The organism is Amnibacterium sp. CER49, assembly GCF_029846255.1.
Taxonomy (GTDB): domain Bacteria; phylum Actinomycetota; class Actinomycetes; order Actinomycetales; family Microbacteriaceae; genus Amnibacterium.
In genome coordinates this window covers 1,342,292-1,399,491 of record NZ_JARVWQ010000001.1, presented here as the reverse complement: position 1 = coordinate 1,399,491, position 57,200 = coordinate 1,342,292, and the positions used below count along the sequence as shown (strand labels likewise).

52 protein-coding genes and 3 tRNA genes (2 of these 55 running past the window's edge) are annotated in these 57,200 nt (G+C 72.3%); 24 read left to right on the top strand and 31 right to left on the bottom strand.

Annotated features, from left to right (window positions below):
- The 7 genes from QDR37_RS06785 to QDR37_RS06755 all read right to left on the bottom strand — a co-directional run.
- Window positions 1–322 carry the 5' portion of a DUF308 domain-containing protein gene (locus tag QDR37_RS06785; RefSeq protein WP_279712851.1) on the bottom strand. Its footprint begins 101 nt before the window's first position, so the window shows 322 of its 423 coding nt (coding positions 1–322); it begins with the start codon at window positions 320–322; the stop codon falls past the left edge of the window.
- Window positions 323–497: 175 nt separating this feature from the next.
- Window positions 498–1,871, bottom strand: a complete 1,374-nt coding sequence (gene dnaB / locus QDR37_RS06780; RefSeq protein WP_279712850.1) for a replicative DNA helicase — start codon at window positions 1,869–1,871, stop codon at window positions 498–500.
- Between the two features lie 551 nt (window positions 1,872–2,422).
- Window positions 2,423–2,881 (bottom strand): 50S ribosomal protein L9, encoded by a 459-nt coding sequence (gene rplI / locus QDR37_RS06775; protein WP_279712849.1) that lies wholly within the window; start codon window positions 2,879–2,881, stop codon window positions 2,423–2,425.
- Between the two features lie 13 nt (window positions 2,882–2,894).
- Window positions 2,895–3,155, bottom strand: a complete 261-nt coding sequence (gene rpsR, locus QDR37_RS06770; RefSeq protein WP_279712848.1) for a 30S ribosomal protein S18 — start codon at window positions 3,153–3,155, stop codon at window positions 2,895–2,897.
- 156 nt (window positions 3,156–3,311) lie between these two features.
- A complete protein-coding gene (locus QDR37_RS06765; protein WP_279712847.1) occupies window positions 3,312–3,857 on the bottom strand; it encodes a single-stranded DNA-binding protein in 546 nt (181 codons plus the stop codon).
- Window positions 3,858–3,859: 2 nt separating this feature from the next.
- On the bottom strand, window positions 3,860–4,243 hold the full coding sequence (gene rpsF / locus QDR37_RS06760) for a 30S ribosomal protein S6 (protein WP_279712846.1): 384 nt from the start codon (window positions 4,241–4,243) through the stop codon (window positions 3,860–3,862).
- Between the two features lie 103 nt (window positions 4,244–4,346).
- On the bottom strand, window positions 4,347–5,801 hold the full coding sequence (locus QDR37_RS06755; protein ID WP_279712845.1) for a CCA tRNA nucleotidyltransferase: 1,455 nt from the start codon (window positions 5,799–5,801) through the stop codon (window positions 4,347–4,349).
- A 140-nt stretch (window positions 5,802–5,941) separates the two neighbouring features.
- Between QDR37_RS06755 and QDR37_RS06750 the strand changes: the two genes are divergently transcribed.
- The 6 genes from QDR37_RS06750 to QDR37_RS06725 all read left to right on the top strand — a co-directional run bounded on the left by QDR37_RS06750 (window position 5,942) and on the right by QDR37_RS06725 (window position 13,407).
- Window positions 5,942–7,972 (top strand): DUF6049 family protein, encoded by a 2,031-nt coding sequence (locus QDR37_RS06750; RefSeq protein WP_279712844.1) that lies wholly within the window; start codon window positions 5,942–5,944, stop codon window positions 7,970–7,972.
- Window positions 7,969–9,582, top strand: coding sequence for a murein biosynthesis integral membrane protein MurJ (murJ, locus tag QDR37_RS06745; RefSeq protein ID WP_279712843.1), 1,614 nt, complete (start codon window positions 7,969–7,971; stop codon window positions 9,580–9,582). Before QDR37_RS06750 ends, murJ begins: the two co-directional genes overlap by 4 nt.
- Before the next feature lie 51 nt (window positions 9,583–9,633).
- Window positions 9,634–10,656 carry a thioredoxin-disulfide reductase gene (gene trxB, locus QDR37_RS06740; protein ID WP_279712842.1) on the top strand — a complete coding sequence of 341 codons (1,023 nt, stop codon included), beginning with the start codon at window positions 9,634–9,636 and terminating at the stop codon, window positions 10,654–10,656.
- 36 nt (window positions 10,657–10,692) lie between these two features.
- A complete protein-coding gene (trxA, locus tag QDR37_RS06735; protein ID WP_279712841.1) occupies window positions 10,693–11,010 on the top strand; it encodes a thioredoxin in 318 nt (105 codons plus the stop codon).
- 123 nt (window positions 11,011–11,133) lie between these two features.
- Complete coding sequence (locus tag QDR37_RS06730; protein WP_279713575.1) at window positions 11,134–12,432, top strand: PLP-dependent aminotransferase family protein; 1,299 nt, start codon at window positions 11,134–11,136, stop codon at window positions 12,430–12,432.
- 27 nt (window positions 12,433–12,459) lie between these two features.
- Window positions 12,460–13,407 carry a D-alanine--D-alanine ligase gene (locus QDR37_RS06725; RefSeq protein ID WP_279712840.1) on the top strand — a complete coding sequence of 316 codons (948 nt, stop codon included), beginning with the start codon at window positions 12,460–12,462 and terminating at the stop codon, window positions 13,405–13,407.
- 117 nt (window positions 13,408–13,524) lie between these two features.
- Here the strand turns inward: QDR37_RS06725 and QDR37_RS06720 are convergent, their stop codons facing one another.
- From QDR37_RS06720 to rpmH, 8 genes are read right to left on the bottom strand one after another with little or no spacing between them, the layout of a single operon-like run.
- Window positions 13,525–14,487, bottom strand: a complete 963-nt coding sequence (locus QDR37_RS06720; protein ID WP_279713574.1) for a ParB/RepB/Spo0J family partition protein — start codon at window positions 14,485–14,487, stop codon at window positions 13,525–13,527.
- 50 nt (window positions 14,488–14,537) lie between these two features.
- A complete protein-coding gene (locus tag QDR37_RS06715; RefSeq protein WP_279712839.1) occupies window positions 14,538–15,452 on the bottom strand; it encodes a ParA family protein in 915 nt (304 codons plus the stop codon).
- A 51-nt stretch (window positions 15,453–15,503) separates the two neighbouring features.
- Window positions 15,504–16,130 (bottom strand): 16S rRNA (guanine(527)-N(7))-methyltransferase RsmG, encoded by a 627-nt coding sequence (rsmG, locus tag QDR37_RS06710; protein WP_279713573.1) that lies wholly within the window; start codon window positions 16,128–16,130, stop codon window positions 15,504–15,506.
- Between the two features lie 17 nt (window positions 16,131–16,147).
- A complete protein-coding gene (locus QDR37_RS06705) occupies window positions 16,148–16,711 on the bottom strand; it encodes a R3H domain-containing nucleic acid-binding protein (RefSeq protein WP_279712838.1) in 564 nt (187 codons plus the stop codon).
- Entirely contained in the window at window positions 16,708–17,682 is a 975-nt protein-coding gene (yidC, locus tag QDR37_RS06700; protein WP_279712837.1) for a membrane protein insertase YidC, read from the bottom strand. Before yidC ends, QDR37_RS06705 begins: the two co-directional genes overlap by 4 nt.
- A gap of 3 nt (window positions 17,683–17,685) precedes the next feature.
- Window positions 17,686–18,009, bottom strand: coding sequence for a membrane protein insertion efficiency factor YidD (yidD, locus tag QDR37_RS06695; RefSeq protein WP_279712836.1), 324 nt, complete (start codon window positions 18,007–18,009; stop codon window positions 17,686–17,688).
- A complete protein-coding gene (rnpA, locus tag QDR37_RS06690) occupies window positions 18,006–18,350 on the bottom strand; it encodes a ribonuclease P protein component (protein ID WP_279712835.1) in 345 nt (114 codons plus the stop codon). The genes yidD and rnpA overlap by 4 nt, the downstream gene beginning before the upstream one ends.
- A 7-nt stretch (window positions 18,351–18,357) precedes the next feature.
- Window positions 18,358–18,495 carry a 50S ribosomal protein L34 gene (rpmH, locus tag QDR37_RS06685; RefSeq protein WP_279712834.1) on the bottom strand — a complete coding sequence of 46 codons (138 nt, stop codon included), beginning with the start codon at window positions 18,493–18,495 and terminating at the stop codon, window positions 18,358–18,360.
- 388 nt (window positions 18,496–18,883) lie between these two features.
- Between rpmH and dnaA the strand changes: the two genes are divergently transcribed.
- The 10 genes from dnaA to QDR37_RS06635 all read left to right on the top strand — a co-directional run bounded on the left by dnaA (window position 18,884) and on the right by QDR37_RS06635 (window position 30,192).
- Window positions 18,884–20,320: a chromosomal replication initiator protein DnaA gene (gene dnaA / locus QDR37_RS06680; RefSeq protein ID WP_279712833.1), complete on the top strand. Its 1,437-nt coding sequence runs from the start codon at window positions 18,884–18,886 to the stop codon at window positions 20,318–20,320.
- 606 nt (window positions 20,321–20,926) lie between these two features.
- Window positions 20,927–22,066, top strand: a complete 1,140-nt coding sequence (gene dnaN / locus QDR37_RS06675) for a DNA polymerase III subunit beta (protein WP_279712832.1) — start codon at window positions 20,927–20,929, stop codon at window positions 22,064–22,066.
- A 31-nt stretch (window positions 22,067–22,097) separates the two neighbouring features.
- Window positions 22,098–23,015: a phosphogluconate dehydrogenase (NAD(+)-dependent, decarboxylating) gene (gene gnd / locus QDR37_RS06670; protein WP_279712831.1), complete on the top strand. Its 918-nt coding sequence runs from the start codon at window positions 22,098–22,100 to the stop codon at window positions 23,013–23,015.
- 36 nt (window positions 23,016–23,051) lie between these two features.
- Window positions 23,052–24,164: a DNA replication/repair protein RecF gene (gene recF, locus QDR37_RS06665; RefSeq protein ID WP_279712830.1), complete on the top strand. Its 1,113-nt coding sequence runs from the start codon at window positions 23,052–23,054 to the stop codon at window positions 24,162–24,164.
- Window positions 24,161–24,643: a DciA family protein gene (locus tag QDR37_RS06660; RefSeq protein WP_279712829.1), complete on the top strand. Its 483-nt coding sequence runs from the start codon at window positions 24,161–24,163 to the stop codon at window positions 24,641–24,643. The genes recF and QDR37_RS06660 overlap by 4 nt, the downstream gene beginning before the upstream one ends.
- Window positions 24,644–24,750: 107 nt before the next feature.
- Window positions 24,751–26,841 carry a DNA topoisomerase (ATP-hydrolyzing) subunit B gene (gyrB, locus tag QDR37_RS06655; protein ID WP_279712828.1) on the top strand — a complete coding sequence of 697 codons (2,091 nt, stop codon included), beginning with the start codon at window positions 24,751–24,753 and terminating at the stop codon, window positions 26,839–26,841.
- 112 nt (window positions 26,842–26,953) lie between these two features.
- Window positions 26,954–29,464 carry a DNA gyrase subunit A gene (gene gyrA / locus QDR37_RS06650; RefSeq protein ID WP_279712827.1) on the top strand — a complete coding sequence of 837 codons (2,511 nt, stop codon included), beginning with the start codon at window positions 26,954–26,956 and terminating at the stop codon, window positions 29,462–29,464.
- 37 nt (window positions 29,465–29,501) lie between these two features.
- Window positions 29,502–29,864: a DUF3566 domain-containing protein gene (locus tag QDR37_RS06645; protein ID WP_279712826.1), complete on the top strand. Its 363-nt coding sequence runs from the start codon at window positions 29,502–29,504 to the stop codon at window positions 29,862–29,864.
- A 60-nt stretch (window positions 29,865–29,924) separates the two neighbouring features.
- Window positions 29,925–29,998 (top strand) — tRNA-Ile (locus QDR37_RS06640).
- A gap of 121 nt (window positions 29,999–30,119) precedes the next feature.
- A tRNA-Ala gene (locus QDR37_RS06635) sits at window positions 30,120–30,192 on the top strand.
- Window positions 30,193–30,679: 487 nt separating this feature from the next.
- On the opposite strand, the gene yicI is transcribed toward QDR37_RS06635, so the two are convergent.
- Window positions 30,680–32,995, bottom strand: coding sequence for an alpha-xylosidase (yicI, locus tag QDR37_RS06630; protein ID WP_279712825.1), 2,316 nt, complete (start codon window positions 32,993–32,995; stop codon window positions 30,680–30,682).
- 35 nt (window positions 32,996–33,030) lie between these two features.
- On the opposite strand from yicI, the gene QDR37_RS06625 reads away from it, so the two are divergent.
- Window positions 33,031–34,248, top strand: coding sequence for an MFS transporter (locus tag QDR37_RS06625; protein WP_279712824.1), 1,218 nt, complete (start codon window positions 33,031–33,033; stop codon window positions 34,246–34,248).
- A 64-nt stretch (window positions 34,249–34,312) separates the two neighbouring features.
- Window positions 34,313–35,224: a fibronectin type III domain-containing protein gene (locus tag QDR37_RS06620; protein WP_279712823.1), complete on the top strand. Its 912-nt coding sequence runs from the start codon at window positions 34,313–34,315 to the stop codon at window positions 35,222–35,224.
- Between the two features lie 64 nt (window positions 35,225–35,288).
- Here the strand turns inward: QDR37_RS06620 and QDR37_RS06615 are convergent, their stop codons facing one another.
- A complete protein-coding gene (locus QDR37_RS06615; RefSeq protein WP_279712822.1) occupies window positions 35,289–36,635 on the bottom strand; it encodes a S53 family peptidase in 1,347 nt (448 codons plus the stop codon).
- A gap of 178 nt (window positions 36,636–36,813) precedes the next feature.
- The gene (locus QDR37_RS06610; RefSeq protein ID WP_279712821.1) at window positions 36,814–40,212 is read right to left on the bottom strand and encodes a bifunctional proline dehydrogenase/L-glutamate gamma-semialdehyde dehydrogenase; all 3,399 of its coding nucleotides are present in this window, start codon (window positions 40,210–40,212) and stop codon (window positions 36,814–36,816) included.
- Between the two features lie 86 nt (window positions 40,213–40,298).
- Between QDR37_RS06610 and QDR37_RS06605 the strand changes: the two genes are divergently transcribed.
- Entirely contained in the window at window positions 40,299–41,189 is an 891-nt protein-coding gene (locus QDR37_RS06605; protein WP_279712820.1) for a LysR family transcriptional regulator, read from the top strand.
- A 58-nt stretch (window positions 41,190–41,247) separates the two neighbouring features.
- Here the strand turns inward: QDR37_RS06605 and QDR37_RS06600 are convergent, their stop codons facing one another.
- Window positions 41,248–41,916, bottom strand: a complete 669-nt coding sequence (locus QDR37_RS06600) for a hypothetical protein (RefSeq protein WP_279712819.1) — start codon at window positions 41,914–41,916, stop codon at window positions 41,248–41,250.
- A gap of 159 nt (window positions 41,917–42,075) precedes the next feature.
- Here QDR37_RS06600 and QDR37_RS06595 point away from each other — a divergent pair, with 159 nt between their 5' ends.
- The 3 genes from QDR37_RS06595 to QDR37_RS06585 all read left to right on the top strand — a co-directional run bounded on the left by QDR37_RS06595 (window position 42,076) and on the right by QDR37_RS06585 (window position 44,143).
- Window positions 42,076–42,615 carry a peptidylprolyl isomerase gene (locus QDR37_RS06595; protein WP_279712818.1) on the top strand — a complete coding sequence of 180 codons (540 nt, stop codon included), beginning with the start codon at window positions 42,076–42,078 and terminating at the stop codon, window positions 42,613–42,615.
- Window positions 42,612–43,352, top strand: coding sequence for a rhomboid family intramembrane serine protease (locus QDR37_RS06590; protein WP_279712817.1), 741 nt, complete (start codon window positions 42,612–42,614; stop codon window positions 43,350–43,352). Before QDR37_RS06595 ends, QDR37_RS06590 begins: the two co-directional genes overlap by 4 nt.
- An 80-nt stretch (window positions 43,353–43,432) precedes the next feature.
- Entirely contained in the window at window positions 43,433–44,143 is a 711-nt protein-coding gene (locus QDR37_RS06585; RefSeq protein ID WP_279712816.1) for a dienelactone hydrolase family protein, read from the top strand.
- Window positions 44,144–44,158: 15 nt separating this feature from the next.
- Here QDR37_RS06585 and QDR37_RS06580 read toward each other — a convergent pair whose 3' ends face one another.
- Entirely contained in the window at window positions 44,159–44,407 is a 249-nt protein-coding gene (locus tag QDR37_RS06580) for a cell division protein CrgA (protein WP_279712815.1), read from the bottom strand.
- Window positions 44,408–44,466: 59 nt separating this feature from the next.
- Between QDR37_RS06580 and QDR37_RS06575 the strand changes: the two genes are divergently transcribed.
- Complete coding sequence (locus QDR37_RS06575; RefSeq protein ID WP_279712814.1) at window positions 44,467–45,120, top strand: gamma-glutamyl-gamma-aminobutyrate hydrolase family protein; 654 nt, start codon at window positions 44,467–44,469, stop codon at window positions 45,118–45,120.
- On the opposite strand, the gene pknB is transcribed toward QDR37_RS06575, so the two are convergent.
- Genes pknB through QDR37_RS06540 form a run of 7 tightly spaced genes read right to left on the bottom strand, consistent with a single transcriptional unit; the run spans window position 45,092 to window position 54,012 of the window.
- Complete coding sequence (gene pknB, locus QDR37_RS06570; protein ID WP_279712813.1) at window positions 45,092–46,831, bottom strand: Stk1 family PASTA domain-containing Ser/Thr kinase; 1,740 nt, start codon at window positions 46,829–46,831, stop codon at window positions 45,092–45,094. The two genes, QDR37_RS06575 and pknB, sit on opposite strands and share 29 nt — an antisense overlap.
- Window position 46,832: 1 nt before the next feature.
- Window positions 46,833–48,701 carry a serine/threonine protein kinase gene (locus QDR37_RS06565; RefSeq protein WP_279712812.1) on the bottom strand — a complete coding sequence of 623 codons (1,869 nt, stop codon included), beginning with the start codon at window positions 48,699–48,701 and terminating at the stop codon, window positions 46,833–46,835.
- A complete protein-coding gene (locus QDR37_RS06560; protein WP_279712811.1) occupies window positions 48,698–50,152 on the bottom strand; it encodes a penicillin-binding protein 2 in 1,455 nt (484 codons plus the stop codon). Before QDR37_RS06560 ends, QDR37_RS06565 begins: the two co-directional genes overlap by 4 nt.
- A 4-nt stretch (window positions 50,153–50,156) precedes the next feature.
- The gene (locus QDR37_RS06555; RefSeq protein ID WP_279713572.1) at window positions 50,157–51,491 is read right to left on the bottom strand and encodes an FtsW/RodA/SpoVE family cell cycle protein; all 1,335 of its coding nucleotides are present in this window, start codon (window positions 51,489–51,491) and stop codon (window positions 50,157–50,159) included.
- A gap of 49 nt (window positions 51,492–51,540) precedes the next feature.
- Window positions 51,541–52,785 carry a Stp1/IreP family PP2C-type Ser/Thr phosphatase gene (locus QDR37_RS06550; protein ID WP_279712810.1) on the bottom strand — a complete coding sequence of 415 codons (1,245 nt, stop codon included), beginning with the start codon at window positions 52,783–52,785 and terminating at the stop codon, window positions 51,541–51,543.
- A gap of 4 nt (window positions 52,786–52,789) precedes the next feature.
- On the bottom strand, window positions 52,790–53,338 hold the full coding sequence (locus QDR37_RS06545) for an FHA domain-containing protein (protein ID WP_279712809.1): 549 nt from the start codon (window positions 53,336–53,338) through the stop codon (window positions 52,790–52,792).
- Window positions 53,335–54,012 carry a DUF3662 and FHA domain-containing protein gene (locus tag QDR37_RS06540; protein WP_279712808.1) on the bottom strand — a complete coding sequence of 226 codons (678 nt, stop codon included), beginning with the start codon at window positions 54,010–54,012 and terminating at the stop codon, window positions 53,335–53,337. The genes QDR37_RS06545 and QDR37_RS06540 overlap by 4 nt, the downstream gene beginning before the upstream one ends.
- 166 nt (window positions 54,013–54,178) lie before the next feature.
- Here QDR37_RS06540 and QDR37_RS06535 point away from each other — a divergent pair.
- Window positions 54,179–54,262, top strand: a tRNA-Leu gene (locus tag QDR37_RS06535).
- Window positions 54,263–54,351: 89 nt separating this feature from the next.
- On the opposite strand, the gene QDR37_RS06530 is transcribed toward QDR37_RS06535, so the two are convergent.
- The 4 genes in view from QDR37_RS06530 to zwf are tightly spaced (at most 53 nt apart) and all read right to left on the bottom strand, a layout consistent with a single transcriptional unit that may run on beyond the window.
- Window positions 54,352–54,570: a hypothetical protein gene (locus QDR37_RS06530; protein ID WP_279712807.1), complete on the bottom strand. Its 219-nt coding sequence runs from the start codon at window positions 54,568–54,570 to the stop codon at window positions 54,352–54,354.
- Window positions 54,571–54,623: 53 nt separating this feature from the next.
- Window positions 54,624–54,833 (bottom strand): DUF2945 domain-containing protein, encoded by a 210-nt coding sequence (locus tag QDR37_RS06525; RefSeq protein WP_279712806.1) that lies wholly within the window; start codon window positions 54,831–54,833, stop codon window positions 54,624–54,626.
- Between the two features lie 41 nt (window positions 54,834–54,874).
- On the bottom strand, window positions 54,875–56,224 hold the full coding sequence (locus QDR37_RS06520; RefSeq protein ID WP_279712805.1) for a serine/threonine-protein kinase: 1,350 nt from the start codon (window positions 56,222–56,224) through the stop codon (window positions 54,875–54,877).
- Window positions 56,225–56,253: 29 nt separating this feature from the next.
- Window positions 56,254–57,200: the 3' portion of a glucose-6-phosphate dehydrogenase gene (zwf, locus tag QDR37_RS06515; RefSeq protein ID WP_279712804.1), read on the bottom strand. Its footprint extends 526 nt past the window's final position; 947 of the gene's 1,473 nt are visible here — the last part of the coding sequence; its start codon lies beyond the right edge, outside the window; the stop codon is at window positions 56,254–56,256.

Sequence of the window (57,200 nt, the reverse complement as noted above, 5' to 3'; positions counted from 1 at the left end):
AGTCGGGCGTGAGGATCGAGAGCATCGCGCCGACGAGGACGGCGAGGCCGCCCACCACGATGCCGTCGCGCGCGCCCGCGTCGGCGTCGGCGCGGCGCAGGCCGGTGACGACCTCGAGGCCCCCGGCGATCAGGAAGGCCGGTGCCTCGATCACGAGCAACGTCGTCAGCGTCCCGCCGTGCATCGCGAGCGCGAGCACCCCGGCGACGACGAGCACGACGCCGCGGGTCACGACGAGGCCCCTTCCCGTGCGGGTGCGCGCGGTGCTGCGGGTGCCGGCGAGGACGACCAGCCCGCAGACGACGCCGAAGGCCCCGAACACGAGCAGCCCGAACGACGGGGTGTGGTCGGCGGTGAAGGTGACGACGACGGCGAGGGCCGCGGCGACGATCGCGCGGGCCGCGGTGACGGCCCGGAGACCGCTCGCACGCCGATCGGTCGTGGTGGCGGTGGCCAGAGCAGCTCCTTGTGAGAAGGCCCCGGAGGGCCCAGCAAGGCTACGCCACGGCGATGTCGGCGAAGCGCGAGTAGCGGCCGTGGAACGCGACGGTGATGGTGTCGGTGGGGCCGTTCCGGTGCTTCGCGACGATGAAGTCGGCGTCGGGGTTCGGCTGGTCGCGGTCGTAGGCGCTCTCTCGGTGCAGCAGGATCACGACGTCGGCGTCCTGCTCGATCGATCCCGATTCGCGGAGGTCGGACATCGCGGGGCGCTTGTCGGCGCGCTGCTCGGAGCCGCGGTTCAGCTGCGACAGCGCGATGACCGGCACCCCGAGCTCCTTCGCGAGCAGCTTGAGCGCGCGGGAGAACTCGCTGATCTCCTGCTGGCGGCTCTCGACGCGCTTGCCGCTCGTCATGAGCTGCAGGTAGTCGATGACGACGAGCCGCAGGCCGGCCTTCTGCTTGAGCCGCCGGCACTTCGCCCGGATCTCGGCGAGGCTCATGTTCGGGCTGTCGTCGATGTAGAGCGGCGCGTCGTTGATGCGGCCGCGGGTGGCGGCGATCTTCGTCCAGTCGTCGGTGGTGAGCGTGCCCTTGCGCATGCTCTGCAGCGGGATGGTGGCCTCGGCCGACATGAGGCGCATGGCGATCTCGGCCCGCCCCATCTCGAGCGAGAAGAACAGGGTGGGCATGTGGTGCTTCACCGACGCGGCGCGGGCCATGTCGAGCGCCGCGGTCGACTTGCCCATGGCGGGGCGGGCGCCGACGATGATCAGCTGTCCGGGGTGCAGGCCGTTCGTGAGGTCGTCGAGGCCCTTGAAGCCGGTCGGCACACCGGTGAGCTCGCCGTCGCGCCCGGTGGCCGCCTCCATCTCGTCGATGGCCGAGGTGACCGCGTCGGTGAGCGGCACGAAGTCCTCGGTGGCCGACTCGCGGGCGATGCCGAACACCTCGGCCTGCGCCTGGTTCAGCAGGTCCATGGCCTCGCCCTCGGCCGTGTAGCCGAGCTGGGCGATGTGCGTCCCCGCCTCGACGAGGCGCCGCAGGATGGCCTGCTCGGAGACGATCGACGCGTAGTAGCCGGCGTTCGCGGCGGTCGGCACGATGTTCGTGAGCGTGTGCAGGTACGACTCGCCGCCCGCGCGCTGCACGTCGCCGGAGCGCACCAGCTCGTCGCCGACGCTGATCGCGTCGGTGGGCTCGCCCCGCGAGTAGAGGCTGAGGATCGCGTTGAAGATGACCTCGTGCTTCGGCACGTAGAAGTCGGCGCCGACGACGACCTCGAGCACGTCGGCGACCGCGTCGGCCGAGAGCAGCATGCCGCCGAGGGTGCTCTGCTCGGCGAGGAGGTTGTGCGGGGGCGTGCGCTCGCGCCGGCGCTCGCCCGGCTCGTCGAAGGCTCCGGGAGCGACGTCCCAATCGGTGATCGACATGCCTGCCGCCCTCCCCTCGATGGCCTCGCGATGCGGCGCCTCCGGACCAGGAGCCGCTGCTGAACAGGTACCACCGGGCCCCGACACCGGCTCCTGTCGCGAGGGCAGCGACGCTAACCCCACCCCTGTGCATCGAGGTGTGGACGACGCGCCCGAAGGACGGCTCTCCCCATGTGGAACGCCTGGGGATAACCGGCCTCAGCGCAGCCTGACCGCGGGCCGATAGTGGCCTTTGACCAGCGGATCCTTCCCCAACAGGTCCCCATGGGGATAACTAGGTTCAACCATTGGTAGAAGGTTTCTGGATGGCGTGTCGGGTGCGGAAGGTGCTAGCGCTCGCCCCGGCGTGGACCGACCTGGACGACTGCTCGGCGGATGGTCGGAGCGGGCCTCGTCGAGGTCGCAGCCGCAGGCGGTCCGCCGCCCCTGCCGGGGGGGTGACGGCACCGGGCGCGGGCCCTCCCCGTCCCCCTGGGCGCGGTGCGGGGACGACGAACGGCGCCGGACCCCGAGCAGGGATCCGGCGCCGTTCGTGCTTCGCGCTCTCGTCGTCAGCGGGCGGCGACGACCTCCACCGTGAGGGTGGCGGAGACGTCCTCGCGGAGCCGCACCGTCGCCTGGTAGGTGCCGGTCGAGCGGATCGCCGAGGGGAACTCGACGGAGCGGCGGTCGATCGTGCCGAGACCGGCGCTCTCGACGGCCTGCGCCACATCGGCGGGCGAGACCGAGCCGAACAGACGGCCGGCCTGGCCGGTGCGGACGGTGAGGCGCAGCGGCTGCGACTCGAGCCGCTGCTTCTGGGCCTGCGCCTCCTCGATGGAGGCGGCCTCGCGAGCCTGACGGGCCGCGCGGAGGGAGGCGACCTGCGCCTCGGCGCCGCGGGTCCAGGTCATCGCGAACCCGCTGGGGATGAGGTAGTTGCGGGCGTACCCGCCCTTGACCTCGACGACGTCACCGGGCGAACCGAGCCCGGTGACCTCCTGCGTGAGGATCAGCTTCGACGTCGACATGTCGTCCTCCCGATCAGCGGCCGGAGCCGGAGTAGGGGAGCAGCGCCATCTCGCGCGCGTTCTTCACGGCGCGGGCGATGAGCCGCTGCTCCTGCACGGAGACGCCGGTGATGCGACGCGCGCGGATCTTGCCGCGCTCGGAGATGAACTTGCGGAGGGTGGCGACGTCCTTGTAGTCGATCACCCCGACCTTGATGCGCTTCGCGGGAGCGACGGGCTTGCCGCCCTTGCTCCGCGTGGGCTTGCGGCTGTCGCCGCGAGACTTCCCTGCCATTGCAGTTGGTTCCTTACTGGTTCAGATCTGGACGAGGTGCGGAACACCTCGAGGACCGGGGGGTGGACCGGCCGGCGGGCGAGACCCGACGGCAGAGCCGATCCCGGTACGGGAGGTCGGCCGACTCGATCGGCCGACCGGATGCCTACGACGTCGTCAGAACGGCGTCTCGTCGTCGTAGGCGCCGGGGGTGCTCCAGCCGTCGCTGCCACCGCCGCCGCCCGGGGTGCTCCACGGGTCGTCCTGCTGCTGCTGACCGCCGCGGCTGCTGCCGCCGCCCTGGCCACCGCCGCCGACCGCGCCGCGGGGTCCGCCGCCGCCCTGGCCGCCACCACCACCGCTGCTGCGGGTGACCTGCGCCGTGGCGTAACGGAGCGACGGGCCGATCTCGTCGACCTCGAGCTCGATCGCGGTGCGGTTCTGGCCCTCGCGGTCCTGGTAGCTGCGCTGCTTGAGCCGCCCGGTCGCGATGACGCGGGAGCCCTTGCTCAGCGAGCCGGCGACGTGCTCGGCGAAGTCGCGCCACACGCTCGCGCGGAGGAACAGCGCCTCGCCGTCCTTCCACTCGTTCGCCTGCCGGTCGAACGTGCGCGGCGTCGACGCGATGGTGAAGTTCGCCACCGCGAGGCCGTTCTGCGTGTACCGCAGCTCCGGGTCGCTCGTGAGGTTCCCGACGACGGTGATGATCGTCTCGCCGGCCACGACTACCTCGCCGGGCGGGGGCCGCGCGGCGAGCGCCGCGGCTGCTCGGGCTCGGCCGGGCGGTCGACCGGGCGGGAGCTCTCGGCGGTGGTGACCGCCTCGTCGGCGCGGAGCACCTTCGTGCGGAGCACGGCCTCGGAGAGGCCCAGCTGCCGGTCGAGCTCCTGCGTGGCGGCCGGCGTCGCGGTCAGGTTGACCACGGCGTAGATGCCTTCGGAGTGCTTCTTGATCTCGTACGCCAGTCGCCGGCGTCCCCAGATGTCGACCTTGTCGACCGTGCCACCGTCGTTGCGGATGACACCGAGGAACCGATCCAGACTGGGCGCGACGGTCCGCTCGTCGATGCTCGGGTCGAGGATGACCATGAGCTCGTACTTCTGCGTCACTACCCCACCTCCTCTGGTCGTGAAACGGCCACGGTCGGTCCGTGGCAGGAGGGTGTGAACCGATGCGCGGGCATGCGGAAGCATCCCGGGCAACCGCGGCAGTCTACCGGTTCGCGTCCCGGGCCGTGTCCTCGCCCTGCTCGTCCCACCAGCGACGCAGCCGGCTCGTCGCCTCCACCTCGCCGAGCGGGCCCTCGTCGAGGCGCAGCTCGAGCAGGAAGCGGTACGCGCGGCCGACCTCGGGGCCCGGTCGCAGGCCGAGCTCACGCATGATCGCCTCGCCGTCGAGGTCGGGGCGGATGGCGTCGAGGCGCTCCTGGGCGTCGAGCTCGGCGATGCGGCGCTCGAGGTCGTCGTACGACTGGGCGAGCCGGCGCACCTTGCGGGCGTTGCGCGTCGTGACGTCGGCGCGGACCAGGATGTGCAGCCGCGGCAGCAGGTCGCCCGCGTCGCGCACGTACCGCCGCACGGCGGAGTCGGTCCACGCGGCGTCGCCGTAGCCGAAGAAGCGCTGGTGCAGCTCGATCAGCGTCGCGACCTGCTCGATCTGCTCGTTCGCGAAGCGCAGCGCCCTCAGCCGCTTGCGCGCGAGCTTCGCGCCCACGACGTCGTGGTGGTGGAACGACACCTGGCCACCGGGCTCGAACCGGCGGGTCGCCGGCTTGCCGATGTCGTGCAGCAGCGCGGCGAGCCGCAGCACGAGGTCCGGCGGCGTACCGGGGAACCGCTCGTGCTCGAGCTCCACGGCCTGCTCGAGCACGGTGAGGCTGTGCTCGTACACGTCCTTGTGCCGGTGCTGCGCGTCGACCTCGAGCCGCAGCGCCGGCAGCTCGGGCAGCACCCGGTCGGCGAGACCGGTGGCGACGAGCAGCTCGAGACCGGGACGAGCGGGGTCGGCGGCGAGCAGCTTCGCGAGCTCGTCGCGGATGCGCTCCTGGCTCACCACCTCGATGCGCTGGGCGAGCGCGCGCATCGCCTCGACGCCCTCCTCGTCCAGCGTGAAACCGAGCTGCGCCGTGAAGCGCGCGGCGCGCAGCATGCGCAGCGGGTCCTCGTCGAACGACTCGACCGCGGGGGACGGCGTCGTGAGGCGCTTCGCGAGCGCCGCCTCGATGCCGTTCGTCGGGTCGACGATCGCGAGCGACGGCAGACGCACCGCGATCGCGTTCACCGTGAAGTCGCGGCGTCGCAGGTCGCCGTCGAGGCTGTCGCCGAACTCGACCGTCGGCTTGCGGGAGGAGGGGACGTAGGTGTCGCGGCGGTAGGTCGTGATCTCGACCGCCTCGCCCGCGATCCGCGCGGCCACGGTGCCGAACGCCCGCCCGGTGTCCCACTGCGCGGAGGCGAGGGGCCGCACGATCTCCGCGATGGTGTCGGGTCGGGCATCGGTCGTGAGATCGAGATCGGTGACGGGTCGATCGAGCAGCGCGTCGCGGACCGGGCCGCCGACGAGGGCCAGCTCGTGGCCCGCGCGCTCGAACGCGGTCGCGAGGCGACGGAGCGCCGGGCGCTCGGCGAGCGAGGTCAGCCGCGGCACGGCAGCGGCCACCGGATGCATGCCGGACAGCCTAGGGAACGGCACCCCGCACGCCTTCCGGACCTCGGCGGCGCACCGGCGCGGGACCCCCGTTCGCGGGGGCGCGACCGTAGACTGCCCGCCATGCTGGGGACCGGGCGGCGCGTGTCCGACCGCGCCGAGTGAGGGCGCGGGGTCCTCTCGCCGCGGTCGCCGTCCTGGTCGCGCTCGCGGCCGCCCCGCCGGTCCCGGCCGTCGCCGCGGGGGAGCCGTCGGCCCGTCTCGTCGTCGCCCCGACCGCCGCCGGCGTGCTGCGCGCCGGCTCCGCGCTCGACGTCGACGTGGAGATCACGAACCGCGGCACCGCGAGGCTGCCCGGCGGCACGCTGCGGCTCTCGCTCGACAAGTACCCCGTCGCGAGCGTGGAGACGCTGGTGGGACGGGTCTCCCAGCCCGACGCCGCGCTGCTCGGCTACCTCGTGTCGACCACGAGGAGCCCGTCGATCGACGCCGGTGCCACCGAGACGGTCCGCGTGCACCTCTCCCGCCTGGTGGTCGACAGCGTCGTCGGCCCGAGCACCGGGACCCGGGTGCTCGGGGTCGAGCTGCGCGCCGGCGGGATCTCCACCTTCGCCGATGCCGCCGTCACGCGGATCGCGAACGGGTTCACGGGCTCGGTCGGGTTCGGCACCGTGGTGCCGATCACGGCGCCCGCGAACGAGACCGGGCTCGTCGACGCCGCGACGCTCGAGACGCTGACCGGGCCGGGCGGCGCGTGGGACGACGCGCTGCGTGCCGCTCGCGCGGAGCCCCACGCCTCGGTCGCCCTCGACCCGGAGGTGCTCGCCTCGATCCGCGCCCTGGGCAGAGCGGCACCGGCGTCGGCCACCGACTTCCTCGCCGCGCTGCAGGGGCTGCCGAACGAGACGGTCCGGCTGCCCTACGCCGACGGCGACGTGACGCTCGAGCACGCCGCCGGGGCGGACGACGTGACGGGCGCACCGAAGTCGTTCGGGTCGGCGACGGCCACGGCGCCCTCCGCCTCGGCGAGCCCGGCGCCCACCGCGAGCGCCACGCCGGCGCCGGAGGCGACGGCGCTGCCGAGCACGAAGGACCTGCTGGACTGGAGCTGGTCCTCGACGCGCGTCTCCTGGCCGGTCGCGGGCACGGTGTCGGCCGAGGCGCTCCCGTTCCTCGCGTCGTCCGACTACTCGATCCCCCTGCTCGACTCCCGCGACGTCGCGGACAGCAGGGCGCGGGTCGCTGCAGGGCCCCGGATCCGTGTGGGCCCGGCGACCGCGCTCCTCGCCGACGCGACCGCGTCGCAGCTGCTGCAGCGCGCGGCGACGAGCACCGGCGTCGAGGCCGCTGCCGCGACGGCCGAGCTGGTCGGGGTGCTCGGCACGGACGCGGTCACCGGTGACGCGCACGCGGTGCTCGCCCTGCCCGCGAGGGTCTCCGGCGGCGGCGGAGCCGGTCTCGACCGCGTGCTGAAGTCCCTCGCGGGCCAGGACTGGATCACCGGCACCGACCTCACGGACCTCCTGAAGGGCGCCTCGACGACGGTGCGGCTGCACGAGGGCCGGGTCCCCGCGGCCCGCGTCCGCACGGCGAGCGACCTGTACTCGGCCGAGGCCGGGGTGCGGCGCATCGGCAGCGCGATGAAGGAGCCGGGCCGCATCGTCGGGCCCGAGCACCTCGCCCTGCTCGCCGCGCTGTCCACCGCCTGGCGGGGGCAGGACCGCGAGTGGTCGACCGCCGCCGCGGACGTGGAGCGGCGCTTCGCGCGGTTCGTCCTCGAGATCCACTTCGACCAGCGCAGCCCCATCACCTACGTGGGCGGCGCCGGCGCCCTCCCCGTCCAGGTGACGAACGAGCTCGACGAGCCCGTCACGGTCCGCGTGAACGGCACCGCGAGCAACGGCCGGCTGCGTGTCGAGGGCACCCGGGACGTCACCGTGCCCGCGAACGCCGGCGCGTCGGTCCGCCTGCCCGTGCAGTCGATCAGCAACGGCGACGTGCGGCTCACCCTCACGCTGACGACGACGCACGGGAGCCCCATCGGGAGGTCGCTGACCGTGCCGATCACCGTGAACGCCGGCTGGGAGGCGGTCGGCGCCGTCGTGCTCGCCATCGCGCTGCTCGCCCTGTTCGGCACCGGCGTGTACCGCAACGTCCGCCGCGCCCGCCGCGCCCTCCGGAGGACCCCATGAGCACCACGAGCATCGGCCGCGCGAGCGCGATCCTCGCCTCGGGCACCATCGTCTCCCGCGTCCTCGGCTTCGTCCGCACCGCGCTGCTGTCGGTCGTGATCGGCAACGTCGGCTTCGTCGCGGACGCCTACCTGTCGGCGACCTACGTGCCGAACAGCATCTACGCGATCATCGGCGGCGGCCTGCTCACGGCCGTGCTCGTGCCGCAGATCATCCGTGCGAGCAGCGGGCCCGACCGTGGGCAGGCGTACGTGAACAAGGTCGTCACGATCGCCGTCTGCGTGTTCGCCCTCGTCACGGTGGTCGTGACGGTGCTCTCGCCGCCGCTCATGGCGGCGTTCGTGACGAAGCCCGCGACGCTCGCCATCGCGATCACCTTCGCGTACTGGAGCCTGCCGCAGCTGTTCTTCCTCGGGCTCTACTCGGTGCTCGGCGAGGTGCTGAACGCGCGCCGCTCCTTCGGCCCGTACACGTGGGCGCCGGTGCTCAACAACGTCGTCTCCATCGCGATGCTCGGGCTCTTCGTCGTGCTGTTCGGCACGGTCGACCCGGCGTCGACGCGGCCGTTCTCCCTCGGGATGGACGCGGTGCTCGCGGGCGGCGCGACGCTCGGCATCGCCGCGCAGGCGCTCGTGCTGATCCTCGCCTGGCGCCGCGCAGGCCTCGGCTACCGGCCCGACTTCTCCTGGCGGGGGGTCAACCTCTCGTCCACGGGCCGCGCGGCGGGCTGGACGTTCGGCATGCTCGTGCTCACCCAGCTGTCCGGGCTCATCGAGATGCGGGTCGCGACGATCGCGAGCGGTGTCGACGCCTCGTCGGCCGTCATGTCGTACGCGTGGCTGATCTTCATGCTGCCGCACTCGATCATCACCGTCTCGCTCGTCACCGTGTTCTACCCGCGCATGAGCGAGCACGCGGCCGAGGGCGACACCGCCGCGCTCCGCGACGACGTCGGCCAGGCGCTCCGCATCGTGCTGCTCGTGCTCGTCGTCGCCGACGCCGCGCTGCTCGTGGCGGCGCTGCCCTTCTCCGCCTTCTTCAGCCACTCCCTGCACGCGACGGGCGCGATGGCGCTCGTCGTCGCCGCCTACCTCGTCGGGCTGCTGCCGTTCACCGCGCTGTTCGTGATCCAGCGCTGCTTCTACGCGCTCGCGGACACCCGCACGCCGTTCGGGTTCACGCTGGTGCAGCTCGTCGTCGCGGTGACCGGCACGCTGCTCTGCGCGCTGCTGCCCCACGCCTACATCGCCGCGGGCATCGCGCTGTCGGTGTCGGTGAGCACCGTGGTGCAGCTCGTCGTCGCCGCCGTCCTGCTGCGTCGCCGCATCGGCGGCTTCGCCGGCCGTGCGGTGCGGGGGGCGATCGCCCGCTACCTGATCGCGGCGGTGCCGGCGCTCGCCGTCGGACTGCTGCTGCTCGCCGTGCTCGGCGGCTTCAGCGGCGGCTGGGCGGTCTCGGGCCGTCTCGACGGTCTCGTCGCCACCGCCGTGCTCGGCGCCGTCGTCGCAGGTGTCTACCTCGGTGTGCTCGCGGTGCTGCGCGCGCCCGAGCTCGGCACCGCGGTCCGCCTCGTCACGGCCCGGTTCCGGCCGTCGCGAGCCGCGGAATAGGGTGCCCGACCGGGTGGTTCCATCCCCAGCAGTTCGACAGGAGAGAAGCGGATGCGTCAGGTCATCATCATCGGTTCGGGTCCCGCCGGGTACACCGCCGCCCTCTACGCGGCGCGTGCGGAGCTCGCCCCGCTGCTGATCGCCAGCTCGGTCGACGCCGGCGGCGAGCTGATGAACACGACCGAGGTCGAGAACTTCCCCGGCTTCCCCGAGGGCGTGCAGGGCCCCGACCTCATGGAGCGCATGCGGGAGCAGGCCGAGCGGTTCGGCACCGAGATCCTGCTCGACGACGTCGTCTCGGTCGAGCTCGCCGGCGACGTGAAGCGCGTCACCACCGGCCGCGGCGACGTGCACGAGGCCCTCACCGTCATCCTCGCCACCGGTTCCGGCTACCGGCACCTCCACGTGCCCGGCGAGGACCGGCTCTCCGGCCACGGCGTCTCGTGGTGCGCGACGTGCGACGGCTTCTTCTTCCGCCAGAAGACCATCGCGGTCGTCGGCGGCGGCGACTCGGCGATGGAGGAGGCCACCTTCCTCACCCGCTTCGCCGACCGCGTGCACGTCATCCACCGCGGCGACTCGCTCCGCGCCTCGCGCATCATGCAGCAGCGCGCCTTCGACAACCCGAAGATCACGTTCGAGTGGAGCTCGAAGGTGGCCGAGGTGCTCGGCGGCGACCTCGTCTCGGGCGTGCGCCTCGAGTCCACGCTCGACGGCTCGACCCGCGATCTGCCGCTCGACGGCCTCTTCATCGCCATCGGCAACGACCCCCGCACCGACCTCGTCAAGGACCAGCTCGCGCTGACCGAGGCGGGCACGGTCGCGGTCGAGGGCCGCTCGTCCCGCACCTCGCTCCCCGGCGTCTTCGCCGCGGGCGACGTGATCGATCCCACCTACCGGCAGGCCGTCACGGCCGCCGCGTCCGGCACCGTCGCGGCGCTCGACGCGGAGCACTACCTCGCGGCGCTGCCGGCCGAGCTCCTCGCGCAGGCGAAGGGTGAGACGGAGCCGGGCGAGGCGCCGGCCGCCGGTGCCACCTTCACCCCGTCCGGCGAGCTCGTCGGACGCGCGTAGTCTCGATCCACCCCAGAGCCCAAGGAGAGCAGCGCCATGCGCGAAGTGACCGACGCCACCTTCGAGAAGGACGTCCTGCAGGCCGAGAAGCCGGTGCTCGTCGACTTCTGGGCGGCGTGGTGCGGCCCGTGCCGTCGCGTCGGCCCGGTGCTCGAGGAGATCGCCGCCGAGCACGGCGACAAGCTCGAGATCGTCAAGCTCAACGTCGACGAGAACCCCGAGACGGCGATGAAGTACCAGATCACGTCGATCCCGGCCATGAAGCTCTACTCCGGTGGCGAGGTCGTGAAGACCGTCATCGGTGCCAAGCCGAAGCCGGCGCTCGAGGCGGACCTCGCCGGCGTCCTCGCCTGACCTCCGACCGACGAGCGGGCCGTCGCTGACTGCAGCGGCGGCCCTTCCTGCCGCCCGAGGAGGACCGTGACCGAGCAGCACGCACCGCTCGTGCCCGCAGAGGGCCCGTCGCGGGCCGTCGACGTGCCGGGCACCGACCTGGACCCCTGGCACGGCACGTATGCGGCCCGGGCCTCGGGCCTCTCGGTGTCCGAGGTGCGCGCGCTGTTCGCGGTCGCGTCGCGGCCCGAGGTCGTCTCGCTCGCGGGCGGCATGCCCTACGTGCGGGCCATCCCTCGCGAGCTCATCGCCACCGCGGTCGACCGCGTGCTCCTCACCGACGCCCCCGCGGCGCTGCAGTACGGCTCGGGCCAGGGCATGCCGCGGCTGCGCGAGCACATCCTCGAGATCATGGCGCTCGAGGGCATCGAGGCCTCCGCCGACGACGTGGTCACCACCACCGGCTCGCAGCAGGCGATCGACCTCGTCACGAAGCTCTTCATCGACCCCGGCGACGTGATCCTCGCCGAGGGCCCCAGCTACGTCGGCGCCCTCGGCGTCTTCTCGTCGTACCAGGCGCGGGTCGTGCACGTGCCGATGGACGAGCACGGTCTGGTGCCCGAGGCGCTCGAGGCCGAGATCACGCGGCAGCGGGCCGCGGGATCGCGGATGAAGTTCCTCTACACGATCCCCACGTTCCACAACCCTGCGGGCGTCACCATGTCGGCCGAGCGCCGCCCGCGCATCCTCGAGATCTGCCGCCGGGAGCACCTCCTCGTCGTCGAGGACAACCCCTACGGGCTGCTCTCGTTCGATGAGACGCCGCCCCAGCCCCTCCGCACGCTCGACCCCGACAACGTCGTCTACCTGGGGTCGTTCTCGAAGACCTTCGCGCCCGGGTTCCGGGTCGGCTGGGCGCTCGCGCCCCTCGCGATCCGCGAGAAGCTCGTGCTCGCCACCGAGTCGGCGATCCTGTCGCCGAGCAGCTTCTCGCAGCACATCATCTGCGAGTACATGGAGACGGTCGACTGGCGCGGCCAGATCGTCCGGTTCCGCGAGGTGTACCGCGAGCGCCGCGACGCCATGCTCGCCGCGCTCGCCACCTACCTGCCGAACCTCACCTGGACCGTCCCGAACGGCGGCTTCTACGTGTGGGTGAAGCTGCCCTCCGAGCTGCACTCGAAGCAGATGCTGCCGCGCGCCGTGCGGGAGCTCGTCGCGTACACGCCCGGTACCGGCTTCTACGCCGACGGCCAGGGCGGCCGGGAGATCCGGCTCTCGTTCTGCTACCCGACGCCCGACGAGATCCGCGTCGGCATCCAGCGGCTCGCCGCCGTCGTGAACGGCGAGCTCGAGCTCGTGCGGGCCTTCTCGGGCACCGGGTCCCTCGCACCCGGCAGCGGCGACCGGGCGGTCTCGGCGCCGCCCCCCGACCTGCGCTGACCGCGCAGCGACATCGACAGGAGCACCGTGGACGCCTCCCCCGACGTGGTCGTGCTCTCGGGCGGCATCTCGCACGAGCGCGACGTCTCCCTCCGCTCCGGACGGCGCGTGGTCGACGCGCTCAACCGGCTCGGCTGGCGCGTGCGCGCGCTCGACTCCGACTCGCATCTGCTGCCGGCGCTGCTCGAGCAGCGCCCCGACGTGATCTGGCCGGCGCTGCACGGCGCGAGCGGCGAGGACGGCTCGCTCCGCTCGCTGCTCGACGCGGCCGGTCTCGCCTACATCGGCAGCCACGGCGACGCCGCCCGGCTCGCCTGGGACAAGCCGACGGCGAAGCGGGTGATCGCGACCGCCGGCGGAGCGACGCCCGCGTCCGTCACCCTCACCCGCGACGTGTTCCGCGAGATCGGCGCGCACGCAGCGATCGAGCTGATCCAGGCCGCGTTCCCCGGCGAGGTCGTCGTGAAGCCGGCCCGAGGCGGCTCAGCCCAGGGCGTCACCGTCATCGACGAGCCGGACCGGCTGCCGCGGGCGCTCGTCGATGCGTTCACCTACGGCGACGAGGCGCTCATCGAAGGCCGAGTGCGGGGCACGGAGCTCGCGGTGAGCGTGCTCGAGACGGAGGACGGGCCCGTCGCCCTGCCGGCCGTCGAGATCGTGCCCAGATCGGGCGTCTACGGCTTCGAGGAGCGGTACACGCCGGGCGCCACCCGCTTCCACACCCCGGCGCGCATCGGCGACGAGGCGGCGGCCGCCGCGGGGGAGCTCGCCCTGCTCGCGCACCGCGCGCTGGGCCTGCGTCACCTCTCGCGGTCCGACCTCGTCCTCGACGCCGACGGCAGGCCGTGGTTCCTCGAGACCAACGTCATGCCGGGCCTCACCGAGACGAGCCTGCTGCCGATGGCGCTGAAGGCGCAGGGCCGCGACCTCGGCGAGACCTACGCGGCGCTCACGCGCCTCGCCCTCGCCGGCTGACCCGGGCCGAGGAACCGCGTGTAGGTACTCCGCCCGGCCGTAGGTGCAGAACGCGGTTCTGCACCTACACGAGGACGAAGTACCTACACGCGGTACGGCTGCGTCAGGCGTCGGGCGTCAGGCGTCGGACGCCGAGGCGGCACGACGCTCCGCGAGCATGCGCTCGCGGGCCTCGCCCTCCTCCCACGCGTCCTCCCCGATGTCGGCGAGGATGCGGTTCAGATCGGCGACCGACCCGAAGTCGATGACGATCTGCCCGTGCTTCGCGTTGAGGTTGACGCGGACGCGGGTGTCGAAGCGGCTCCCGAGCCGGTCGGCGATCTCGTCGAGCTGCTCGTTGCGACGCCCCGTCGACTTGCGGGGCTTCGCGTCGCCGGCCATCCGGATCGCGGCCGCCTCGGCCTGACGGACGTTCAGGCCCTCGTTCACGATGCGGTCGACGAGGCGGTCCATGAGCTCCGGCTCGACCACGGACAGCACGGCACGCGCGTGTCCGGCGGTGAGGACGCCGGCGGCGACCTTGCGCTGGATGTGCTCGGGCAGGCGCAGCAGGCGGACCGTGTTCGTGATCATCGGCCGGGACCGGCCGAGGCGGCTGCCGAGCTCCTCGTGCGTGATGCCGAAGTCGGCCATCAGCTGCTGGTAGGCCGACGCCTCCTCGAGCGGGTTCAGCTGCGAGCGGTGCAGGTTCTCGAGCAGGGCGTCGTGCAGCATCTGCTCGTCCGCGGTGTCCTTGACGACCGCCGGGATGGAGCGCAGCCCGGCGAGCCTCGTGGCGCGCAACCGCCGCTCGCCCATGACGAGCTCGAACTTCGCGCCCTCACCCGCGGGCAGCGGCCGGACCACGATCGGCTGCAGCACGCCGTTCTCACGCACGGAGTGCACGAGCTCGGCGAGCGCCTCCTCGTCGAAGTCCTGGCGCGGCTGATGCGGGTTCGGCCGGATGTCGTCGACACCGAGGCTCGCGAGCCGGAGGCCCGGCACGTCGACGAGGTCGTCGGCCGGCTTCGCGCGGGAGCCGAAGTAGACGTCGCTCGGCCGGAGGACGTCGGCGTTCGGCCGCTCGTCGCTGTCCGGCATGAGCAGCGCGCCGATGCCGCGGCCGAGACCGGCCTGCCGTCGCGGCGCGCTCACGAAGCGGCTCCACGACGGGCGATCTCGGCCGCCGCCTCGAGGTACGAGAGCGCGCCGGGGGAGTTCGGGTCGTACGTGATGACGCTCTGGCCATGGCTCGGCGCCTCGGAGATGCGGACCGCGCGGGGGATCACGCTCGCGAGCGCCTGCTCCGGGAAGTGCTTGCGCACGTCGTCCGCCACGTCGTTCGCGAGCCGCGTGCGGGCGTCGAACATCGTGAGCAGGATCGTCGAGACCGCGAGGTGCGGGTTCAGGTGCCGCTCGATGAGGTCGATGTTCCGCAGCAGCTGGCTGAGGCCCTCGAGCGCGTAGTACTCGCACTGGATGGGGATCAGCACCTCGGTCGCGGCGACGAACGCGTTGATCGTGAGCAGGCCGATCGACGGCGGGCAGTCGATGAAGACGTAGTCGTACGGGTCCTCGACGCTCTCGAGGTAGCTGCGCAGGGCGCTCCGCAGGCGCTGCTCGCGGGCGACGAGCGAGACGAGCTCGATCTCGGCTCCGGCGAGATGGATGGTCGCCGGCACGCACGACAGGGTCGGGAACTCCGGGCTCTGCTTCACGACCTCGTCCATCGGCGCCTCGCCGATGATCACGTCGTAGATGCTCAGCGTGTCGTGGCGGTGCTCGACGCCGAGCGCCGTCGAGGCGTTGCCCTGCGGGTCGAGGTCGATCGCGAGCACGCGCATACCCGACTTCGCGAGCGCCGCGGCCAGGTTCACGGTCGTCGTCGTCTTGCCGACGCCGCCCTTCTGGTTCGCGACCGTGAAGATGCGGGTGGCCGCGGGGCGGGGGAGCTGCACGGACTGCAGGCGCTGACGGCGTCGCGTGATGTCCGCGACCTCCCGCGCGAGCGGGGTGGAGTCGTCGAAGCCGGATCCGCGGGCTTCGAGGGCCGAGCTGGGTTTCACAGCGATCCTCTTCCGGGGGTATTCGGGACCGCCCCGAACGGGGGACAGCGGTCAGACGGGCAGCGTAGCCACGAACACCCGCGTCTCCGCGGAGGCCATGCCGCTGCCCACGGTTTCCACACGCGCGTCGTGGAGGCGCAGGCGGCGGATGACCTTCTCGGCGCGGGCCACCTCGGCGTCGACGGACGCTCCCTTGAGCAGCGCGAGGCGGCCCCCAGGTCCCGCGAGGGGCGCGACGAGGGGGAGCAGCTTCGCGAGCGCGCCCACCGCGCGAGCGGTGACGACGTCGAACGGCTCGCCGCGGTACTCCTCGGCGCGGGCGCGCACCACCGTCACGTTGCCGAGCCCGAGGCGGGCGGCCTCCTCCTCGAGCCACGCGACCCGGCGCTCCATCGGCTCGATGAGCGTGAGCGCGAGATCCGGCCGCACGGCCGCGACGACGAGCCCGGGAAGGCCGGCACCGCTTCCCACGTCGGCCACACGCGACCCCTGCGGCAGCAGCGGGGCGAGCACCGCGCTGTTGACGAGGTGCCTGGACCAGAGCCGGGACGGCTCCGCCGGCCCGATCAGCCCGAGCTCGACGCCGCGGGCCGCGAGATCCGCGGCGAACCGCCGGACGACCGGAAGCCCCTCCCCGCACGCCGCGGCGGCCTCGGGCGGCTCCGGTTCGAGCTGCAGCGCGGGTGCGACGTCGGTCACGCCGCCGGCGTGAGCACGATGTGGCGGGTCGGCCCCTCGCCCTCCGAGTGCGACCCCAGCCCGCGCTCAGCGGCGAGGTCGTGCACGACCTTGCGCTCGTACGAGGACATCGGCTCGAGCGGGAACGCGGTGCGCCCCTGCTCGAACGCGGCGACCGCGTCGTCGACGAGGCGACCGAGCTCGCGCGAGCGCTGGTCGCGGCTGCCTCCGATGTCGAGCGTGAGCCGGGCGAAGCCGCCGCTCCTCGCCTGCACGGCGAGGCGGGTGAGCTCCTGCAGCGCGCCGACGGTGGCGGGCGCGCTGAGCAGCCGCAGGTCGCCGCCGCTCACGGTGAGCGTGGTGCGTCCGTGGGCGTCCTCGATCTCGAGGTCGCCGTCGAGGTCGCAGATGTCGAGCAGCTCCTCGATGTAGTCGGCGGCCACGTCGCCGACGTCGACGGACGCGGCGTCGGCGGCGTCGCCGGACCCGACGTCGCCGCTCGTCGGGGCCGCGAGCCCCTCGTCCTGCTGCTGGATCTCGTCGGCCTGCGCCGGCGTCCCACCCTCGTTCAGACCGCTCATGCCCGGCGCTCCCCCGTCCGCTTCGCGCGCGACCGGCTCATCGGCTGGTTGCGCTGGTTGTTCGAGCGCGGCGCGGGCAGGGCCTCGGCCGTCGGCGTCGCGCCGGCGGAGACGCCGCCGTCCTTCTTCCGGGCCGCCTTCTTGGCCAAGCGGATCTCGCGCGCCTTCGCGGCCTCGCTGCCGGGCGTCGGGGAGTTGCGGATGACGACGAACTGCTGCGCCATCGTCCAGACGTTCGAGAAGACCCAGTAGAACATCACGCCCAGCGGGAAGGCGATCCCCGAGAAGATGAAGATGAGCGGCAGGACGTAGAGCAGCATCTTCTGCTGCTTGTACATCGGGCTCGCCGCCGTCTCGGGGGAGACGTTCTTCGACATGATCTGCAGCTGGGTGATGAACTGCGAGGCCGTCATCAGCGCGATCATCGCGATGCCGATGACGAGCACGAGCGTGTTGCCGCCGTTGTTCGTCAGCGTCGCGTGCAGGGGAGCGCCGAACAGCTCGGATCCGCCGAACGACTTCGCGAGCGCGGCGTTCAGCAGGCCGACGCCCGCCCTGTTCGGGTTGCGCTGCGCGCCCTCGAGCACCTGGAACAGGCTGAAGAAGATGGGCATCTGGATCAGCAGCGGCAGGCACGAGGCGAAGGGGCTCGTGCCTGTGCGGCGGTAGAGCTCCATGGTCTCGCGGCTCATCGCCTCGCGGGAGAACTGGTCGCGTTTGCCCTTGTACTTCTCCTGGATCTTCTTCAGCTCCGGAGCGATCTCGAGCATCTGGCGCTGGCTGCGGATCTGGCGCACGAACAGCGGGATGAGCGCCGCCCGCACCACGATCACGAGCCCGAGGATCGACAGGATCCAGGTGAGGCCGTCGCCGGGGGCGAAGCCGATGGCGGTCCAGAGCGAGTGGAACGCGACGAGGATCGCCTCGATGACCCATTTGATGGGCCAGAGGACGGTTCCGATGAGGTCCACTGGTCAGGCTCCCGGGATGACGGGCTCGACGAAGCCGAGCGGGGTGATGCGGTACGCGGCCTTCAGCCGCTGGGGCGGGTCGTCGACGCCGCCGCGCGACCAGGGATTGCACCGGACGATCCGGGCGACCGCCAGCGCCGATCCGATCACGACGCCGGACTGCTGCACGGCCTCGAGCGCGTAGCGCGAGCAGGATGGATGGTACCTGCAGACGTTCCCGTAGAGGGGGGAGACGAGCAGGCGGTACGCCTTCAGCAGAACGATGACCGCGTTCCGCGGCAGCAGCGCCAGGCGGAGGAGCGCAGGACCGGCGAGGGCGGTGCTCATGAGGAGCGGCGCCCTGCGAGGGTCTCGACCTGCCGGCGGACCTCGCCCGAGAGCTCGTCCCAGGTGGCGTCCCGCGCGGGGGGCAGCGCCCGCAGCACGACGTCGAGGCCGCCGACCTCCGCGGTCAGCGGGAAGCAGGCGGCCTTGATGCGGCGGCGCACCCGGTTGCGGGTGACGGCCTTGCCGACGTTCTTCGCGACGATCACCCCGATGCGGAGCGGGTCCTCGGGCTGGGTCCGGCGCGCGTAGGCGAGGGTCAGCGCCCCCTTGGACCGGCGGCCCGTACGGACGAGCCTCCGGTAGTCGGGAGCGGAGACGACCCGGTTCGCCTTCGCGAGCACGGTCCGCTTACGCGGAGAGCTCGGTGCGGCCCTTGGCGCGGCGGGCGGCGAGGATGGCGCGGCCGGCGCGGGTGCGCATGCGCAGACGGAAGCCGTGCACCTTGGAGCGGCGGCGGTTGTTGGGCTGGAACGTGCGCTTGGTCACGGGAGCGTCCTCCGATTCGTGGGGCGCCCGGCGGACCCGGCGAGGCGGCCGGGCGGGGCGAAGTGCGTGGGTGCTCGAGTCGAGCGCCGATCAACCGCAGCACACTACCAGGCCGCGGCGGACCGCTCGGCGGCGCCGTCCGGGCGCCTCGAGTCCCCCGGACGGGGACTTGCTCGAACACGGTTGGAATCACAGCGCTGGAATCACAGGCGTGGAAGTTTCTCCACACGTATTCCACCGCGTGGGAACTTGCCTGTGGAAACAGGCGCGGTCTACCGTTGCCCCCCGTCCGGCACCCGTTTCGCCGGTCTTCCCCTCCCCCGGCGGCCCCAGAGCCGCCCCCGCAGGCGTCCGCCCTCCACAGGAGCGGCCGAAGAGGAGCCGAACCGTGACCGAGGCCGCTGCCGACGCCTGGGCGACGATCCGCCAGTCGCTCGGCGGCGACAGCCGGGTGGGCCCGCAGCTGCAGGGGTTCCTCAACCTGGTCGAGCCGAAGGGGATCATGGCCGGGGTCGTCTACCTCGAGGTCCCGAACGACTTCACGCGGGCGATGATCGAGCAGCGGGCGCGCCTGCCCCTCGCCGAGGCCATCGGCAACCTCTCCGGCGACTTCGGCATCCACACCTTCGCGGTGACGGTGAACCCCGACATCGCGGCCGAGCAGTTCACACCCGTACCACCCGTCGCGCCCTCGGCCGTTCCGGCCGTTCCCGCCGACTCCTCGCCCGAGCCCGTCCGGCGCGAGGCGGCGGTCGCGGTGCTCGACGGCGTGCGGGAGGACCGCGAGTCGCGGCTGAACTCGCGCTACACGTTCGACACCTTCGTGATCGGCGCCTCGAACCGCTTCGCCCACGCCGCGGCGTTCGCCGTGGCCGAGAGCCCCGCGAAGGCGTACAACCCGCTCTTCATCTACGGCGAGTCCGGCCTCGGCAAGACGCACCTGCTCCACTCGATCGGTCACTACTCGATGGGGCTCTTCCCGGGCATCCGGGTGCGGTACGTCTCGAGCGAGGAGTTCACGAACGACTTCATCAACTCGATCGCGGCGAACCGGGCCGCGCAGTTCCAGGCCCGCTACCGCGACGTCGACATCCTGCTGATCGACGACATCCAGTTCCTCTCGGGGAAGGACTCCACGCAGGAGGCCTTCTTCCACACCTTCAACACGCTGCACGACCACAACAAGCAGGTCGTCATCACGTCGGACCTCGCGCCGCGGCAGCTCACCGGGTTCGAGGACCGCATGCGGTCGCGCTTCGAGCAGGGCCTCATCACCGACGTGCAGACGCCGGACCTCGAGACCCGCATCGCGATCCTCCGCAAGCGGGCGCAGGCGGAGCGCCTCCAGGTGCCCGACGACATCCTCGAGTTCATGGCCTCGAAGGTGAGCAGCAACATCCGCGAGCTCGAGGGCACCCTCATCCGCGTCACCGCGTACGCGAGCCTCAACCGCTCGCCGGTCGACATGCAGCTCGTGCAGACGGTGCTGAAGGACCTGATCACCCTCGACGAGGACAACGTCATCGCGCCGGCGGACATCATCAGCGCCGTCGCGGAGTACTTCAAGCTCTCGGTCGACGACCTGTACGGCAGCTCGCGGTCGCAGCAGATCGCCTCGGCGCGGCAGATCGCGATGTACCTCTGCCGCGAGCTCACGAACCTGTCGCTGCCGAAGATCGGCCAGCTGTTCGGCGGCCGCGACCACACGACCGTGATGTACGCGAACAAGAAGATCAGCGACCTCATGAAGGAGCGCCGCTCGATCTACAACCAGGTGTCGGAGCTCACGAGCCGCATCAAGCAGGACCAGCGCTACCGCCGCTGACCCTCCGCCCGCCGGTGTCGGCGGCCCCCCGGCATCATCCGCATGCCGTCAGGACATCCGTCTGCGCTCGTCCGCCGACAACCGTCCCGACGGCATACGCCACGTCGCGCGAGGTGACCCGGCCGGTCGGCGTCCAGAGGGCCCCCGGTGGTGGAGCGGGAGGGCGGTGGCCCGGAGTTCCGGGGATCCGCGGCCCCAGAACGCGCGGCAGGACGAGGTTTCTACCCCCATGTGGAGGGGCTGTGGATAACTGTGGAGCGACACCCCCGGACGGGGCGCCCCCGACGGGGGGACGTGTGAGCGGCGGTCGTGGCCCTCGACAGAGGGGCACGGTCCGGCACAGGACCCGTCCGCACGGTTTCGACATCTTCCAGATGTGTAGTTCCCAGGCGGGCAGCGGCCTCCCCCGAGTTATCCACAGTGTGCACACCTGTTAAGAGTGTGGTTGTCCTTCACCTTCCTCTTCCTCCTCCAACCGATTCCGCGCTGTGGACGGGGGCACGGCCGCCAGGGCGGCGGGTTCAGGGGCTCCGCTAGCATGCGTAGGACCTTCGGCGGGGCCGCTGCTGCGACCCGTCCCGGGCCCGCCGATCGAGAGGACCAGCAGTGCGATTCCACGCGAACCGGGACGTCTTCAGCGACGCCGTGTCGTTCGCCGTCCGCCTGCTGCCCCAGCGGACGACCCTGCCGATCCTCTCGGGCGTGCTCATCGAGACCACCGAGGGCGGACTGACGCTCTCCTCGTTCGACTACGAGGTCTCGGCGCGCACGCAGATCGAGGCCGAGGTGCTCGAGCCCGGGCGCGTGCTCGTCTCCGGCCGGCTGCTCGCCGACATCGCGAACCGGCTGCCGAACGTCCCCGTCGAGGTCGTCACCGACGAGAACCGCGTGGTCGTGAGCGGCGGCAGCGCCCGCTTCACCCTCCTCAGCATGCCCGTGGCGGAATACCCGAGCCTGCCCGTGGTGGGGGAGCCGACCGGCGTCCTCCCGGCCGGGGTCTTCTCGCCCGCGATCGCCCAGGTCGTCGTCGCCGCATCGCGCGACGACGTCACCCCGGTCATCACGGGTGTGCAGCTCGAGGCCGGCGAGGACTCGCTCGCGCTCGTCGCCACCGACCGGTACCGCGTCGCGATCCGCGCCGTGCCCTGGCACAGCGAGCGCAGCGACGGCGGCAGCGCCCTCGTGCCCGCGCGCACGCTGCAGGAGGTCGGCCGCACCTTCGGCAGCACCGGCGACGTCACGATCTCGATCACCCGCGGGGGCGACCGCGAGCTCATCGCCTTCAGCTCCGAGAAGAAGACCGTCACCTCGCTGCTCATCAAGGGCAACTTCCCCCCGGTGCGGCGCCTCTTCCCCGACAACGTCGACCACTTCGCGGTCATCGGCACCGCCGAGCTCGTCGAGGCGACGCGGCGCGTGCAGCTCGTGCTCGAGCGCGAGGCCGCCCTCAAGTTCACCTTCGACGCCGACGGGCTCGGGCTCGAGGCGGCCGGCGGCGAGCAGGCGCAGGCGTCCGAGCGCATCGACGCGGTGCTTGCCGGTGAGCCCGTCGTCGTGTCGCTGAAGCCGCAGTTCCTCCTCGACGGACTCTCGGGTGTCCACACGGAGTTCGTGCGAATCTCGTTCACGAAGACGGAGAACCCCAACAAGCCGGGCCCCGTGCTGATCACGGGGCAGAAGTCCCGCGAGGACACGGGCACGGAGGAGTACCGCTACCTCCTGCAGCCCAACCTGCTGCTCCGCTGACCTGAACCACTCACCTTCGAGAGGACTCGGAATGAAGATCGGCCTGGTCGGGCTCGGCAAGATGGGCAACAACATGCGCAGCCGGCTGAAGAACGCCGGGATCGACGTGGTGGGCTACGACACGAACCCCGACGTCAGCGACGTGCCCGACTACGCCGCCCTCGCCGCGGCGCTGCCGGCGCCCCGCACCGTCTGGGTCATGGTGCCCGCCGGCCGCATCACCGACTCGGTCGTCGACGCCCTGAAGGGCGTGCTCGACCAGGGCGACCTCGTGATCGACGGCGGCAACACGAAGTTCACCGACGACGAGCTGCACGCGAAGTCCCTCGCCGAGCGCGGCATCGACTTCATGGACGTGGGCGTCTCCGGCGGCGTCTGGGGCCTGAAGAACGGCTACGGCCTCATGGTCGGCGGCAGCGACGAGCAGGTCGAGCGGGTCATGCCGATCTTCGACGCGCTGCGGCCCGAGGGGCCCCGCGAGGAGGGCTTCGTGCACGCCGGCCCGGTGGGCGCCGGCCACTACACGAAGATGGTCCACAACGGCATCGAGTACGCGATCATGCAGGCGTACGCCGAGGGCTACGAGCTGCTCGAGTCGTCCCCGCACGTCACCGACGTCCCCGGGACCTTCAAGGCGTGGCAGCGGGGCACGGTCATCCGCTCCTGGCTGCTCGAGCTCATGGTGCGCGCGCTCGACGCCGACCCCGACTTCGCGGACATCGACGGCTACGTCGACGACTCCGGCGAGGGCCGGTGGACGCTCGAGGAGGCCATCGAGAACGCGGTGCCGATGCCGGCGATCAGCGCGGCGATCTTCGCCCGCTTCGTCTCCCGGCAGGACCAGTCGCCCGCGATGAAGGCCGTCGCCGCGCTGCGCAACCAGTTCGGCGGCCACGCGGTGAAGGCGCACGAGGCGAAGGCCGCGCAGGATCTGCACCCGACCAAGTAGGGCGGCCGGCAGCACGACGTCCGGGAAGGGGGCGCGGTGCGCGTCCTCCGCCTGAACCTCACCGACTGGCGCAACTACGCGTCGGCCGAGGTGACCTTCGGGCCCGGTGCGAACGTGCTCGCCGGCAGCAACGGCCAGGGCAAGACGAACCTCGTCGAGGCGATCGGGTACCTCACGACCCTCGGGTCGCACCGGGTCTCCGGCGACGCCGCGCTGATCCGCGCCGGGCAGGACTCCGCCGTGGTCCGGGCCGTCGTCGTGACGGGCGATCGCGAGGTGCTCGCCGAGGTGCTCGTGAACCGCACGGGGCCGAACCGGGCGCAGGTGAACCGGTCGGCCGTGCGCCCGCGCGAGATCACCCGGAACGTCTCGAGCGTGCTGTTCGCGCCGGAGGACCTCGCGCTCGTCCGGGGGGAGCCGTCGGCGCGCCGGCGCTTCGTCGACGAGCTGCTCGTGCAGCGCACCCCGCGCCTCGCCGGCGTGCAGAGCGACTACGAGAAGGCCCTCCGGCAGCGCAACGGCCTGCTGCGATCGGCCCGCGGCGGCGTCGACCCGGCCACGCTCGACATCTGGGACGAGCGGCTCGTCGCGACGGGGACGGAGCTGCTCGACGCCCGCAGCGAGCTCGTCGGCGCGCTCGAGCCGCTCGTCGCCGAGCAGTACGCCGTCGTCGCGGGCAGCGACCAGCGCGTCGCCCTCGCCGCCGTGCGCTCGATCGACACCGAGGGCGACACGACGGGACCGACGGCCGAACGGTTCGCCCGGGCTCTCGCTGCCGCCCGCCGCCGGGAGCTCGAGCGCGGGATCACCCTCGTCGGGCCGCACCGCGACGACCTGCTCCTCACCATCAACGACCTGCCCGCGCGCGGCTACGCGAGCCACGGCGAGTCCTGGTCGCTCGCGCTCGCCCTGCGGCTCGGCGCGGTCGAGCTGCTGCGCGTCGCCCGGTCGTCCGGCGACCCGATCGTGATCCTCGACGACGTCTTCGCCGAGCTCGACGCCCGTCGTCGCCTCCGCCTCGCCGAGCGCGTGGAGCGATACGAGCAGGTGATCATCACGGCCGCGGTCGAGGAGGACATCCCCGAGGGGCTCCGCGGGCAGGTCACGCGGATCCGGGCGGGCGAGGTCGTGAAGGAGGTGCCGGCGTGAGCGAGCGGGGGAGCGAGACCGAGGCCGAGCGCGTCTGGCTGCGCCTCCGCGAGGTGTTCGGCCGGCCGCGCTCCCGCCGGGAGCGGCCGAAGCCGAAGGGCGACAACCTCCCCTACGGCAAGGGTCGCGACCCGCTGGCGGCCGGCACGGTGCTCGACGCGGTCACCGAGTCGCTCGGCTGGGTGACACCGCTCGCGCAGACGGACCTCACCGCCGCCTGGCGCTCCATCGCGGGTGAGGAGACGGCCCGGCACGCCGCGGTCGAGGGCTTCGCGGACGGCGTGCTGCTCGTCCGGTGCGACTCGACGGCCTGGGCGACGCAGCTCGGGCTGATGCGCTCGCAGATCGCGGAGCGCATCGCCCGCGACTTCCCCGCGGCCGGGGTCGAGAGCATCCGGTTCCTCGGGCCGAACACGCCCAGCTGGAATCACGGCCGGAGATCGGTCCAGGGGCGCGGCCCGCGCGATACCTACGGCTGACCGGGCTGATTCGGTCACCCTGCTGGTTTCCTGCCTCCACAGGGGCGTTCCCGGCCCGGCGCGACACGCCTGCACGGTAGACTGAGGAGGACGATCGGAGATCGATTTTGACGGATGACGCGGGCGCCGTGGACGGCGGGACGGCGGCGGAGAGCCGCGACGAGGATCCTTCGAACGGCGCCGGTGTCCCGGACGCGGAGCGGGCTGCTCCCGAGCGTCCGCAGGTCGCCTCGCCCGAGGAGTACGGCGCGGGCTCGATCCAGGTGCTCGAGGGGCTCGAGGCCGTGCGGAAGCGCCCGGGCATGTACATCGGCTCCACGGGACCGCGCGGTCTGCACCACCTCGTCTACGAGATCGTCGACAACGCGGTCGACGAGGCGCTCGCCGGCTACTGCGACCACATCGACATCACGATCCTCGCCGACGGCGGAGTCCGGGTCGCCGACAACGGCCGCGGCATCCCCGTCGACGTGCACCCGGTCGAAGGTCGCTCCACGCTCGAGGTCGTGCTCACGGTGCTGCACGCCGGCGGCAAGTTCGGCGGCGGCGGGTACGCGGTGTCGGGTGGTCTGCACGGCGTCGGCAGCTCCGTGGTCAACGCGCTCTCGAGCCGGCTCGCCGTCGAGGTGAAGCGGCAGGGTCACATCTGGCGCCAGCAGTACGAGAACGGCGTGCCGCTCGCGCCCGTCGAGCAGGGCGAGGCCGCTGAGGGCACCGGCACCACGGTCACGTTCTGGCCGAACGCCGAGATCTTCGAGACCGTCGAGTTCGACTACGAGACCCTCCGAACCCGGTTCCAGCAGTACGCGTTCCTCAACAAGGGCCTCGCGATCGCGCTCACCGATCAGCGCACGACCGAGCCCGTCGACGGCGAGGTCGACGCGAACCGCATCGACCGCACGGTCGTCTTCAAGTACGAGCGCGGGCTCGTCGACTACGTCGAGTACCTCAACTCCACGAAGAAGACCGAGCTCGTGAACCCCGAGGTCATCTCCTTCGAGTCGGAGGACGTCGACCGGCGCATCTCGCTCGAGCTCGCGATGCAGTGGACGGGCGCGTACAGCGAGAGCGTCCACACCTACGCGAACACGATCAACACGCACGAGGGCGGCACGCACGAGGAGGGCTTCCGCGCCGCGCTGACTACGCTCATGAACCGGTACGCGCGCGAGAAGGGTCTGCTCAAGGAGAAGGACGACAACCTCTCCGGCGACGACGTGCGCGAGGGGCTCACCGCGGTCATCTCGGTGAAGCTCGGCGAGCCGCAGTTCGAGGGCCAGACGAAGACGAAGCTCGGCAACACCGAGGCGAAGACGTTCGTGCAGCGGGTCGTCAGCTCCCAGCTGGCCGACTGGTTCGACAGCCATCCCGTCCAGGCGAAGGACATCATCCGCAAGGCGCAGCAGGCGGCGACCGCCCGCATGGCGGCCCGCAAGGCTCGCGATGCGACGAGGCGCAAGGGCGTGCTCGAGACCGCGTCGATGCCGGGCAAGCTGAAGGACTGCCAGACCCGGGACGCGTCGAAGGCCGAGATCTTCCTCGTCGAGGGCGACTCGGCCGGCGGCTCCGCGGTGCGCGGCCGCAACCCCGAGACGCAGGCGATCCTCGCGCTGCGCGGCAAGATCCTGAACGTCGAGAAGGCGCGGCTCGACCGGGCGCTCGCGAACCAGGAGATCCAGGCCATGATCACGGCCTTCGGGTGCGGCATCGGCGACGACTTCGTGGCCGAGAAGGCCAGGTACCACAAGATCGTGCTCATGGCCGACGCCGATGTCGACGGCCAGCACATCACCACGCTGCTGCTCACGCTCGTGTTCCGCTTCATGCGGCCGCTCATCGAGCTCGGGTACGTGTACCTCGCGCAGCCGCCGCTCTACCGCCTCAAGTGGAGCAACTCGCCGCACGAGTACGTCTACAGCGACCGCGAGCGCGACGCCGTGATGGCCGACGGGCTCGCCCGTGGCAAGCGGATCCCGAAGGAGAACGGGATCCAGCGCTACAAGGGCCTCGGCGAGATGGACTACTCCGAGCTCTGGGACACGACGATGAACCCCGAGACCCGCACGCTGCTGCAGGTCACGCTCGAGGACGCCGCGGCCGCCGACGAGATCTTCTCCACCCTCATGGGCGAGGACGTCGAGTCCCGCCGCTCCTTCATCCAGAAGAACGCGAAGGACGTGCGGTTCCTCGACATCTGAGCCACCGGATCGCGACCAGCGATCCGCGGTTCAGGGTCGAGGGCGGCCCTGCCCGGCCGCGTCACGAGACCCTCGCGACCACCGCCCTTCCCGGTAACAGTTAAGGACCCCCATGCCCGACCGCATCGAACAGGTCGACCTGCAGCTCGAGATGCAGCGCTCGTACCTCGACTACGCCATGAGCGTCATCGTGCAGCGGGCGCTGCCGGAGGTGCGCGACGGCCTGAAGCCCGTGCACCGCCGCGTGATCTACGCGATGTACGACGGCGGGTACCGGCCCGACCGGGCCTTCAGCAAGTGCGCCCGCGTCGTCGGCGACGTGATGGCGCAGTTCCACCCGCACGGCGACAGCGCGATCTACGACACGCTCGTGCGCCTCGTGCAGGACTGGAGCCTCCGCTACCCGCTCGCGCTCGGCCAGGGCAACTTCGGCTCCCCGGGCAACGACCCGGCCGCGGCGCCCCGCTACACCGAGACCAAGATGGCCCCGCTCGCGCTCGAGATGGTGCGGGACATCGAAGAGGACACGGTCGACTTCCAGGACAACTACGACGGCCGCACCCAGGAGCCCGTCGTCCTGCCGGCCCGGTTCCCGAACCTGCTCGTCAACGGCTCCGCCGGCATCGCGGTCGGCATGGCGACGAACATCCCGCCGCACAACCTCCGCGAGGTCGCCGCCGGCGCGCAGTGGGCGCTCGAGCACCCCGACGCCACCCGCGAGGAGCTGCTCGAGGCGCTCATGGAGCGCATCAAGGGCCCCGACTTCCCCACCGGCGCGCAGATCCTCGGCACCAAGGGCATCCACGACGCCTACCGCACGGGCCGCGGCTCGATCACGATGCGCAGCGTCGTGAACGTCGAGGAGATCCACGGCCGCACCTGCCTCGTCGTCACCGAGCTGCCGTACCAGGTGAACCCCGACAACCTCGCGATCCGCATCGCCGAGCTCGTGAACGACGGCAAGATCGGCGGCATCGCCGACATCCGTGACGAGACGTCCGGGCGCACGGGTCAGCGCCTCGTGATCGTGCTGAAGCGCGACGCGGTCGCGAAGGTCGTGCTGAACAACCTGTACAAGCACACGCAGCTGCAGGACAACTTCGGCGCGAACATGCTCGCCCTCGTCGACGGCGTGCCCCGCACGCTCGCGCTCGACGGGTTCATCAGCGCCTGGGTCGACCACCAGATCGAGGTCATCGTCCGGCGCACGCGCTTCCGGCTGCGGAAGGCCGAGGCCGACGCCCACATCCTGCGCGGCTACCTCAAGGCGCTCGACGCGCTCGACGAGGTCATCGCCCTCATCCGCCGCTCCCCCACCGCCGACGTCGCCCGCGACGGCCTCATGGAGCTGCTCGGCGTCGACGAGGTGCAGGCCACGGCGATCCTCAGCCTGCAGCTGCGTCGCCTCGCCGCCCTCGAGCGCCAGAAGATCATCGACCAGGCCGCCGAGCTCGAGCGGCTCATCGCCGAGTACCAGGCGATCCTCGCGAGCCCCTCGCGGCAGCGCACGATCATCTCCGAGGAGCTGCAGGCGATCACCGACCGGTTCGGCGACGACCGCCGCACCGAGATCATGTACGGCTACGACGGCGACATGACGATCGAGGACCTCATCCCCGACGAGGAGGTCGTCGTCACCGTCACCCGCGGCGGCTACATCAAGCGCACCCGCAGCGACCAGTACCGGGCCCAGCGTCGCGGCGGCCGCGGCGTGCGGGGCGCCCAGCTGCGCGCCGACGACGTGGTCGAGCACCTCTTCGTCACCTCCACCCACCACTGGCTGCTCGTGTTCACGAACGCCGGCCGCGTCTACCGCGTGAAGACGTGGGAGGTGCAGGAGGCGAGCCGCGACGCGAAGGGCCAGCACATCGCGAACCTGCTCGCGATGCAGCCCGACGAGCACGTCGCGCAGATCCTCGACATCCGCGACTACACGGTCGCGCCCTACCTCGTGCTCGCCACGAGGAGCGGCCTCGTGAAGAAGACGGCGCTCGCCGAGTACGACACGAACCGCAGCGGCGGCATCATCGCCATCAACCTGCGCGAGGGCGACGAGCTCATCCAGGCGCTGCTCGTCGGCGAGGCGTCCGACGTGCTGCTCGTGTCGCGCAAGGGCATGTCCGTGCGGTTCCGCGCCGATGACGACGCCCTCCGCCCCATGGGTCGCAGCACCTCCGGCGTCATCGGCATGCACTTCCGCGGCGACGACCAGCTGCTCGCGGCCCGCGTCGTCTCCGACGAGGGCTTCGTCTTCGTCGTCACCGAGGGCGGCTACGCGAAGCGCACCGCCGTCGACCAGTACCGGCTGCAGCAGCGCGGCGGGCTCGGCATCAAGGTCGCGAAGCTCGCGGAGGCGCGAGGCGACCTCGCCGGTGCCCTCATCGTCGACGAGCAGGACGAGGTGCTCGTCGTGCTCGAAGGTGGCAAGGTGGTCCGCAGCGCCGTATCCGAAGTTCCTGCCAAAGGTCGCGACACGATGGGCGTGGTGTTTGCGCGCTTCGGTCTGGATGACAGAATCATCGCCGTTGCCCGGAACAGCGATTCGACCATGGAGGCGCGAGCATCTGATGACCTCGGTCAAGACGTCAAGTCGCCCATCGGGCACGACCTCGTCGGCGAGTAGCGTCGGCGAACGGCTCTCGATGAAGTCATCGAGGCCGATGCCGGCGAAGCAGGTCCGTCTCAAGCTGGTCTACATCGACTTCTGGTCGGTGGTGAAGTTCTCCTTCCTCATCTCGGCCGCGATCGGCATCGTCATCTTCGTCGCGGTGCTGCTGATCTGGACGGTGCTCGCCTCGACGGGCATCTTCGACTCGATCAGCACCCTCGCGTCCGACGTGTCGGGGCAGAAGAACTTCTCCGTGAACAGCGTGCTGTCGTTCGCGCAGGTGATGGGCTTCACGCTCGTCATCGCCGCGCTGAACGTCGTCGTCGGCACGGTGCTCGGCGCCATCGCGTGCGTGCTGTACAACCTGAGCGTCCGGGTGTCCGGCGGCATCCTGGTCGGTTTCACCAACCAGTGACGGTGCGGTAGATTCGTTCTCCGGCCCGCGAGGGCCGCACGGCCGATGACGGTCGTACTCGGGGCTATAGCTCAGGCGGTTAGAGCGCTTCGCTGATAACGAAGAGGTCCCAGGTTCAAGTCCTGGTAGCCCCACGTATTGATGGTCTTCGACGCGTGCACGCGTCGAAGACGTCGTGGACAGTCCGGCCGGCCCGGCGCCGCGGCCCGGCCTCCCGTGCCGGGGGCGGCCCGCTACTCTTGACTCGTCCGTCTCGGGGGCGTAGCTCAATTGGTAGAGCGCCTGCTTTGCAAGCAGGAGGTCAGGGGTTCGATTCCCCTCGTCTCCACGAGCCTCGATCCGCCTCGGATCCGCAGCCGCGGCCGTCGCGTCGGGCGCGGCGGAGTGCTCACGACGCGCGCCGCAGGAGCGGCGGCGTGCTGGTCGGTGCTGCGCGCCTGCTTGCAAGCAGGAGGTCAGGGGTTCGATTCCCCTCGTCTCCACGAGCCCGTGGTCTTCGACGCCTGCACGCCACGACGCCGGAGTCGTCGGTCCGCCCGATCGGTGACGAGCAGCGGCCCCCGATGCGTCGTCCGGGCCCGCCTGGTCGTTCACGTCGACCACCGCCGCGCTTCTCGTACTCGGTCCCGCTCCAGCCAGGGCCGCGAGCAGGCCGGACTCCGCTGGATACCGCCTGTCGGTGATCCGCGCGCGTGCAGGTGCGACACGCGGGTCTGCACCGACACGAGGCCGAGACACCGAGACGCGGTTCCGGGACGGTCGGCGAACGCCCCGGGGTCGGGTTGTCCACAGGTTTCGAACATGTGTACAAAGACCTAGGTCAGCGCGCTCTTCCCCCCGCTCGCCTCGACCCGCTCGCCGCCCGCGAGCTGCGCCCCCCAGCCGTCGGCGAGGTCGGATTCGACGACCACGTGGCCGCCCTCGGAGCGGGCGGTGAAGGCGACGGGGCTGCCGTCCTCACGGAGCACCTCGACGGTGCGAGACCAGCCGTCACCGGCGGGGTGCACGAGCAGCGTGAGGCCGTCGAGGTGGTCGGTGTCGGGGCGGTCCTCGCGCCGCCCGAGCGGGAGCACCGAACCGGGCCGCACGTAGAGGGGCAGCGACTCGAAGTCGTGCCGCTCACGCAGCCAGCGGCCGCCGGAGACCCGCTCGCCGGACAGCAGGCCGAACCACTCGCCCTCGGGCAGATAGACCTCGACCGAGCCGTCCACGGTGAACACCGGGGCGACGAGCAGGTCCGGCCCGAGCAGGTACTGCCGGTCGAGATGCACCGAGGTCGGGTCGTCCGGGAACTCGAGGAGCATCGGCCGCATCACGGGGGCGCCGGTTCCCGCGGCCTCCTCGCCGGCCGCGAGGAGGTACGGGGCGAGCCGGTTCTTCAGCGCGGCGAACCGGCGCGCCACGCGGACGGCGCTGCCCGGGGCGTCCTCGTCGTCGTCGAAGATCCACGGCACCCGGTACGAGTCGCTGCCGTGGAACCGGCTGTGGCTCGAGAGCAGCCCGAAGGCCGTCCAGCGCTTGAAGACGGCGGCGTCCGGGGTGCCCTCGAAGCCGCCGATGTCGTGACTCCAGAAGCCGAAGCCCGACAGCGCGAGGGAGAGGCCGCCGCGCAGGGTCTCGGCCATCGATGCGAAGGTCGAGGTGGAGTCGCCGCCCCAGTGCACCGGCAGCGTCTGCCCGCCCGCCGTGGCCGACCGTGCGAAGAGCACCACCTCGCCGCGCCCTCGGGCCTCCTCGAGCACGGCCGCCACGGCCTCGTTGTAGCGCTGCGGGTAGAGGTTGTGCATCCGCTCGGGGTCGGAGCCGTCGGCGAAGACGACGCCCGTGGCCGGCACCCGCTCGCCGAAGTCGGTCTTGAAGCAGTCGACGCCCTGCCGGATCAGGCCCCGCAGCTTGTCCTGGAACCAGGCGACCGCGTCCGCATTCGTGAAGTCGACGAGGCCCATGCCGGCCTGCCAGAGGTCCCACTGCCAGACCGAGCCGTCGGTGCGGCGTACGAGGTACCCCGCGGCCGCCGCCTCGGCGAAGAGCGGGGAGCGCTGCGCCACGTACGGGTTGATCCAGACGCTGACGCGCAGTCCGCGCTCGTGCAGCCGGGCGAGCATGCCCTCGGGGTCGGGGAAGACGCGCGGGTCCCACTCGAAGTCGACCCAGTTGAACTCGCGCATCCAGAAGCAGTCGAAGTGGAACACCGACAGCGGCAGGCCGCGCTCGCGCATGCCGTCGAGGAAACCGGTCACGGTCGCCTCGTCGTAGTCGGTGGTGAAGCTCGTGCTGAGCCACGGCCCGTAGCTCCATGCCGGGACCCGCGCGGGACGGCCGCTGAGCGCCGTGTAGCGCTCCAGCACCTGCTTCGGGGTCGGTCCGTAGACGAGGAAGTACTCGAGCGACTCCCCGCGCACCGAGAACTGCACCCGCTCGACGGCCTCCGAGCCGACCTCGAAGGAGACGTGGCCGGGCTCGTTCACGAACACGCCGTAGCCGCGGTTCGTCAGGTAGAAGGGCACGTTCTTGTACGCCTGCTCGCTGGACGTGCCGCCGTCGGCGTTCCAGACCTCGACGGTCTGCCCGTTCTTCACGAACGGACCGAAGCGCTCGCCGAGGCCGTACACCGTCTCGCCGACGCCGAGCTCGAGCTGCTCGTGCACGTACGCGGTGCCGGTCGAGCGGGGGAGCCCGACGGGCGCGGGGTCGACCACGGCGTCGTGCGCGACCTGGACCCAGGCCTGCGACTTGGCGCCCGAGGCGGTGAGCGGCACGCCGTCGCCGAGGAACGAGAGCGACCACGGGGCGCCGCGCCGCACCCGCGCCTCGAGGCGCCCGCTCCGCACGACGGCCTCGTCGTCGCCCACCGTCACGCTGCCGGCCCCCGGCTCCTCGTGCACAGGGAAGCGCAGCGGCTCGCCGCCGCCCGTGTGGTGCTCGATCCGCACCCGGATCACGTCGGGCAGCGGCGCCGAGAGGGTCACGGTGAGCACCGGCAGGTTCAGCGTGTCGCCGCGGGTGGTGATCGGCTTCGTCGGCACCGTCACGACGAGCTCGTCGCCGCGCTGCTCGAGGTCGTACGCCTCCCGCCCGTAGGCGGCCGTGATGCCCGGTCGCAGCAGCCAGAACCCGTCGGTGAAGCGCACGAGCCCTTGTGTAGCACCCCGTAGGCTGGCGTCCCGTGGGGTGGGCGCGGCGGGGGACGACTGCGCCCGCGCCCGAGCTGATCCGCTGGCGCAACGCCGTCTTCACGATCTTCGGCCTCACGGGTCTCGCGTTCGCGACCTGGGCGAGCCGGGTGCCCGGCATCCGGGACCTGCTGTCGGCCAGCACGCAGGAGATGGGCTTCCTGCTGCTCGGCATCTCGATCGGCTCGATCTCCGGCCTGCTCGGTGCGAGCCACATCGTCGCCCGGCTCGGGGCCACGCGCACGATCCTCGTCTGCTACACCGCGGCGTCCGTGGCGCTGCTCGCGCTCGGTGCGGTCACGGCGTTCGCGCCGTCGTTCGGGGCGTTCTTCGTGCCGCTCGCCGTGTTCGGCGCGGGCAGCAGCATCGTCGACGTCGCGATGAACCTCTCCGGCGCCGCGAACGAGCGCGCGATCGGCCGCACGCTGATGCCGCTCTACCATGCGGCGTTCAGCCTCGGCACGGTGGTCGGTGCCGGGATCGGCTCGGCGCTCGCGGCGTTCGGGGTCCCGATCGCCGCCCACTTCGCCGGTGTGGGCCTGATCGCCCTCGTCACGACGCTCGCGCTGGTCCGTCACCTGCAGCCCGCTGAGGACCCGGAGCACGCCGAGCATGGTGCGACGTGGCAGTCGCGCCTGGCGGTCTGGCGCGACGGCCGCGTGCTGCTGATCGGGCTGATCGTCCTCGGCATGGCGTTCGCCGAGGGCAGCGCGAACGACTGGCTCAGCCTTGCCATGGTCGACGGGCACGGCGTGACGAACGCCGCGGGCGCGGCGATCTTCGGCGTCTTCGTCGCTGCCATGACCGTCGGCCGCGTCGCGGGCGCCGGACTGCTCGACCGGTTCGGGCGCGTGCCGGTGCTCCGCGTCTCCGCCGGGTTCGCCGTGCTCGGACTGCTGCTCGTGATCGTGGTCCCGAACGTCGTCGTCGCCGTGGTCGGGGTCGTGCTCTGGGGCCTCGGCGCCGCGCTCGGCTTCCCGGTCGGCATGTCGGCCGCCGCCGACGACCCGCGCACGGCGAACGCGGCCGTCAGCGCCGTGGCGACGATCGGCTACCTCGCCTTCCTCGTCGGGCCCCCGCTCATCGGTCTGCTCGGGCAGCGGTTCACCCTGCTGCTCGCGCTGCTCGTCGTCCTCGTGCTCATCGCGGTGGGGGGACTCTGCTCGCCGGCGGCACGGCGCCCCGGTGCTGCTGCGGCCCCGGCGGCCTGACCGGCCCTTGCGCTTCCGACGCACCCGGGGGATCCTCGATGGTCCCCATCGGAAGGCCGTCCCGATGCCACTGCGCGCTTCCGTGCTGCTCTGCGCGCTCGCCGCGGGGCTCGTGCTCCTGCCGGCGGCCGCCGCGGCCGCGGATCCCCCGACCCCGTCCCCCACGCCGACGAGCACGACGACCGCTCCGGTCCCGTCGGCGACACCGCCGGCCCCCGCGTGGGACCCCGCGGTGCGGTTCGCCGCCGGTGCGGTGCCGGGCACCGTCACCCTCTCGTGGGACCCCGCGCCCGGTGCCACCGGGTACGCCGTCGTCGTGGCCGGACGGGGACGCAGCACCACCTCGGTGCCGAGCCTCCTGCTCACCGGGATCGCCCCGGGGACCGACCTGCGGGTCCGCGTCGTCGCCGAGACCGCGGAGGGAGCCGTGCCGTCGTCCCCGGCACGCTGGACCGCACCCGCGGCTGTGCCGGCGGTGGCCGATGCGTCGCTCGTCCGCACCAGGGTCGGACTGCGACTCCGGTGGACGCCGGTGCCCGGCGTCACGTCCTACCTCGTCGAGCTCCGCGGGGCGGACGGCACCGACCTGCACCGCACCGTGGCGGGGGGCAGCTCCGTGACGTTCGAGCCGCTCCCGTCGGGGACGCTCTACAGCGCACTGGTGACGGCGGTCGCCGCGGACGGCCGACGGAGCCAGGCACGCGCGGTCCGCTCGATGTTCACGGCGACTGCCGGGGGCCCCACCGGCACGGCGACGATGCCGGCGGTCGCCCCGCAGCCGCTGCAGACCGTCTCGGCCCGCGGGAGCGCACCGGTCGCCGCCGCCGTGCAGCCGCAGGCGCCGCCGTCGGCTGCGGCGATCCGGCCGACGCTCGTCGACTCACCCGTCGCGGCCGCCGCGTGCGCTGCCGCCGCGGTCGTGCTCGGTGCGCTCGCCGTGCTCGGCCTCCTGCTGCGGCGCCCGCGCAAGGGGTAGCAACGACGAGGGACGCGCGCCCCCGGGTGCCGGAAGCGCGCGTCCCCTGGATCGCGGAGGGCGGCTACCGCCTCGCGAGCGCCCGCACGAACTCCGGCGCGTCGATCGTGCCCCAGCCGGAGGCCAGGTCGTAGCCGGCCTTCGCGCTGTAGCCCGTGACACCGGCGAACGAGTTGTTCCCGGCGGTCACGTCGACGATGCCGGCGCGCCCGGAGCCGCGGAGGGCGTAGAGCGCCGGGTTGATGAACCCGACGTCGTGGTGCGCCACCTGGTCGGCCGCGGCGACGATCCCCGAGAAGATCGGCGTCGCCTCGCTCGTCCCGCCCACGATGTAGAACCCCGCCGGGAGACCCGGGAACGACAGGTACACGAGCGCGCCGCCGTCGACGGCCGCGGTCATCGAGATGTCGGGCGTGCCGCGGTGCGAACCGACGACCCCTGCCACACCGTTCTGGAAGCGGGGCCGGGCGAACACCTGGGACAGGCCACCACCGCCCGCGCCGTAGCCGTCGTTCCAGACCACGTCGGGGCTCAGACGGTCCCCGTGCGCGTCGAGGTGCAGCTGCGTGCCGCCGATGCTCGTGACGAGGGGATCGCTCGACGGCCACGAGTTCACGCGATACGGGTACGTGCCGTTGCCGTCGGCCGTCGCGTCGGTCGCCCCGTCGTCACCGGACGCCGCGAGCACGGTGACGTGGTGCTCCGCGGCCTCCTTGAACGCCGAGCGCAGTCCCGCGATGTCCCGCTTCGGGTTCGCGAAGGTGTTCTCGGTCGCGCCGAAGCTCTGCGAGATCACGTCGGCGAGGTGGTGCCGGATCACGGAGTTCTCGGCCTTCACGATCTCCGGGAACCCGTTCAGGCCCTCGGTCTCGGCGACCGGGGTCTCGACGAGCAGGATCCTCGCGCCCGGTGCCATCGCATGGGCGTACTCGACGTCGAGCGTCGTCTCGAACGCCCAGCCGACCTGCGTGGCGTCGTTGCCGTTGAAGACCGGTGGCGCGCCCACGGGCGTGATCACCTGCACGTGCCCGGCCGGCAGCCCGAACGCCTTGTCGAAGGCGTCGAGGTCCTTCTGGATCGTGGGCGAGCCGAAGGCGTCGACGATCGCGATCGTCTTCCCACGGCCGTCGATGTGGGCCTTCAGCAGGTCGTCGACCTCGTAGGCCTCCTGGTACTGGTTCGGCGAGTAGCAGGCGATCTGGATCGCCGCCTCGCAGTCCGCGGTCGTCGGCGGCGTCGCCGAGCGATGCGTGAAGACGTGAGGAGCGTGCGCAGAGGCCGGCACGGGTGCCGGCAGGGCGACCGCGACCGAGGGGACGGCGGCAGCGCCGAGCCCGGCCACGGTGAGGAGGGCCGAAGCGGCGCCGGCGGTCAGCCGGACGACGGATCGGGGAAGGGGAACGGAACGCAACTGGGTCCTCCCGTCGGGGGGTGGTGGTTGCGCTCAACGTATGGACGGCGAGGAACCACCGCAACGGGTTTCTCAGAACATCCTCAGTGGCTCCTTGCAGCACCAGGGGTTCTTGTCGTGTTGCTCCAGACGGTGCCCTCAGAACCCCGGGCGTGCGGCCGCTCGGCGTCGTGAGCGGTCAGATCACCGCGTCGGTGAGGTGGTTCGGCGTGCCGAAGCGATGCGCGGTGATGCTCACCGACTGCTCGTGCACGAACGGCAGCAGCTCCAGCCGGCCCGCGGTGGAGACAGGCCCGCCCCAGATCGCCAGGTCGGGGTCGCCGCCGGCGGCGCGGAGCAGGTCCGCAGCGGATCCGCCGATCTGGCGGACCCGACCGGTGAGCACCGGCGCGCCCTCGACCGACACCGGGATCTGGAGGCGCGCGAGCAGCGCGCCGACCTCCGGACGCAGCGGCCGCGCCGTGGAGACCCGCAGCGGGCCACCGGCACGGACGCCCGCGGCGAGGACGCGCAGCAGGTCGCGCTCGGCGCCGTCGGCTTCGAGCCGGACGGTCGCGGCGACGGGCCGGTAGCGCCAGAGGTTCCGCTCGGCCATCAGGCCCGCGAGCTCGCGCACCGCACCGAACTCGCCCGTCCAGGCGTCCTGGTCGGCGCGCGCCGCCGACCGGAGGAAGGCCCCGTCATCGGCGGCGCCGAGTGCGAGCACCCGCCGCACGGCATCGGCGAGGGGCGCGTCCGGGGCGCTCGCGAGACCGTCGGCCTCCCAGGCGCCGAGGCCGACGAGGTAGTTCGGACCGCCCGCCTTCGCGCCGGGGCCGACCGATGAACGCTTCCAGCCGCCGAACGGCTGCCGGCCCACGATGGCGCCCGTGGTGCCGCGGTTCACGTAGAGGTTGCCGGCCTGGACGCCGTCGATCCACGTGCCGATCTCGTCGGGCTCGAGCGACTGCAGCCCGGCGGTCAGGCCGAACGCCACGTCGTTCTCGAGCGCGATCGCCTCCTCGAGGGTCGCCGCGATCATGAGGCCCAGCACGGGGCCGAAGTACTCGGTGCGGTGGAAGGCGGAGCCGGGCCGGACGCCCGTGCGGATGCCCGGCGACCAGAGCCGCCCCTCGGCGTCGAGCTTCTTCGGCTGCAGCAGCCAGCGCTCGCCGGCGCCGAGCTCGGTGAGCCCCTCGAGCAGCTTGCCCGCCGCGGGCTCGATCACCGGGCCCATCCGGGTGGCCGGGTTCCACGCCGCCCCGACCTCGAGCGACGAGACGGCGTCGACCAGCTGGTTGAGGAACCGCTTCGAGGTGGCCACGCTGCCGACGAGGATGCCGAGGCTCGCCGCGCTGCACTTCTGGCCCGCGTGGCCGAAGGCGCTCTGCACGAGGTCCTTCACCGCGAGGTCGAGGTCGGCGGACGGGGTGATCACCATGGCGTTCTTACCGCTCGTCTCGGCGAGCAGCGGCAGATCCGGCCGGAACGAGCGGAACAGCTGCGCGGTCTCCCAGGCGCCGGTGAGGATCACCCGGTCGACGCGGGGGTCGGCGATCAGCTCGCGACCGAGCTGCTGCTCGTCGACCTGGACGAAGGCGAGCGCGTCGCGGGGCACCCCCGCCGCCCAGAGCGCCTCGGCCAGCACGGCGCCGCAGCGGCTCGCTGGACCGGCGGGCTTCAGCACGACACCGCTGCCGGCGGCGAGCGCGGCGAGCACGCCGCCCGCGGGGATCGCGACCGGGAAGTTCCAGGGCGGCGCGACGACGGTGAGCCGGGCCGGCACGAAGCGGGCGCCGTCGACCTGCTCGAGCTCGAGGGCGCGCTCGGCGTAGTAGCGGGCGAAATCGATCGCCTCGCTCACCTCCGGGTCCGCCTGGTCCATCGTCTTGCCGGCCTCGCTCGCCATCACCTCGACGAGCCCGCCCCGGCGCTCCTCGAGCAGTTCGGCTGCGCGCCGCAGCACGGCGGCGCGCTCGGCGGCGGGCCGCGCGCCCCAGTCCGCCCCCGCGGCCCGCGTCTGCTCGAGCAGCGCGTCGAGCTTCACGGCCTCGGTGACGGTGCCGGCCTCGAGGGTGGCGCGCCCCGCGTCGGAGGTGCTCGCCGCGCCGAGCACCTCGCGTGCCCAGCGCCGGTGCTCGGCGACGGCGGGGTCCGTGTCGACGGCGTTCCGGAACGGCGCGTCGGCGGTGCGCGGCTCGATCGACCTCGGCCGGCGGTGCGACTCGGGCACGTGCGGATCGAGGGCGGCGAGCGAGGTGAGGAACCGCTCCCGCTCCCGCTCGAACAGGGCGGGGTTCGACGAGAGCTCGAAGACCGCTGACATGAAGTTGTCCTGGCTGGCGCCCTCCTCGAGGCGCCGCACGAGGTAGGCGATCGCGACGTCGAACTCGCGCGGGTGCACGACGGGGGTGTAGACGAGCAGGCCGCCCACGTCCTGCCGGACGGCCTCGGCCTGGCCGGTCGCCATGCCGAGCAGCATCTCGAAGTCGATCCCGTCGCGCACGCCGCGGTCGCCGGCGAGGAGCCACGCGTGCGCGACGTCGAAGAGGTTGTGGCCCGCGACCCCGAGCTTCACCGCGTCCACGCGCTCCGGGGTGAGGGCGTAGTCGAGCACGCGCTTGTAGTTGGTGTCGGTCTCGGCCTTCGTGTGCCACGTGGCGAGCGGCCAGTCGTGCAGCGACGACTCGACCCGCTCCATCGGCAGGTTCGCGCCCTTCACGAGCCGGACCTTGATGGGCGCACCCCCGCGGGCGCGCCGCAGGGCGGACCACTCCTGCAGGCGGATCATCGCCCCGAGCGCGTCGGGCAGGTACGCCTGCAGCACGATGCCGGCCGAGTAGTCGAGGTAGCGCGGCTCGTCGAGCAGGCGCTGGAAGACGGCGATCGTGAGGTCGAGGTCCTTGAACTCCTCCATGTCGAGGTTCAGGAACGTGCCGTGCGCCTTGGCGTCGCGGTAGAGCGGCTCGAGCCGCTCGACGATGTCGTCGACGGCCTCGTCGAACGCCCACGGGCTGTGCGGCGCCACGGCGGCGGACACCTTGATCGAGACGTAGTCGACGTCCGGCCGCTTGACGAGCGCCCGGGTGCCCTCGAGGCGCCGATCGGCCTCGTGCTCGCCGAGCACGGCCTCGCCGAGCAGGTTGAGGTTCAGGCGCACGCCCCGCTCGCGGATGCGCGCGATGGCGGGACCGAGCCGGCGCGGGGTCGCGTCGATGATGAGGTGCGCCACCATGCCGCGCAGCGCGCGCCGGGCCACCGGCACGACGACCTGCGGCAGCACCGGCGCGGTGAGGCCGCCGAGCCGGACCGCGAGCCGCAGGGGCAGGGGCAGGAAGCGGGGCACGTCGGGAGCGATCGCGGCGAGGCGCTTCGCGGCGGCGCGGAGGTCCTCGGGGCGCACGACGCCGTCGACGAAGCCGACCGTGAACGCGAGCCCCTTGGGGTCGCGCAGCACGCCGGCGAGCCGCGCGGCCGAGGGGTCCTGCCGGGTCGCGGCGGCCTTCTCGAGCCACGTGCGCACGAGGTCCTCCGTGCGCTTCGCGAGCTCCTGCTCGCCCTCCGGCAGGGTGACCGCCGGCGGAAGGGTGTCCGTCATGGGGTCAGTATGCAAGAGGGACAGAACGGAATCGGTGATGATTCCGCACGAGTACCGTTCGGTCAGGACGATCAGTTGGAGGGTCGGTGTACGAGGTCCGGCGGCTGCGCCTGCTGCGCGAGCTGGCCCTGCGGGGCACGCTCGCAGAGGTCGCCGCTGCGCTCTCCTACAGCCCCTCGTCGGTCTCGCAGCAGCTGTCGCTGCTCGAGCGCGAGGTGGGCGTCCCGCTGCTGCAGCCGGCGGGGCGGGGCGTCGTGCTGACGCCGGAGGCCGAGCTGCTCGTCGAGCGCACCGGGGCGGTGCTCGACCTGCTCGAGCGGACCGAGTCCGAGCTGCAGGCACGCTCCGCGCGGGTGACGGGAGCGGTGCGCCTCGCGATCTTCCAGTCCGCGTCGCTCGCGCTGCTGCCGGCGACGCTCACCCGGATGCGCCGAGCCCATCCCGACGTCCGGGTCGAGGCGGTGCAGAACGAGCCGGAGCGTGCGCTGAAGCAGACCTCGATCCGCGACTTCGACCTCGTCGTCGCCGAGCAGTACCCGGGCCACGCGACCGTGTGGCACGAGGGGCTCGACCGCCGCCATCTCCTCACCGACCGGCTGCGGCTCGCGGTCGCCCCCGGCTCGGACGCCGCCGCGCTCGCCGACGCGGCGGGGCTGCCCTGGGTGATGGAGCCGCACGGCACCGCGTCGCGGCACTTCTCCGAGCAGGTGTGCCGGTCCGCGGGCTTCGAGCCCGACGTGCAGTACGAGACCGCCGATCTGCAGCTGCACATCCGGCTCATCGAGTCCGGCAACGCGGTCGCGATCATGCCCGATCTCGTCTGGGCGGGACGTCCGACGTCCGTCCGGCTCCTCGACCTGCCGGGCGACCCCCGCCGCACGATCTTCACCGCGGCCAGGGCATCGACCGCCGACCGGCCGGCGCTCGCCGCGCTGCGGCAGGCGCTCGAGGTGAGCGCCGCCGACCTGCACGGCTAGCAGGGACGACGGGAGGCCCCGGCTCGGTGGAGCCGGGGCCTCCCGGTACGCGCTGACGTCAGGCGGTGGGCGCGTCGGTGGTCGGCGTCGTCTCCGGCTCGTCGTCGGCGACCCACAGGTCGTCGTCGGCACGGAGCGTCTGCCACACGGCGTAGCCGATGCCGGCGACCGCCACGAGGCCGAGCAGGATGCCGACGGTGCCGCCGGCACCGACACCGCCGCTGCGCTTGGCCGCGGCGGCGCCCTTCGCGGCCTTGCCGGCGACCTTCGCCGTCTTCGCGGCGGCGGCGATCTTGACGGCGGCCTTGGCCTCGGAGCGGTGGCCCGCCTTGGTCGCCTTCGTGACCGTGTCGGCAGCCCGGCCCGCGGCCTTGGCGAGGTCGTCGGCCTTCAGCCGGTGGCTCGCCTCGCTCGCGAGCGTGAGGGCGGCGGCCGCGGCGCTCGAGACGGCCGGCACGACCGTGCCGAACACCGCGTCCTGCGCCGTCGAGGCGGCGACCCTGCCGGCAGCGAGTCCGGCGGTCGCGCCCTTGCCGGCGAGCGGCTTGAGCGTGTCGGTGTAGACGCCGAGCGCGGTCGGGCCGAGCTTCGTCTGCGCCAGGTACTGGGCGTGCGGGAGGGCGGACGTGTAGACGCCTCCGGCACGGCCGAAGAGGGCCTGCTGGTCCTCCCACAGCTTGAGGGCGTCCTTCTTCAGGCGCTTGATCTGCTTCTCACGAGAGACCATCGAGAACTCCGTTTCGTCAGTGGCATGCCGCGGGGCACGGCGCACCGATATCGGTCGCCCCATCCTTCCATCGCAGCCGCTGCCAGGGACCTGAAAATCCCGTATCCCCTCGCCAAGCGCGCGCCGGTGCGGATGCGGGCGGGATGGAAGACTGGCGGCATGACGAACACCACCGCGACCGCCGTCCTCCACACCACGCAGGGCGACATCCGGGTGAACCTGTACGGCCTGCACGCGCCGAAGACCGTGAAGAACTTCCTCGGTCTCGCCACCGGCGACCAGGCGTGGACGGACCCGCGCAGCGGGCAGGAGCAGCACACGCCGCTCTACACGGACCTCGTGTTCCACCGCATCATCCCGAACTTCATGATCCAGGGCGGCGACCCCCTCGGCACGGGCACGGGCGGCCCGGGCTACCAGTTCGACGACGAGATCAGCCCCGACCTCGACTTCACGAAGCCGTACATGCTCGCCATGGCGAACGCCGGACGCCGGGGCGGCCGCGGCACGAACGGCTCGCAGTTCTTCATCACGACGGCGCCGACCACCTGGCTGCAGGGCGCGCACACGATCTTCGGCGAGGTCGCCGACGACGAGTCCCGTCGCGTCGTCGACAAGCTCGGCTCGGTGCCGACCGACCGCTCCGACCGCCCGCTCGAGCCGCAGGTGCTGACGAGCGTCACCGTCGAGAACGCGTGACGGGCCCCGGCGCCGACGCCCGACGGCTCTGGCGCCGCAGCTCGAGGTACCGCCCGTCGACCGCGACGGGCTGGATCATCGCGATCACGATCGCCTGCTATGTGGTCGAGCTGCTCGCGGTGCAGCCCGTCCTCGACGCCTTCACCTACGCGGCCGCCTACTCGCTGCCTGCGACCGGCGCGCCGTTCGAGCCGTGGCGCATGCTCACCTCGATCCTGCTGCACGCCCCGATCGGGGCCGGGGCCGGGATCATCGGGATCACGCACATCGGCTTCAACATGTACGCCGTCTCCCTCTTCGGGCGCCCGCTCGAGGACCTGATCGGCTCCGGGCGGCTCGTCGCCCTCTACCTCCTGTCGGGCCTCGGCGGTTCGGTCGCGGTGCTCTACGCCGCGCTGATCGGCGTGATCGGCGCCGGCACGGGCGTCTACGGGGCGTCGGGGGCCGTGTTCGGCATCCTCGGCGCCTCGGCCGTCATCCAGCGGCGGCTCGGCATCGACGTGCGCTACCTGCTCGTGCTCATCGCCGTGAACTTCGCGCTCGCGTTCGTGCTGTCCGGCATCGCGTGGCAGGCCCACGTCGGCGGGCTCGTCGTGGGCGCCCTCACCGGATGGGCCTTCGCCGCGAACCGCGGGCCGAGGCGCCGCATCCGGGCGCTGCTCGCCGGAGCCGGCATCGGGGTGGCGCTCGTCGTGCTCGCGGTCGTCCCGGCCGCGGCGGAGGCCGTGGCGGGCTGACCGCCGCCATCGCGCTCCCCAGGCCCTCCACGGCGGTTCCCCAAGCCCTCCACGAAGTTATCCACAGCCCTGCCCACAGTGTGGAAGGAATCACAGGGCTGGGATTCCGCCGATCCAGTCCCAATCCGGGGGCCGCCGGCTCTGCGGCAGGCGCGTCCGAGCGGGTGTCGGCGGTCCGCGGCAGGGTGGGGCCGACCGAAGGAGGTCCTGTGGCGTCGATCGCGCTGTTCCACTCCGTGCTCGGGATCCGGCGCGGCATCACCGATGCGGCCGAGCTGCTCCGCGCAGCCGGTCACGAGGTCCGGGTGGTCGACCAGTACGACGGGCGCACCTTCGACGACTACGCCGAGGCGTCCCGCTTCGCCGAGGGCATCGGCTTCCCCGCGCTGATGCAGGGCGCGGTCGAGGCGGTGGCGGACATGGCCGACGGCTTCCTCTGCATCGGCTTCTCGAACGGCGGCGGCATGAGCGAGCACGTCGCCCAGGTCCGCGTCGTGCGCGGCGTCGTGCTGTGCTCGGGCGCGCTGCCGCTGCCGGTGCTCGGCGCCGAGGCGTGGCCGGCGGGCGTGCCCGCCCAGCTCCACTGCTCGGTGGGCGACCCGTTCCGCCGGCCCGGCTGGCCCGAGCAGGTGGTCGAGGCCGTGCGGGCCGCCGGTGGCGCTGCCGAGCTGTTCGAGTACCCCGGCAGGGGCCACCTCTTCACGGACGCGGACCGAGCGGACGAGTACGACGCGAGCAGCGCCCGGCTGCTCTGGCAGCGCGTGCTCGCCTTCTGCGCCGAGCACGGCTGACCCGTCGTCAGCGGGTCAGCGCCACCAGAGGGTCATGAGGAACCCGACGAGCGCGATGCCGAAGCCCACGAGGATGTTGAAGCCCCCGATCCCCGCGATCGGGAGCTGGGCGCTGCTGATGTAGTACACGAGGATCCACAGCAGCCCGATCAGCATGAAGCCGAACATGATCGGCTTGAACCAGACCGGGTTGGACGCGTCGTCGCCGGTGAACCGGCGGTCGTCCCGGCGGGCGGTGGCGTTCGTCCGCGGCTCTCGGGGCATGCCCGGGAGTGTAGCAATGCGGCCCTCGCCTGCCGGGGAGCGCCATAGGCTTTCGCACCGTGCTGCGCGTGCTCGTGATCGACAACTACGACAGCTTCGTCTACACGCTGAACGGCTACCTGCGGCAGCTCGGCGCGGACACGGAGGTCGTCCGCAACGACGCGATTCCCGAGGCCGAAGTGCCGGAGCGGCTGCGTGCGTTCGACGCGGTGCTGGTCTCGCCGGGTCCGGGCAAGCCGGCGGACGCGGGCATCTCGATCCCGGTCGTCCACGCCGCCGTCGAGACCGGCACGCCGCTGCTCGGGGTGTGCCTCGGGCACCAGGCGATCGCCGAGGCGTTCGGCGGCGTCGTGACGAACGCCGAGGAGCTGATGCACGGCAAGACGAGCCGCGTCGTGCACGACGACGTGCCGCTCTTCGCCGGCGTGCCCGGGACGTTCACGGCGACGCGCTACCACTCGCTCGCGGTCGTCGACGGAACCGTGCCGCCTGAGCTCGCCGTCACGGCGCGCACCGAGGGGGGCGTGATCATGGGGCTGCAGCACGTCGCGGCGCCGATCTCCGGGGTGCAGTTCCACCCCGAGTCGGTGATGACCGAGGGCGGGCACCGCATGCTCGCGAACTGGCTCGCGATGGCGGGCGATCCGGGGGCGGTGGCGCGCGCCGAGGGGCTCGCGCCGCGGCTCACCGCGCGGGGCAGTACTGCAGGATGACGGTCGACTGCTGCGGCACGGCGCCCGGCGCCTGCTGCTGACCGACCACCAGATCGGCCTGCGCGGGGTCGCACGACACCGGCTGGAAGTCGCCGGTGAGCTGCAGCTTGTCGAGGACGGTCTGCGCCTGCTCCCGGGTCTGCTGCGTGAGGTCGGGCAGATCGACCTGACCGTCCGAGACCGTGATGTTCACCGTCGTGCCGACCGCGATCGACGAGCCCTGCTTCGCGTCGGCGCCGACCACGCGGTTCTGGGGCACGGTCGCCGAGTGCTCCGTCGTCACGGAGCCGGGCGTCAGCTGCGCCTGACGGATCGCCTGCTCGGCCTCGTCCGCGGTCAGGCCGCTGAGCTGCGGCACGACGACCTGCTCGGGACCTGTGGAGACCCAGACGCTGACGGCGCTGCCCTTCGCCACCGAGCTGCCGCCGGCCGGGCTCGTGCGGATGACCTCGCCCTTCGGCACGGCGGCGCTCGAGACCCGGTGCACGATCGGCTGAAGGCCGTCGTTGCGCAGGGCCTGCACGACGCTCGAGGCGTCCGAGTAGGCGAGCCCGCCCGGGATCGTCCGGTTGTTCATGCCGAAGCCGCCGGTCGTGAGGCTGACGACCCAGAGCGCCACGGCGAGCACCACGACGACGACGCACAGGACGCCCGCCCAGATCCAGGCGGCGGGCGGCCTCGTCGTGGTGCCCCGGTGCGTCCGGTCGTCGAAGGCGAGCTGCCGCACCGTGGAGGTGGGCGTCTCCTCCTCGCCGGTGAAGAGCACGCCCGTCGGCTCCTCGACGCGCGGCAGGCGGGCCACCGGCTGGCGGCCGGCGACGGCCGCCTCGACGTCCTGCCGGAACTCCTCGGCGTTCTGGTACCGGCGGGACTTGTCCTTCGCCAGGCCGCGGAGCACCACGGCGTCGAGCTGCGGCGTGACCTTCGGGTTCAGGGTGCTCGGCGCCACCGGCGGCTCGCTGACGTGCTGGTAGGCGACCGCGATGGGGGAGTCGCCGACGAACGGCGGCTGGCCGGTCAGCATCTCGAACAGCACGACCGCGGTGGAGTACAGGTCGCTGCGCGCGTCGACCGACTCGCCCTTCGCCTGCTCCGGTGAGAAGTACTGGGCGGTGCCGAGGATGGCGGTGGTCTGCGCGACCGTCGCCGACGAGTCGCTGATCGCCCGGGCGATGCCGAAGTCCATCACCTTGACCTGCCCCGAGCGGGTCACCATGACGTTGCCGGGCTTGATGTCGCGGTGCACGACGCCCGCCTGGTGCGAGTACTCGAGCGCCGTGAGGATGCCGGCGAGGATGTGCCCCGCCTCGGCGGCCGACATCGCGCCGTCCTTGATGAGGTCCTTCAGCAGCTTGCCGTCGACGAACTCCATCACGATGAACGGCAGCTGCGCCTCACCGCCGCCCGACTCGAGCACGGTCTCCTCGCCCGCGTCGAACACCCGCACGATCGTCGGGTGCGTCATGCGCGAGGCCGACTGCGCCTCCTGCCGGAACCGCATGCGGAAGGTGGGGTCGTTCGCGAGCGACGAGCGCAGCAGCTTGATCGCGACGCGTCGGCCGAGGCGCGTGTCGGTGCCGAGGTGCACTTCGGCCATCCCGCCTCTGCCGATCAGCTGCTCGACCCGGTAGCGACCGGCGAGCAGGCGCTCGCCGGTCTCGAGGCCGGGGAGCGGGCTGCTGCGGAGCCCGCTCGGCGCGCCTGCCTCCACGTCAGCCCCCGATCTGGAGCGCCGGGGTGGCCGAGCCGGAGGGCGCCGGGGTCGCCGGAGGGGTGCCGGGCGCCGACGGGGTGCTGGACGGCTGCGACTGCGGCGCCACCTGCACGGTGAGGGTCGGCGAGTAGTCGGAGTTCTGCGAGCCGCAGAAGACCTCGTACTTCACGTTGACCGGGCCGCCCGACGAGCTCGTCGGGACCTGGAGGTCGGTCGTGCTCTTGCTCACGGGCTGCTGCCCGCTGGAGCCGGAGGCGACGCCGGAGCCCGAGACGAACGCCTGGTAGCCCGACAGCGACGTGCCCGCCGGGCAGCTGTTGTACCGCGGCCACGACACGGTGATGGTGCTGCCGCCCGGCACGGGCTGCGACGACGGGTCCGACAGCGTGGGGGCGGTCTGCGGCTTGGCCGGGTTCGCGGCGGAGGTGTAGTAGGTCACCGTGACGGTGGACCCGGACCGCACGTTGCCCGTCGGGCTGATCGCGTAGACCTGGCCGACCTGATCGGCGGACGAGGCGATCTTGCCCTTCTGCGCGGCGCCGTTCAGGCCCGCGGCGTTGAGCTTGGAGACCGCGTCCTGGTACTGCAGGCCGAGGTAGTCGCTCTGGTTCACCGTCACCGTGCTCGAGCCCGCCGTCTTCGTGGCGCTCGGCCGGGTCGACGCGGTCGCGACGGTCGACGGCGTCGACGACGACTTCGCGGTGCTCGAGGTGGGGATGAGATGCGGGATCGCCCAGGCGAGGACCGCGAGCACGATCAGCAGGATCAGCGCGATGAGCGGCCAGGTCCAGCGCGGGCGCCGCGGCCGGTCGTCGACGGTGGTCTCGGTGGTGACGGGGTACGCCCCCGTCGGGGCGTCGAGCAGCGTCGTGCGCTGGCCACCTCCCGCGCCGCCGCCGTTCGGCGAGACGCCGAGCAGGGTGGTCTCGAACCCGGCGCCCTGGGCCGGCATGACCGTGGTCGCCGCCGCCTCGGCCGACATCGCCATGGTGGGAGCAGCGACACCGACCGGCAGCACGGCGGGCACCGCCGAGGCCGCCGCGAGCACGTCGCCGCGGCGCAGCGCCTGCGCGGCCCGCGCGAGCAGCGCGGCCGTGGTGGGGCGGTCGGAGGGGTTCTTCGCGAGGCACGCCATGACGAGCCGCCGGATCGGCTCGGGGACGCTCGTCGGCAGCTCGGGCGGCTGCTCGTTGATCTGCGCCATCGCGATGGCGACCTGGCTCTCGCCCGTGAACGGCCGCTGGCCGGCGAGGGCCTCGTAGGCGACGATGCCGAGCGAGTACACGTCGGTGGCGGGTGACGCGGGCTGCCCGCTCGCCTGCTCGGGCGAGAGGTACTGCACCGTGCCCATGACCTGGCCGGTCGCGGTGAGCGGCACCTGGTCGGTGATGCGCGCGATGCCGAAGTCGGTGATCTTCACGCGGCCGTCGGGGGTGACGAGCAGGTTGCCCGGCTTGATGTCGCGGTGCACGAGACCCGCCGCATGCGCGGCGTGCAGCGCCATCGCCGTCTGCGCGACGACGTCGAGCACGCGGTCGGGCGACAGGGTGCGCTCGCGCTCGAGGATCGACGAGAGCGGCTCGCCGGGCACGAGCTCCATGACGAGGAAGGCGGAGCCGTTCTCCTCGCCGTAGTCGTAGACGTTCGCGATGCCCTCGTGGTTGACGAGCGCCGCGTGGCGGGCCTCGGCGCGGAAGCGCTCGAGGAAGCCCGGATCGCCGAGGTACTCGTCCTTCAGGATCTTGAGCGCGACGGGACGCCCGATGACGAGGTCGGTGGCCTCCCACACCTCGCCCATGCCGCCGATCGCGATGCGCGAGGCGAGCTCGTATCGACCCCCGAAGGTGAGTCCAGACTGCGGTCTCACTTGTTCAGCACCGCCTCCATGACGCGCTTCGCCACCGGCGCGGCGACCAGGTTCCCGTACCCGTTCTGGCCGAGCCCGCCGCCGTTCTCGACCACGACCGCCACCGCCACCTTCGGGTCCTGCGCCGGCGCGAAGCCGGTGAACCACAGCGTGTAGGGATCGTTCGGCCCGTTCTGGGCGGTGCCCGTCTTCCCCGCCACCTGGACCCCGTCGATTCTGCCATTGGTCGCCGCGCCGGAGTCGACCGACGCGATCATCATGTCCTTCACCGCCGACGCCGTCTTCGCGCTGATGGGCTGCGAGAACTGCTTCGGGGTCATCTGCTCGACGGTGCTGAGGTTCGGGCTCAGCACGCGCTTCACGAGGGTGGGCTGCATCTCCACGCCACCGTTGCCGATCGCCGCCGACACCATCGCGATCTGCATCGGCGTGGCGCGGTCCTCCCACTGCCCGAAGGCGGACTGCGCGAGCTGGGCCTTGTCCATGCCGCTCGGGTACGTGCTCGGCGTCACCGCCATGGGGATCCTCACCGTCTGCCCGAAGCCGAACTTCTTCGCCATCGCCGCGATCGTCTGCTCGCCCAGCTGGTCGCCCAGCTCGGCGAACGGGATGTTGCACGAGAGGCTGAGCGCGGTCTTGAGCGTCGCCTTCGGGCCGGTGCCGCACACCTCGCCCTCGGAGTTCTGGATGCGGAAGGTCGTTCCGGGCAGCACGAGCGAGGTCGGGCTGTCGAACCGGCTCGACTCCGAGTACCTGCCCGACTCGAGCGCCGCGGACGACACGACGAGCTTGAACGTGGAGCCCGGCGGGTTGAGGTTGCCGCCGGTGGCGCGGTTGACGAGCGGGCTCGGGTTCTGCTTCACGAGCCGGTCGTAGGCGCGCAGGCCGCTCGAGCCGTGCGCCGCGATGGCACCCGGGTCGTACGACGGCTTCGAGACGAGCGCGAGGATCGCCCCGGTCCTCGGGTCGAGCGCGACGACCGCACCGCGCTGGTTGCCGAGGGCGTCGTAGGCCGCCTTCTGGACCTTCGGGTCGATGGTGAGCTGCACCGAGTCGCCCTTCGGGTCCTGACCCGTGATGATGCTCTGCAGCCGCTCGAAGACCTGGTTGCCGCCGGTGCCCGACAGCCGGTCGTTGTAGGCGCCCTCGATGCCGGTCGGCGCGCCGCCGATCGCGTAGTAGCCGCTGACCGCGGCGTAGAGCGGACCGTCGGCGTAGGTGCGCTGGAAGCGGAACTCGTCGGCGGACTTCTTCGTGCCCGCGATCGTGGAGCCGTCCGACGCGAGGATCTGGCCGCGCTGCACCTGGTACTGGTCGGCGAGGGCCCGCCGGTTGCGGGAGTCGCTGCCCAGGTTGTCGCTCTGGAACACCTGGATGATCGAGCTCGCCACGAACAGCGAGGCGAACATGACGATGACGAGCGCGGAGAGGCGCTTCAGCTCGCGGTTCATCGGCTCAGATCACCGTCCTCGGCGTGCTGCGGATGGTCGAGGAGATGCGCAGCAGCAGGGCCGCGATCATCCAGTTCGCGAGCAGCGACGAGCCGCCCGCGGCGAGGAACGGGGTCGTGAGGCCGGTCTCGGGGATGATCCGGGTCACGCCGCCGACGACCACGAACACCTGCAGGGCGAACACGAAGGCGAGCCCGACGGCGAGCAGCTTGCCGTAGTCGTCCGGGCCGGCGAAGCCGATCCGGAAGCCGCGCGAGACGAACAGCAGGTAGAGGCAGAAGATCGCGAAGAGGCCGACGAGGCCGATCTCCTCGCCGAGCGAGGCGATGATGAAGTCGCTGTCGGCGGCGGGCGTGATGTCGGGACGGCCCTGCCCGAGGCCGGTGCCGAAGAGGCCGCCGTGGCCGAGCCCGAAGATGCCGTTCACGAGCTGGTAGCTGCCGAGCGGCGCGTTGTACAGCTTGTCGTCGAAGGCGTTCAGCCAGTTCGTGAACCGGCCCTGCACGTAGGTGAGCACCTGCGCGGCACCGAAGGCGCCGAACGCGGCGAGCAGCAGGCCGAGCAGGATCCAGCTCGTGCGGCCCGTGGCGATGTAGAGCATCGCGACGAACATGCCGAAGAGCAGCAGGCCCGTGCCCAGGTCGTGCTCGAACACGATGACGGCGAGCGCGAGCACCCAGACCACGAGGATCGGGCCCAGGTCCCGTCCGCGCGGGAGGCGCACGCCGAGCACCTTGCGGCCGACCATCGCGAGCGAGTCGCGGCGGGCGACGAGGAACCCGGCGAAGAACATGGCGAGGGCGATCTTCGCGATCTCGCCGGGCTGGAAGTTCAGCGGGCCGACGTGGATCCAGACGTCGGCCGTGACGTTCGAGAGCTTGAGACCGGGCACGAGCGGCAGCAGGAGCAGCACGATCGCCGCGAGCATGGCGATGTACGTGTACCGCTGCAGCCGCCGGTGGTTGCGCACGAGCAGCAGCACGGCGATCGCGGCGCCCACCGCGAGCACGGTCCAGAGGATCTGCCGGGTGCCGTCGTCCCAGTGGTTCTGCACGCCGTTCGGCGTGAGGTCGATGCGGTAGATCTCGGCGATGCCGAGCCCGTTCAGGGCCGTGGTGATCGGCAGGATGAACGGATCCGCGTCACGCGCCGTGAACCGGAGCACGACATGCATCGCGAGGACGAGCACGGCGAGCCCCGCCGCGAGCGTGATGACGTGCGGGTCGGGGTGCCCGAGGGCGCCGAGCTGCACGAGCAGGATCGCGCCCGTGCCGACGGCGAGGGCGACGAGCAGCAGCCCGAGCTCGATGTTGCGCAGCCGCGTGGACGGGCGCACCATCGGTGCGCGCTCGGCCGCGGGACGGGCGAGCGCGGTCGTCTCCTGGAGATCAACCACCGGTGCTCTCCCTCGCGTTCTCGACGATCTGCTGCGCGTCGGCGAGGCTGTCGGCGTTGATCGTGCCCTCGACCTGGCTCCGCGCGTAGGGCGACAGCTGCGACCGCGTGAGGTCGGTCTCCTGCACGACGTGGCTCAGCTGCAGCGGCCCGACGGAGCCCTGCACGCCCTGGTAGACGGCCACCCGGTCGCCTGCGAACCCGACGTAGTAGCGGGTCTGCGTGTAGCGGTAGCCGGCGGTCAGCCCGATCGCGAGCGCGGCGAGCAGCACCGCGACGGCGGCGAGCCAGATGATGCGGCGGCGCCAGACGCGCCGGTGGTCCTCGCGGATGAGCGCGTCGAGGTAGTCGTCGGACTCGGGGACGAAGCTCGCCTCGGGCGTCGCCGCGCGCAAGGGGTGCAGCAGCAGCGCCGGCAGCCGGCCGAGGCGACCGGAGTCCTCGCCGCCCTCGAACTCGACCGGGGCGGCGGCGGCGCCGACGACCGCGGTGCCGCCGGGGTCCTCACCGGCGGGGTCGATGTCGACGACGATCGCGGTGACGTTGTCGGGGGCGCCGTGGTCGAGCGCCTCGCCGACGAGGCGGTCGCAGGCCTCGGCCGCCGAATCGGCGGAGGCCATGACGGCGAGGATGCGCTCCTCGCTCACGTAGCTCGACAGGCCGTCGGAGCAGAGCAGCCAGCGGTCGCCGGCCACCGTGCCGAGGATGCTCGTGTCGACCTCCGGCGCCTGCTCGATGTCGCCGAGCACCCGCATGAGCACGCTGCGCCGCGGATGGACCGCGGCTTCTTCCGGGGTGATCCGGCCCGTCTCGACGAGGCGCTGCACGAACGTGTGGTCGTTCGTGATCTGGCTGAGCTCGCCCTCGCGGAAGAGGTAGATGCGCGAGTCGCCGATGTGCGCGGTCGCGACCGTGTCGCCGACCCGGACCATCGCGCTCACGGTCGTGCCCATCCCGGTCAGCTCGGGGTGCTCGTAGGCGGCCTCGCTGATCAGCTGGTTCGCGGCGACGAGCGACGACTGCAGCGCGAACTCGGCCTCCTGCGGGCTCGCGAAGTCGAGGCCGTCGGTCTGCGCGATGCGCTGCACGGCGATCGAGGAGGCGACGTCGCCGCCCGCGTGGCCCCCCATGCCGTCGGCCACGACGAACAGCTGCGTGCCCGCGTAGCCGGAGTCCTGGTTCGTGGTGCGGACCCGGCCGACGTGCGAGAGCGCGGCTCCGGCGGTGACGGTCGTCATGCCCTCACGCACGGAGCTCGAACGTCGTCGCGCCCACCTTCACCGGCACGCCGACGGGGATCTGGGTGGGCGAGTCGATCCGCTGCCCGTCCACGAAGGTGCCGTTCGTGGAGTCGAGGTCCTGGACGACCCAGTCGGACCCCCACAGGAGGAGCCGGGCGTGGTGCGTCGACGTGTAGTCGTCGCGGATCTGCAGGCCCGCGTCGCTCGCGCGGCCGATCGTGAGCGGTTCGGTGCCGAGCGGGATCTCGAGCCCGGCCTTCGCGCCCGAGGTGATGACGAGCTTGGTGGGCGCGCCCTGGTCGCTGTGCTGGGGCGGCAGCGTGAAGCCCGTGCCGGGCGTGACCGGCGAGGTGGGCAGCGACTGCACGGCGGCCGGCGCCGGCACCCGGGAGGGAGCGGGCGCGGCCATCGCGGGCGACGTGTCCTCGGGCAGGCGTCGGACCCGGCCGCCGAACAGGTCGCTGCGCAGCGCGTAGACGACCGCGAAGACGAAGACCCAGAGCAGCGCGAGGAACGCCACCCGCAGGACGAGGAGCGTCAGCTCGCTCACGCGCCGCTCCGGGGTGCCTGCGGGACGACGCGGAACACGATGCGGGTGCGGCCGATCTGCAGGACGGAGTCGTTCGGCAGCTCGGCGTGCGTGAGGCGGGCGCCGTCGAGCGTGGAGCCGTTGGTCGAGCCCAGGTCGCGCGCCTCGGCCCGCTTGCCGTCCCAGAGGATCTCGAGGTGCCGGCGGCTGATGCCCGTGTCCTCCACGGTGATGTCGGCGTCGGTGCCGCGACCGATCACCGTGCGGGCGCCGATCGAGTGGCGCCGGCCGTTGATCTCGACGACGGGCTGCCACTGCACCGACGTGCGCTCGCTCGACGACTCGACCTCGAGCATGCCGATGGCGAGCGAGTCGTCGGGCTGCAGCCGGATGACGGGCGGGGCGACCATCTGGTAGCCCTGCTCCTGCACGTGGCGGGTGAGCAGGTCGGAGAGCTCGTCGATCAGGGGCTCGCCGAGCGACTCCATCGCGAGGTGGTCGGCCTCGCTCATCCGCACCACGAAGCGGTTCGGCACGAGGATGCGGTCGCGTGCCACGGGCGACGCGTGCGTGTCGACCTCGCGGCGCAGCGCGGCCGTGATCTCGACGGGCTGCAGGCCGGAGCGGAACGTGCGCGCGAAGGCGCCGTTCACGGCGCGCTCGAGTCCGCGCTCGAAGCTGTCGAGGATCCCCACCGGTATCAGTCCTAAGCCCACCTGCCGCGGACGGACCCGCGAAACGTCCCCGTCAGGGTACCGGGCTCTCCCCCGAACGGGTGATGCCCACGCGCCGGACGAGCCCGATCCGTGACGTGCCGCCGTGCTACCCTCGGCGGTCGGCGCCCGAGAGGGCGTCGTGCTCGCGCGAGTGGCGGAATAGGCAGACGCGCACGGTTCAGGTCCGTGTGCCCGGAAGGGCGTGGGGGTTCAACTCCCCCCTCGCGCACGAGCAGGGCCCGGCCCCTTCGGGGAGCCGGGCCCTTCGTCGTTCCCGGCCCCCGGTGCAGCCGCCCTGCACACGGCGACGAGGGGCGCTCAGGGGAGCCGGTTCACCCAGTCGGCGACCTCGCCGTCGCCGTCCTCGAGCTCCCAGGGCAGCGGCGAGACGAGCTGCACGGGCTCCGGCGGCGGGACGTCGAAGGGGCCCTGCCGCCGGACGCTGCCGTACACGTCGAGCTGTGCCGCGTTCCGCAGGCTCGACGCCAGGCCGCCGTCGACGCCGAGGAGGCGCCGGAGCCGGGCGTTGAAGGACACGCCTCCAGTCTGGCGGAATCAGGGGGCCATCAGGAGTCCTGTCCGCGCGCTGCTCAGTCCCTGTGGAGCGCGTCCGGCTTGTGGACCGCTTCGCCGCCGCTCTTCTCGCTCTTCACGAGGTACTGCGGGTCGTCCTCGCTCGCGCGCACCGTGCGTCCGGCGGCCTCGGTGTCCTCGGTGATCTTCTTCTCGACCTCGCCTTCGGCCTGCCCGCCGTGCGAGCTCCAGGAGACGTGGTCGCCCTTCTTGAACGAATCAGCCATCCGGGGAGGCTAGGCACCCCGGCTTGGGAGCCCCGTGGGCATCAGCCGTCGTCGCCCTGATCGTTGCCTCTGCCCTTGCCCTTGTTCCACCTCTTCTTCGGCGCGACCGGCTGGACGACGATCCGCTTCGGCGCGGGCGTCACCACCGGCGTCGGGGTCGTGCGTCGTACGACGGGCCGCGGCGTCGGGGTGGCCGTCGCGGTCGGCGAGCTGCGGACGACCGCCGCGGCGGTCGGGGAGGCGCTCGGGGACGGCGTCGCGGCGGGCACGGCGCTCCCGGCGGCGAGCAGGCCGATCGAGCCGCCGACGACCGCGACCGCGGTCACGACGCCGGCGAGCACGGCGACGGTCCGTCGGGAGGGCCGCGCGTCCGGCTCCGGCAGCGGAGCCTCGGTGCGGGGCTCCTCGTCGAGCAGCGCGGGGAACGCGGGCAGCACCGTGGTCCCGTCGTCCTCGACGGCGGCGAGCGGTTCGGCGGCGTAGGCGAGCGTCGCCGGTCCCGCGGCCATGGTGACCTCGTCGATCCACGCGCCGCGCTCGGGCGGCAGGTCGGTCGGCACGAGCTCGGGCAGCGGGTCGGCCACGGCGGAGGCGACCTGCGCGGCCGAGGGACGCAGCGCGGGATCCATCGCGGTCATCGCCTCGAGGAGCATCCGCCAGCCGCCGGTGATCCAGTCGGGCAGCGTCGGCGGGCGCACGACCCGCGCGGCGGCCGACTCCGCGAAGCCGCCCGGGAAGGCGCGCTCGCCGGTGAGCGCCTCGAGGGCGATGAGGCCGAGCGAGTAGACGTCGGACCCGGTGCCGACGAGGTCGCCGGTGACCTGCTCGGGGCTCAGGTACGCGGCGGTCCCGAGCACCTGGCCGGTGGTCGTCATCCGGTCGGCCTCGAGCAGCTGCGCGATGCCGAGGTCGGCCACCTTCGCGGACCACGGGGCCTCGCCCGGCACCGCGGTGAGCAGCACGTTCGCGGGCTTCAGGTCGCGGTGCACCATGCCGGTCGCCGCGAGGGCCGACAGCGCGGCGGCGAGGTCGCCGACCAGGCGCCGCACCTGCTCCGACGGCATTCGGCCACGGCGGTCGAGCAGGCTGCCGAGGTCGGGACCGACGACGAGCTCCATGACGAGCCAGACCACCGCGGCGCCCTCGTGGCGGTCGGAGCCCGCGTCGTACGCGGCGACGAGGTTCGGGTGCTGCAGCCCGGCGAGGAACCTCGCCTCCTGCGTGAAGCGCTCCTCCTGCTTCGGGTCGTCCGAGACGCGCAGCAGCTTGATCGCGACCTCGCGCTGCAGGCGCTCGTCCCGGGCGCGGTAGACGGTGCCCATCCCGCCCGCCCCCAGGGGGCGGAGGATGCGGTACCGGCCTCCGATCAGCGGCCCACCTGTTTCCGACACCGGCGCAGCCTAAGCAGCGCCACGCGGGCTCAGTGGTGCGACTCGCGCCAGACCCGCTCGAACGGCAGGCGCCACGCGTACGGGGCGATGAGCTGGTGGATCGCGTTCGGACCCCAGCTGCCCACCGCGTACGGCCGCACCGGCGGCGGGTCGTCGAGCAGCGGCTGCGAGACCTCCCAGAGCCGCTCGATGCCCTCGGCGGTGGTGAAGAGCGTGTGGTCGCCGCGCATCGCGTCGAGGATCAGCCGCTCGTACGCCTCGAGCACGTCGGCCGCGTTCGCCTGCTCCTGCATCGAGAACTGCATGGAGATCTTGTCGAGCCGCATGCCCGGGCCGGGGCGCTTGCCGTAGAACGACAGCGACATCTTCGAGGCGTCGGCGAGGTCGAACGTGAGGTGGTCCGGCCCCTTCGCGCCGACGCCGCTGCCCGGCGGGAACATCGACTTCGGCGGCTCCTTGAACGCGATCGAGATGATGCGCTGGCCCTCGGCCATCTTCTTGCCGGTGCGGAGGTAGAACGGCACGCCCGCCCAGCGCCAGTTGTCGATGAAGCACTTGAGCGCGACGAAGGTCTCGGTCTCGCTCTCGGGCGAGACGCCCGGGATGTCCTTGTACCCGACGAACTGGCCCCGCACGACGTTCGCGGGGTCGATCGGGGTCATCGAGCGGAAGACCTTGTTCTTCTCCTCGCTGATGGCGTGCGGCTCGAGGGCCGTGGGCGCCTCCATGCCGACGAAGGCGAGGATCTGGAACAGGTGCGTCACGACCATGTCGCGGTACGCGCCGGTCGACTCGTAGAAGGCGGCGCGCTGCTCGATGCCGAGCGTCTCGGGCACGTCGATCTGGATCTGCTGGATGAAGTTGCGGTTCCAGATGGGCTCGAAGAGGCCGTTGCCGAAGCGGATCGCGAGGATGTTCTGCGCCGGCTCCTTGCCGAGGAAGTGGTCGATCCGGAAGATCTGCTCCTCGCCGAACG

What these genes read in the sequence shown, in the direction of transcription:
- murJ (WP_279712843.1), top strand. Translation starts at nt 7,969, where the DNA reads ATGAGCACCACGAGCATCGGCCGCGCGAGCGCGATCCTCGCCTCGGGC.
- QDR37_RS06550 (WP_279712810.1), bottom strand. Translation starts at nt 52,785, where the DNA reads ATGACGACCGTCACCGCCGGAGCCGCGCTCTCGCACGTCGGCCGGGTC.
- QDR37_RS06560 (WP_279712811.1), bottom strand. Translation starts at nt 50,152, where the DNA reads ATGAACCGCGAGCTGAAGCGCCTCTCCGCGCTCGTCATCGTCATGTTC.
- QDR37_RS06620 (WP_279712823.1), top strand. Translation starts at nt 34,313, where the DNA reads ATGCCACTGCGCGCTTCCGTGCTGCTCTGCGCGCTCGCCGCGGGGCTC.
- trxA (WP_279712841.1), top strand. Translation starts at nt 10,693, where the DNA reads ATGCGCGAAGTGACCGACGCCACCTTCGAGAAGGACGTCCTGCAGGCC.
- QDR37_RS06595 (WP_279712818.1), top strand. Translation starts at nt 42,076, where the DNA reads ATGACGAACACCACCGCGACCGCCGTCCTCCACACCACGCAGGGCGAC.
- dnaB (WP_279712850.1), bottom strand. Translation starts at nt 1,871, where the DNA reads ATGTCGATCACCGATTGGGACGTCGCTCCCGGAGCCTTCGACGAGCCG.
- rplI (WP_279712849.1), bottom strand. Translation starts at nt 2,881, where the DNA reads ATGTCGACGTCGAAGCTGATCCTCACGCAGGAGGTCACCGGGCTCGGT.
- QDR37_RS06555 (WP_279713572.1), bottom strand. Translation starts at nt 51,491, where the DNA reads ATGGTGCGCCCGTCCACGCGGCTGCGCAACATCGAGCTCGGGCTGCTG.
- QDR37_RS06755 (WP_279712845.1), bottom strand. Translation starts at nt 5,801, where the DNA reads ATGCATCCGGTGGCCGCTGCCGTGCCGCGGCTGACCTCGCTCGCCGAG.
- QDR37_RS06580 (WP_279712815.1), bottom strand. Translation starts at nt 44,407, where the DNA reads ATGCCCCGAGAGCCGCGGACGAACGCCACCGCCCGCCGGGACGACCGC.
- QDR37_RS06525 (WP_279712806.1), bottom strand. Translation starts at nt 54,833, where the DNA reads ATGGCTGATTCGTTCAAGAAGGGCGACCACGTCTCCTGGAGCTCGCAC.
- yidD (WP_279712836.1), bottom strand. Translation starts at nt 18,009, where the DNA reads ATGAGCACCGCCCTCGCCGGTCCTGCGCTCCTCCGCCTGGCGCTGCTG.
- gnd (WP_279712831.1), top strand. Translation starts at nt 22,098, where the DNA reads ATGAAGATCGGCCTGGTCGGGCTCGGCAAGATGGGCAACAACATGCGC.
- QDR37_RS06600 (WP_279712819.1), bottom strand. Translation starts at nt 41,916, where the DNA reads ATGGTCTCTCGTGAGAAGCAGATCAAGCGCCTGAAGAAGGACGCCCTC.
- trxB (WP_279712842.1), top strand. Translation starts at nt 9,634, where the DNA reads ATGCGTCAGGTCATCATCATCGGTTCGGGTCCCGCCGGGTACACCGCC.
- QDR37_RS06705 (WP_279712838.1), bottom strand. Translation starts at nt 16,711, where the DNA reads ATGAGCGGTCTGAACGAGGGTGGGACGCCGGCGCAGGCCGACGAGATC.
- QDR37_RS06720 (WP_279713574.1), bottom strand. Translation starts at nt 14,487, where the DNA reads ATGCCGGACAGCGACGAGCGGCCGAACGCCGACGTCCTCCGGCCGAGC.
- QDR37_RS06610 (WP_279712821.1), bottom strand. Translation starts at nt 40,212, where the DNA reads ATGACGGACACCCTTCCGCCGGCGGTCACCCTGCCGGAGGGCGAGCAG.
- rpsR (WP_279712848.1), bottom strand. Translation starts at nt 3,155, where the DNA reads ATGGCAGGGAAGTCTCGCGGCGACAGCCGCAAGCCCACGCGGAGCAAG.
- QDR37_RS06645 (WP_279712826.1), top strand. Translation starts at nt 29,502, where the DNA reads ATGCCGGCGAAGCAGGTCCGTCTCAAGCTGGTCTACATCGACTTCTGG.
- gyrA (WP_279712827.1), top strand. Translation starts at nt 26,954, where the DNA reads ATGCCCGACCGCATCGAACAGGTCGACCTGCAGCTCGAGATGCAGCGC.